55 protein-coding genes and 1 pseudogene (1 of these 56 running past the window's edge) are annotated in these 57,671 nt (G+C 38.7%); 7 read left to right on the top strand and 49 right to left on the bottom strand.

Going from position 1 to position 57,671, the window contains the following annotated elements; translation table 11 throughout:
• The 7 genes from ftsX to CWS20_RS21665 all read right to left on the bottom strand — a co-directional run.
• A protein-coding gene (ftsX, locus tag CWS20_RS21695; RefSeq protein WP_066189876.1) for a permease-like cell division protein FtsX crosses the window boundary here: on the bottom strand, positions 1-892 show its 5' portion. 2 nt of this gene lie to the left of the window's left edge; only the first 892 of its 894 coding nucleotides appear in the window; it begins with the start codon at positions 890-892; its stop codon straddles the left edge of the window (only 1 of its three bases is visible, at position 1).
• Positions 882-1,568 (bottom strand): cell division ATP-binding protein FtsE, encoded by a 687-nt coding sequence (ftsE, locus tag CWS20_RS21690; RefSeq protein ID WP_066189873.1) that lies wholly within the window; start codon positions 1,566-1,568, stop codon positions 882-884. The genes ftsX and ftsE overlap by 11 nt, the downstream gene beginning before the upstream one ends.
• A 528-nt stretch (positions 1,569-2,096) precedes the next feature.
• Positions 2,097-2,444 (bottom strand): cytochrome c551, encoded by a 348-nt coding sequence (gene cccB / locus CWS20_RS21685; RefSeq protein WP_066189870.1) that lies wholly within the window; start codon positions 2,442-2,444, stop codon positions 2,097-2,099.
• A 54-nt stretch (positions 2,445-2,498) separates the two neighbouring features.
• Positions 2,499-3,368 carry a YitT family protein gene (locus CWS20_RS21680; protein ID WP_083957140.1) on the bottom strand — a complete coding sequence of 290 codons (870 nt, stop codon included), beginning with the start codon at positions 3,366-3,368 and terminating at the stop codon, positions 2,499-2,501.
• Positions 3,369-3,794: 426 nt separating this feature from the next.
• Positions 3,795-4,908 (bottom strand): peptide chain release factor 2 gene (prfB, locus tag CWS20_RS21675; protein WP_101226384.1). Its coding sequence is split into 2 segments (ribosomal slippage): positions 3,795-4,835 and positions 4,837-4,908, totalling 1,113 coding nucleotides; the frame shifts between segments, so codons are not numbered across the junction.
• Between the two features lie 247 nt (positions 4,909-5,155).
• Positions 5,156-7,666 (bottom strand): preprotein translocase subunit SecA, encoded by a 2,511-nt coding sequence (gene secA / locus CWS20_RS21670; protein ID WP_066189865.1) that lies wholly within the window; start codon positions 7,664-7,666, stop codon positions 5,156-5,158.
• A 202-nt stretch (positions 7,667-7,868) separates the two neighbouring features.
• Positions 7,869-8,939 carry a YecA family protein gene (locus tag CWS20_RS21665; RefSeq protein ID WP_066189862.1) on the bottom strand — a complete coding sequence of 357 codons (1,071 nt, stop codon included), beginning with the start codon at positions 8,937-8,939 and terminating at the stop codon, positions 7,869-7,871.
• Positions 8,940-9,185: 246 nt separating this feature from the next.
• Here CWS20_RS21665 and CWS20_RS21660 point away from each other — a divergent pair, with 246 nt between their 5' ends.
• Positions 9,186-9,467, top strand: a complete 282-nt coding sequence (locus CWS20_RS21660; protein ID WP_066189859.1) for a YkvA family protein — start codon at positions 9,186-9,188, stop codon at positions 9,465-9,467.
• A 59-nt stretch (positions 9,468-9,526) separates the two neighbouring features.
• Here CWS20_RS21660 and CWS20_RS21655 read toward each other — a convergent pair whose 3' ends face one another.
• The 26 genes from CWS20_RS21655 to CWS20_RS21530 all read right to left on the bottom strand — a co-directional run bounded on the left by CWS20_RS21655 (position 9,527) and on the right by CWS20_RS21530 (position 31,348).
• Positions 9,527-9,823: a hypothetical protein gene (locus CWS20_RS21655; RefSeq protein WP_142385408.1), complete on the bottom strand. Its 297-nt coding sequence runs from the start codon at positions 9,821-9,823 to the stop codon at positions 9,527-9,529.
• 528 nt (positions 9,824-10,351) lie between these two features.
• Positions 10,352-10,900 (bottom strand): ribosome hibernation-promoting factor, HPF/YfiA family, encoded by a 549-nt coding sequence (gene hpf, locus CWS20_RS21650; protein ID WP_066189853.1) that lies wholly within the window; start codon positions 10,898-10,900, stop codon positions 10,352-10,354.
• Positions 10,901-11,180: 280 nt separating this feature from the next.
• A complete protein-coding gene (locus CWS20_RS21645) occupies positions 11,181-11,561 on the bottom strand; it encodes a DUF8042 domain-containing protein (RefSeq protein WP_066189850.1) in 381 nt (126 codons plus the stop codon).
• Between the two features lie 9 nt (positions 11,562-11,570).
• Entirely contained in the window at positions 11,571-11,918 is a 348-nt protein-coding gene (fliT, locus tag CWS20_RS21640) for a flagellar protein FliT (protein ID WP_066189847.1), read from the bottom strand.
• On the bottom strand, positions 11,915-12,313 hold the full coding sequence (fliS, locus tag CWS20_RS21635; RefSeq protein WP_066189845.1) for a flagellar export chaperone FliS: 399 nt from the start codon (positions 12,311-12,313) through the stop codon (positions 11,915-11,917). The genes fliT and fliS overlap by 4 nt, the downstream gene beginning before the upstream one ends.
• Before the next feature lie 16 nt (positions 12,314-12,329).
• On the bottom strand, positions 12,330-14,423 hold the full coding sequence (fliD, locus tag CWS20_RS21630) for a flagellar filament capping protein FliD (protein WP_066189843.1): 2,094 nt from the start codon (positions 14,421-14,423) through the stop codon (positions 12,330-12,332).
• Positions 14,424-14,528: 105 nt separating this feature from the next.
• Complete coding sequence (flaG, locus tag CWS20_RS21625) at positions 14,529-14,879, bottom strand: flagellar protein FlaG (protein WP_066189840.1); 351 nt, start codon at positions 14,877-14,879, stop codon at positions 14,529-14,531.
• Between the two features lie 186 nt (positions 14,880-15,065).
• Complete coding sequence (locus tag CWS20_RS21620; RefSeq protein WP_066189837.1) at positions 15,066-16,043, bottom strand: flagellin N-terminal helical domain-containing protein; 978 nt, start codon at positions 16,041-16,043, stop codon at positions 15,066-15,068.
• 184 nt (positions 16,044-16,227) lie between these two features.
• The gene (hag, locus tag CWS20_RS21615) at positions 16,228-17,172 is read right to left on the bottom strand and encodes a flagellin Hag (protein ID WP_066189834.1); all 945 of its coding nucleotides are present in this window, start codon (positions 17,170-17,172) and stop codon (positions 16,228-16,230) included.
• Positions 17,173-17,364: 192 nt separating this feature from the next.
• Positions 17,365-18,330: a flagellin N-terminal helical domain-containing protein gene (locus tag CWS20_RS21610; protein ID WP_066189831.1), complete on the bottom strand. Its 966-nt coding sequence runs from the start codon at positions 18,328-18,330 to the stop codon at positions 17,365-17,367.
• A 133-nt stretch (positions 18,331-18,463) separates the two neighbouring features.
• Positions 18,464-19,420: a flagellin N-terminal helical domain-containing protein gene (locus CWS20_RS21605; RefSeq protein ID WP_066189827.1), complete on the bottom strand. Its 957-nt coding sequence runs from the start codon at positions 19,418-19,420 to the stop codon at positions 18,464-18,466.
• 157 nt (positions 19,421-19,577) lie between these two features.
• The gene (csrA, locus tag CWS20_RS21600; RefSeq protein ID WP_066189820.1) at positions 19,578-19,805 is read right to left on the bottom strand and encodes a carbon storage regulator CsrA; all 228 of its coding nucleotides are present in this window, start codon (positions 19,803-19,805) and stop codon (positions 19,578-19,580) included.
• Entirely contained in the window at positions 19,799-20,242 is a 444-nt protein-coding gene (gene fliW, locus CWS20_RS21595; RefSeq protein ID WP_066189817.1) for a flagellar assembly protein FliW, read from the bottom strand. Before fliW ends, csrA begins: the two co-directional genes overlap by 7 nt.
• A 12-nt stretch (positions 20,243-20,254) precedes the next feature.
• Positions 20,255-20,818 carry a DUF6470 family protein gene (locus CWS20_RS21590; RefSeq protein WP_066189814.1) on the bottom strand — a complete coding sequence of 188 codons (564 nt, stop codon included), beginning with the start codon at positions 20,816-20,818 and terminating at the stop codon, positions 20,255-20,257.
• Positions 20,819-20,938: 120 nt separating this feature from the next.
• Positions 20,939-21,991, bottom strand: a complete 1,053-nt coding sequence (gene flgL, locus CWS20_RS21585) for a flagellar hook-associated protein FlgL (RefSeq protein ID WP_066189811.1) — start codon at positions 21,989-21,991, stop codon at positions 20,939-20,941.
• Positions 21,992-22,003: 12 nt separating this feature from the next.
• Positions 22,004-23,875: a flagellar hook-associated protein FlgK gene (flgK, locus tag CWS20_RS21580; protein WP_066189809.1), complete on the bottom strand. Its 1,872-nt coding sequence runs from the start codon at positions 23,873-23,875 to the stop codon at positions 22,004-22,006.
• Positions 23,876-23,902: 27 nt separating this feature from the next.
• Positions 23,903-24,385 carry a flagellar protein FlgN gene (locus tag CWS20_RS21575; RefSeq protein WP_066189806.1) on the bottom strand — a complete coding sequence of 161 codons (483 nt, stop codon included), beginning with the start codon at positions 24,383-24,385 and terminating at the stop codon, positions 23,903-23,905.
• An 11-nt stretch (positions 24,386-24,396) separates the two neighbouring features.
• The gene (flgM, locus tag CWS20_RS21570) at positions 24,397-24,678 is read right to left on the bottom strand and encodes a flagellar biosynthesis anti-sigma factor FlgM (protein WP_326134766.1); all 282 of its coding nucleotides are present in this window, start codon (positions 24,676-24,678) and stop codon (positions 24,397-24,399) included.
• An 88-nt stretch (positions 24,679-24,766) separates the two neighbouring features.
• Positions 24,767-25,174 carry a TIGR03826 family flagellar region protein gene (locus tag CWS20_RS21565; protein ID WP_066189798.1) on the bottom strand — a complete coding sequence of 136 codons (408 nt, stop codon included), beginning with the start codon at positions 25,172-25,174 and terminating at the stop codon, positions 24,767-24,769.
• A 22-nt stretch (positions 25,175-25,196) separates the two neighbouring features.
• On the bottom strand, positions 25,197-25,712 hold the full coding sequence (locus CWS20_RS21560; protein WP_241504243.1) for a ComF family protein: 516 nt from the start codon (positions 25,710-25,712) through the stop codon (positions 25,197-25,199).
• A 160-nt stretch (positions 25,713-25,872) separates the two neighbouring features.
• Complete coding sequence (locus CWS20_RS21555) at positions 25,873-27,360, bottom strand: ATP-dependent helicase ComFA (RefSeq protein WP_083957136.1); 1,488 nt, start codon at positions 27,358-27,360, stop codon at positions 25,873-25,875.
• Between the two features lie 58 nt (positions 27,361-27,418).
• Positions 27,419-28,258 (bottom strand): DegV family protein, encoded by an 840-nt coding sequence (locus tag CWS20_RS21550; protein WP_066189794.1) that lies wholly within the window; start codon positions 28,256-28,258, stop codon positions 27,419-27,421.
• 232 nt (positions 28,259-28,490) lie between these two features.
• The gene (locus CWS20_RS21545; protein WP_066189791.1) at positions 28,491-28,820 is read right to left on the bottom strand and encodes an ArsR/SmtB family transcription factor; all 330 of its coding nucleotides are present in this window, start codon (positions 28,818-28,820) and stop codon (positions 28,491-28,493) included.
• Between the two features lies 1 nt (position 28,821).
• The gene (locus CWS20_RS21540; RefSeq protein WP_066189788.1) at positions 28,822-29,247 is read right to left on the bottom strand and encodes an SRPBCC family protein; all 426 of its coding nucleotides are present in this window, start codon (positions 29,245-29,247) and stop codon (positions 28,822-28,824) included.
• Positions 29,248-29,443: 196 nt separating this feature from the next.
• Positions 29,444-30,127, bottom strand: coding sequence for a response regulator (locus CWS20_RS21535; protein WP_066189785.1), 684 nt, complete (start codon positions 30,125-30,127; stop codon positions 29,444-29,446).
• 78 nt (positions 30,128-30,205) lie between these two features.
• Positions 30,206-31,348, bottom strand: coding sequence for a sensor histidine kinase (locus tag CWS20_RS21530; protein ID WP_066189782.1), 1,143 nt, complete (start codon positions 31,346-31,348; stop codon positions 30,206-30,208).
• A gap of 345 nt (positions 31,349-31,693) precedes the next feature.
• On the opposite strand from CWS20_RS21530, the gene CWS20_RS21525 reads away from it, so the two are divergent.
• From CWS20_RS21525 to CWS20_RS21515, 3 genes are all read left to right on the top strand, one after another.
• Positions 31,694-32,329 (top strand): YigZ family protein, encoded by a 636-nt coding sequence (locus CWS20_RS21525; protein ID WP_066189778.1) that lies wholly within the window; start codon positions 31,694-31,696, stop codon positions 32,327-32,329.
• A 91-nt stretch (positions 32,330-32,420) separates the two neighbouring features.
• Positions 32,421-33,491 carry an LCP family protein gene (locus CWS20_RS21520; RefSeq protein WP_066189775.1) on the top strand — a complete coding sequence of 357 codons (1,071 nt, stop codon included), beginning with the start codon at positions 32,421-32,423 and terminating at the stop codon, positions 33,489-33,491.
• A gap of 281 nt (positions 33,492-33,772) precedes the next feature.
• On the top strand, positions 33,773-34,111 hold the full coding sequence (locus tag CWS20_RS21515) for a VOC family protein (protein ID WP_066189772.1): 339 nt from the start codon (positions 33,773-33,775) through the stop codon (positions 34,109-34,111).
• 64 nt (positions 34,112-34,175) lie between these two features.
• On the opposite strand, the gene CWS20_RS21510 is transcribed toward CWS20_RS21515, so the two are convergent.
• The 9 genes from CWS20_RS21510 to CWS20_RS21470 form a co-directional block, all read right to left on the bottom strand.
• Positions 34,176-35,633 carry an SLC13 family permease gene (locus CWS20_RS21510; protein WP_083957135.1) on the bottom strand — a complete coding sequence of 486 codons (1,458 nt, stop codon included), beginning with the start codon at positions 35,631-35,633 and terminating at the stop codon, positions 34,176-34,178.
• Positions 35,630-36,808 (bottom strand): glycerate kinase family protein, encoded by a 1,179-nt coding sequence (locus tag CWS20_RS21505; protein ID WP_066189767.1) that lies wholly within the window; start codon positions 36,806-36,808, stop codon positions 35,630-35,632. Before CWS20_RS21505 ends, CWS20_RS21510 begins: the two co-directional genes overlap by 4 nt.
• Positions 36,809-37,049: 241 nt before the next feature.
• Positions 37,050-37,595, bottom strand: coding sequence for a PepSY domain-containing protein (locus CWS20_RS21500; RefSeq protein WP_066189765.1), 546 nt, complete (start codon positions 37,593-37,595; stop codon positions 37,050-37,052).
• A gap of 102 nt (positions 37,596-37,697) precedes the next feature.
• Positions 37,698-38,426: a PepSY domain-containing protein gene (locus tag CWS20_RS21495; protein WP_066189761.1), complete on the bottom strand. Its 729-nt coding sequence runs from the start codon at positions 38,424-38,426 to the stop codon at positions 37,698-37,700.
• An 86-nt stretch (positions 38,427-38,512) separates the two neighbouring features.
• Positions 38,513-39,886 (bottom strand): sensor histidine kinase, encoded by a 1,374-nt coding sequence (locus CWS20_RS21490; RefSeq protein ID WP_066189758.1) that lies wholly within the window; start codon positions 39,884-39,886, stop codon positions 38,513-38,515.
• Positions 39,883-40,578 (bottom strand): response regulator transcription factor, encoded by a 696-nt coding sequence (locus tag CWS20_RS21485; protein ID WP_066189757.1) that lies wholly within the window; start codon positions 40,576-40,578, stop codon positions 39,883-39,885. The genes CWS20_RS21490 and CWS20_RS21485 overlap by 4 nt, the downstream gene beginning before the upstream one ends.
• A gap of 204 nt (positions 40,579-40,782) precedes the next feature.
• Positions 40,783-41,832, bottom strand: a complete 1,050-nt coding sequence (locus CWS20_RS21480) for an MraY family glycosyltransferase (RefSeq protein ID WP_066189756.1) — start codon at positions 41,830-41,832, stop codon at positions 40,783-40,785.
• A gap of 148 nt (positions 41,833-41,980) precedes the next feature.
• Positions 41,981-43,087: a glycosyltransferase gene (locus tag CWS20_RS21475; protein WP_066189754.1), complete on the bottom strand. Its 1,107-nt coding sequence runs from the start codon at positions 43,085-43,087 to the stop codon at positions 41,981-41,983.
• Positions 43,088-43,154: 67 nt separating this feature from the next.
• Positions 43,155-43,883, bottom strand: a complete 729-nt coding sequence (locus CWS20_RS21470; protein ID WP_066189751.1) for a WecB/TagA/CpsF family glycosyltransferase — start codon at positions 43,881-43,883, stop codon at positions 43,155-43,157.
• Between the two features lie 90 nt (positions 43,884-43,973).
• Between CWS20_RS21470 and murJ the strand changes: the two genes are divergently transcribed.
• Together murJ and CWS20_RS21460 are read left to right on the top strand one after the other, a co-directional pair.
• Positions 43,974-45,515, top strand: coding sequence for a murein biosynthesis integral membrane protein MurJ (gene murJ / locus CWS20_RS21465; RefSeq protein WP_066189748.1), 1,542 nt, complete (start codon positions 43,974-43,976; stop codon positions 45,513-45,515).
• 4 nt (positions 45,516-45,519) lie between these two features.
• A complete protein-coding gene (locus CWS20_RS21460) occupies positions 45,520-46,656 on the top strand; it encodes a glycosyltransferase (protein WP_158237028.1) in 1,137 nt (378 codons plus the stop codon).
• A gap of 499 nt (positions 46,657-47,155) precedes the next feature.
• Here CWS20_RS21460 and CWS20_RS21450 read toward each other — a convergent pair whose 3' ends face one another.
• Positions 47,156-49,198: an LTA synthase family protein gene (locus CWS20_RS21450; RefSeq protein ID WP_066189738.1), complete on the bottom strand. Its 2,043-nt coding sequence runs from the start codon at positions 49,196-49,198 to the stop codon at positions 47,156-47,158.
• Positions 49,198-50,505 (bottom strand): O-antigen ligase family protein, encoded by a 1,308-nt coding sequence (locus CWS20_RS21445; protein ID WP_066189737.1) that lies wholly within the window; start codon positions 50,503-50,505, stop codon positions 49,198-49,200. Before CWS20_RS21445 ends, CWS20_RS21450 begins: the two co-directional genes overlap by 1 nt.
• A 160-nt stretch (positions 50,506-50,665) precedes the next feature.
• On the opposite strand from CWS20_RS21445, the gene CWS20_RS21440 reads away from it, so the two are divergent.
• Entirely contained in the window at positions 50,666-52,774 is a 2,109-nt protein-coding gene (locus CWS20_RS21440) for a bifunctional glycosyltransferase/CDP-glycerol:glycerophosphate glycerophosphotransferase (protein WP_066189735.1), read from the top strand.
• A gap of 43 nt (positions 52,775-52,817) precedes the next feature.
• On the opposite strand, the gene tagH is transcribed toward CWS20_RS21440, so the two are convergent.
• From tagH to tagD, 5 genes and pseudogenes are all read right to left on the bottom strand, one after another.
• Positions 52,818-53,621: a teichoic acids export ABC transporter ATP-binding subunit TagH gene (tagH, locus tag CWS20_RS21435; RefSeq protein ID WP_066192003.1), complete on the bottom strand. Its 804-nt coding sequence runs from the start codon at positions 53,619-53,621 to the stop codon at positions 52,818-52,820.
• A 13-nt stretch (positions 53,622-53,634) separates the two neighbouring features.
• Entirely contained in the window at positions 53,635-54,441 is an 807-nt protein-coding gene (locus CWS20_RS21430; protein ID WP_066189731.1) for an ABC transporter permease, read from the bottom strand.
• A gap of 263 nt (positions 54,442-54,704) precedes the next feature.
• A pseudogene (locus CWS20_RS21425) lies at positions 54,705-55,838 on the bottom strand (CDP-glycerol glycerophosphotransferase family protein); the annotation flags it as partial.
• A 57-nt stretch (positions 55,839-55,895) separates the two neighbouring features.
• Positions 55,896-57,065 (bottom strand): CDP-glycerol glycerophosphotransferase family protein, encoded by a 1,170-nt coding sequence (locus CWS20_RS21420; RefSeq protein ID WP_066189724.1) that lies wholly within the window; start codon positions 57,063-57,065, stop codon positions 55,896-55,898.
• On the bottom strand, positions 57,058-57,456 hold the full coding sequence (gene tagD, locus CWS20_RS21415; RefSeq protein WP_066189721.1) for a glycerol-3-phosphate cytidylyltransferase: 399 nt from the start codon (positions 57,454-57,456) through the stop codon (positions 57,058-57,060). Before tagD ends, CWS20_RS21420 begins: the two co-directional genes overlap by 8 nt.
• Positions 57,457-57,671: the final 215 nt, after the last annotated feature.

Genomic DNA, 57,671 nt, shown 5'->3' with positions numbered 1-57,671 from the left:
ATATTTTCAAGAATTTCCTTACTGACATCATGCTGCCCCATACACCAATCAAAGCGCCCATAAATATTAATAACGCACCGACCTGGTATATAAATGGTGTAAATTCGATTAGCTGAATAAAATGGCCTTGAAGTTTTGGCTCTAAAAATTCATAGCTGTAATAGTAAGCGACACTCACCACTCCCACAGGAATGATTGATCCCAATATACCAAGCCATAAACCTTCCAGGAAGAATGGCCATCTAATAAAGGAATTAGTTGCACCTACTAATCTCATAATCTCAATCTCTTTTCTTCTTGAAACAATTGTTATTTTAATTGTGTTTGAGATTAAGAACATCGCTGTAAATAATAAACCAACGATAAGGACAATTCCAATGTTTCTGCTTAAACTAATCCCAGAAAACAGCTTTTCAACTGACCCTTGTCCATACTTCACTTTTGCAGCATAATCCATTTTTTCAATTTGCTTAGCTACACCCATCGTGTCGTTTGGATTGGTCGTTTTTACAACAAACACATCGTTCAAAGGATTGTCTTGTTCAAATAATTTAAAAGCTTCTCCTTCATCACCAAGACTATCAATTAAGTTCGTCAACTCATCTTCTTTATCCGAATAATCAATTGATTCCACCTGAGCAATATTATCAATTTTCCCACGCAACTCTTCTTGATTTTCCTCTGTTGCGGCTACATCTATGTGGACGCGAATTTCAACATCTTCTTCTATGTTCGTAGCCACTTGATTCAAGTTCATCATAATAGCAAAGAACACACCGACTAATATAAGCGTCATGGTTACCGCACTGGCCGATGCGAATGTCATCCATCCGTTTCTGCCCAGACTTTTAAAACTCTCTCTAAAATGCCTGCTTAATGTTCTAGATTTCATATCCGTAATCACCTCTTTGCTCATCACGGACGATTCTGCCGCCTTCAATAGCAATAACACGATGCTTAATCGTATTGACGATTTCCTTATTATGCGTTGCCATTAAGACCGTCGTTCCTCTAGTATTAATCTCATCAAAAATGTTCATGATCTCCCATGATGTATCAGGGTCCAAGTTTCCCGTAGGCTCGTCCGCAATCACAAGCTTTGGCTGATTTACAATCGATCTGGCAATCGATACACGCTGCTGCTCACCGCCGGAGAGCTCATCAGGGAACATGCGCACCTTATGCTTCAATCCAACAAGATCAAGCGTGTCCATAACCTTTTGCTTAATGTTTTTCTGCGGTTCTTCAATAACTTCAAGCGCAAAAGCCACATTCTCGTAAACATTCAGCTTTGGTAAAAGCTTGAAGTCCTGGAATACAACACCTATATTACGGCGTATATGCGGGACTTTGTTATTTTTCATAGAGCCCATATCTATTCCATTTAATGTGATTGTTCCACTTGTCGGTTTTTCTTCACGATACATCATTTTTATAAAAGTTGATTTCCCAGCTCCACTGGGGCCAACAATATATACAAATTCACCTTGCTTAATTTTTACATCTATACCGTTCGCGGCTGTCACACCATTGCGATATTTTTTGTAGACGTTTTTCATCTCAATCATGTATATCACCTAGCTATCTAGAGTGGATTTTTTTAGAAAATTGCACACGCCATCCCTTCAAAACCTTAAAAAGGTTATTTCCCTTTTAAAATGGAAAATGAAGTAAAATAATTGGATAAACGGGGACAATATACGGTGTAAAAAAATAAAATAGATGTCTCGACAAAAACTGACATCTATATGTATTAAAACCAATGACTTGAGGGATAAAATACTTCTTTTCGTTTACTTCACTAATTATAACATCATATTTTGTCAAAATAACGAATAAAATTATTACAGTTTCTTTTCAAGTAGATGTTTTTATGGGACTTTTTACTCACAAAGGAAAATGTCTTTCAGAATATGTTGCCTATATTGGGTAATTTACCCTCCATTAGTCGGAATTTTAATAATAGTGGTAACATCACCCATATACTATTAAATAAACACAGAAAAGAGTAATTGTTTTGTGAATTCAGAAATAGTCAGCGAAATAAAAACGTCCTGATTAAAAATCAGAACGTCCTCAGTAAAGCCTTCTTTAGCTTATTTTTTTGCAGCTAACCATTCTGCTACAGTTGTTGCTTCATCATCATTTAGTAATCCGCTTGGCATCGCGCCCTTACCATTAACAATGATATCATGGATTTCATCTTCAGAGTATTTAGCACCTACTTTTTGTAAGTTAGGGCCTGCTCCACCAGATAGATCAGCTGCATGGCAACTCATACAACTTTTTTCATAAAGTGCTTCTGCATCTCCTGCATCAGCAGTAGTTTCTCCACCGTTATCCGTTCCAGTGTCTTCACCTGCATCATCATTTCCTCCGCCACATGCTGCCAATGAAAATACGAGTGCAGTTCCAAATAGTAGCGCTAACAACTTCTTCTTCATTAGTTTTGCCCCCTTAAGGAAAATGTTACATAATACAGTTATATTATACCAATGTCAGGCCCGATTGAAACCCTCGCCGAGTACCTCGGAGGCGTCTGTAACAATGATGAAAGCTGATGAGTCAATTGTTTTCACCAGTTGTTTCAATTTTGTGAACTCCGTTTGATCGACAACGCACATTAATACAGGACGCTCATCATCGGTATAACCACCGTATGCTGATAGTTTTGTCACACCTCTATCAATTTTATTCAAAATTCCTTCACGAACTTCATTTTGATGATTCGTAATAATAAGAGCCATCTTTTTGCGACCAAGGCCAATCTGCACAATATCAATCGTTTTGCTTGTTACATACAAACCGATAAGCGCATATAAACCGCGTTCAATGTCAAATACAAATGCCGCTGCCAAAACAATTAATCCATCAATTAGGGCTACGCATGTCCCAAGTGAGAGCCCTATGTATTTATTTAAAATTTGTGCGGCCAAATCCGTTCCGCCAGTTGATGCTTTTCCACGAAAGACAATGCCAAGACCAAGGCCTACACCAATACAGCCAAACAATGAAGCGAGTAGAGGATCCGTTGTCCACGGGTCCATATCCTTTGTTAAAAAGACGACAAAAGGGAGAAAGATTGTACCTACTAATGTCTTAACACCGAATTGTCTCCCAAGTAAAATCACACCCGCTATAAATAGCGGAATATTCAGGGCCCACTGCACATACGCCGGTTCCCAGCCAGCCACATCTTTCATAATCGTACTAATACCACTTACACCGCCAGAAGCCACATTATTCGGCAGCAAAAATAAATTAAACGAGACAGCCACCAATGCAGATCCAACCAACACATAAACATACTCCATTACCCTCGAAATCCCCATCTCCTCAACAGCCCTTCTTCTCTTCTTCCTATCCATATCCCAACCTACCCCTTTGTTATGTCGAATCTTGTTGAATCTTCTGGGTGACAGGTACCTTAATTTACGTGGCATTTTGTCGAATTTTGTGGGTGACAGGCACCATAGGTCAATGTCACCATTTCATCTTTTCCGAGAGTGAGTATAGCATGAGGCCAAGCGTGTGTAAATGGCATTAGGCTGCTGTGTTAAAGGGTTAAACGAGAAAAGTTCATTGGGCTTTAGGATGCCCTTTTTGAGGAAAATGTATGTAGTTTTTTATGGGTAAGCAAGTAAGAGTATTTTGAATACATGTCGAAAATTGTCGGAAAATGAAGGTGACAGGCACCAAAAAAACCCCTAAGTCACCAATAGATGTCCTAAGGGTTTTATCTTAAATTACAGCATAAGCCTGGCTATAGTTATACGATTATAATCGTCTTATTTTCAGTTTTCGCCCAATGTTAGTTTTGAGCGAAGGTAGGCATTAATGAAGCTGTCGAGGTCTCCGTCCATGACACCTTGAACATTGCCAGATTCTGTATTTGTGCGATGATCCTTAACCATTGAATAAGGATGGAAAACATATGAACGGATTTGGCTGCCCCAGCCAATCTCCTTTTGTTCACCGCGAATTTCCGCCAGCTCTTGTTCCTGCTCTTCAATCTTCTTCTGATAAAGCTTCGCTTTTAACATTTTCATTGCTTGCTCACGGTTTTTTATTTGCGAACGTTCAGATTGGCATGTCACAACTACGTTTGTTGGCAAATGCGTAATACGGACAGCTGAATCTGTTGTATTAATATGCTGTCCGCCCGCACCACTAGCACGATACGTATCAATTTTCAAATCCTCTGTTCGAATATCGATTTCAATCTCATCATTGAACTCAGGCATGACTTCACAGGAAACAAATGAAGTATGACGGCGACCTGAAGAATCAAACGGTGAAATCCGCACCAATCGATGAACACCCTTTTCCGCTTTCAAATAGCCATATGCATTATGTCCTTTAATTGAAAGTGTCACGCTCTTAATCCCTGCTTCATCACCAGGAAGATAATCAAGTGTTTCCACTTTATAGCCTTTTTTCTCTGCCCAGCGCGTGTACATACGCAAAAGCATGGAACCCCAGTCTTGCGACTCTGTTCCACCAGCACCTGGATGGAGCTCTAAAATCGCATTATTTTTATCATATTCTTCGCTTAATAGAAGCTGGAGCTCAAACTGATTTAGACGCTTAGAAAGCTCAGTCAGTTCATTCTCAAGATCCTCCTGCAACTCGGCATCGCTTTCTTCCTTCACAAGCTCATAAGTCAACTCAAGGTTTTCAAATGATTCATTCAAATCATGGAACTCATTAACTTGATCCTTTAGTGCATTCGATTCATTAATAATCACCTGTGCACCTTGTTGATCATCCCAGAATCCTGGCTGAAGCATCTCATCTTCCAGTTCCGCAATGCGTGCCTCTTTGTTTTCTAAGTCAAAGAGACCCCCTAAAGTCCGCTAAAATCTTAGCTGTTTTCTCTAACTCGTTACGAATCTCTGCTAATTCCATTTCTGTCACCTCTAAATATATTTTAAAAACTAAAAACTGCCAATAAAACAGCAGCTTGACAATTTACTTATTGCAAGAATTCAACCTTTATATTATATATCTTCTCTGCTAAAATCGAAACTTTTTTTAAATGGTACCTGTCACCTACAAATTTCGACAAATTGCAAAGAAGAGCCGGCAAAGCAATAGATATTGGCTTTGCCGGCTTGGTTTTGTTTGGATAGGAAAGGTAGGTTGCAGCCGCTATTTATGAACCACAGCAGTTTTTGTATTTTTTACCGCTGCCGCAAATGCATGGATCATTGCGACCGACATCCATTTGTTTTGTAACAGGTTTCTTCTTCGCTTTGCCGCCTTCTTCTTTCGGATTGACCGCTTGGCCTTTTGCTACTTCCTGTCGCTCAAGGTTGTTGCGAATTTCAGCCTTCATGACATATTTCGCTACATCTTCTTCAATCGCAGCAATCATGTTTTCAAACATGATAAAGCCTTCTTGCTGGTATTCGCGAAGCGGATCAATTTGTCCGTATGCACGCAGGTGAATACCTTGGCGCAGCTGATCCATTGCATCAATATGGTCAATCCACTTAGAATCAACCGCTCTAAGCATAATAACCTTCTCAAACTCACGCATTTGATCTGGTTGCATATTTTCTTCTTTCTCATTATAGTGCTCAATGATTTTTGCAAAAATAACCTCAACCACTTCATCCGCTTCTAGGCGGCGAACGTCGTCTACCGTTAAATCTCCTTCTCGCAGGAGGTTGCCGTTCACATAATCAATTAAGCCTGTGTAGTTCCATTCTTCTTCGCCGTCTTCAAACTGCGAAGTAAAAGCTTGCACATTGCGTGTAAGTGCAGTGCGAATCATTTTCTCAACGATTTCTCTTAGGTTTTCAGACTCAAGCACTTCATTTCTTTGCGTGTAAAGAATTTCACGCTGCTGACGCAGTACATCATCATAAGAAAGAAGCTGCTTACGAGCATCAAAGTTATTGCCCTCCACGCGTTTTTGCGCAGATTCAACTGCCTTTGATACCATTTTACTTTGAATCGGCTGAGAGTCATCCATCCCTAGCTTAGCCATCATATTTTTCATATTATCAGATCCGAAACGGCGCATTAGCTCATCTTCCATTGATAAATAGAATTGTGTTACACCCGGATCTCCTTGACGGCCAGAACGACCACGAAGCTGGTTATCAATACGTCTGCTCTCATGACGCTCTGTGCCAAGAACAGCAAGTCCGCCTAATTCCTTTACACCTTCACCCAATTTAATATCCGTACCACGACCGGCCATGTTGGTTGCGATCGTTACTGTGCCTTTTTTACCTGCATCTAAAATGATTTCCGCTTCACGGCCATGGTTTTTGGCATTCAATACGTTATGCGGAATGCCTTTCTTCGTTAAATATTTTGAGATTATTTCCGAAGTTTCAATAGCAACCGTACCAACAAGCACTGGCTGTCCTTTATGATGACGCTCGGCAATATCCTCAACAACTGCACGGAACTTGCCATCTGTTGTGGAATAAATCAAGTCGGCCCGGTCATCACGCGTTACTGGACGGTTCGTCGGTATGGCAATAACATTCATATTATAAATATTGCGGAATTCCTCTTCCTCAGTCTTTGCAGTACCAGTCATCCCAGACAACTTTTCATACATGCGGAAATAGTTTTGAAACGTAATGGATGCAAGCGTCATGCTTTCGTTTTGAATTTCCAAGCCTTCCTTCGCTTCAATTGCTTGATGAAGCCCGTCGCTATATCGGCGGCCCTTCATAAGACGGCCCGTAAATTGGTCGACAATGACGATTTCTCCTTCTTGCACAACATAATCAACATCAAGATGCATGCTTGTATGCGCTTTTAACGCCTGAGTAATGTGATGGTTTAGAGAAACTTGAGAAACATCGAACAGATTATCAATGCCAAAAGCTTTCTCAGCCTTTGTCATCCCTTCTTCCGTCAACTGCACGCCCTTCGTCTTTTCATCATAAGTGTAGTCTTCTTCCAGCTTTAAGCGGCTGACAAAAGCATTTGCTTGCAAATATAGTTTTGTCGATTTTTGAGCTGACCCGGAAATAATTAAAGGAGTACGCGCTTCATCAACTAAGATTGAATCTACCTCATCGATGACAGCAAAGTTTAATGGCCGCTGCACCTTTTGCTCTTTATATAGCACCATATTATCACGCAAGTAATCAAAGCCAAGTTCATTATTCGTACTATAAGTAATATCAGCTGCATAGGCTGCTTGTTTTTCCTCTTTAGACATTCCGTTTAAGTTCAAACCTACAGTAAGTCCTAAGAAATCATACAACTGCCCCATCTCAGTAGCATCACGTGTCACCAAATATTCATTGACTGTGACCACATGAACGCCTTTGCCTGACAGTGCGTTTAAATAAACTGGCATTGTGGAAGTTAAAGTTTTACCTTCCCCTGTTTTCATCTCTGCAATATTTCCATCATGAAGAGCTGCGCCCCCCATTAATTGCACCGGATATGGATACAAGCCAAGCACACGCTTTGCTGCTTCACGTACGACAGCAAACGCTTCAACGAGCATATCCTCAAGCGTCTCTCCTTTTTGGTAACGAGCCTTAAACTCCTCTGTCTTACTGCGAATTTCTTCATCAGATAAGCTCTCCATACTTGAAGCAAATGCCTCAATTTGCTCAGCAGTTTTTGTAAGGCGTTTTAGTTCGCGTTTATTTAAATCAAAAACTTTATTTAAAATCCCAAGCATTTAAAACGCTCCTTTATATTGGACATATATATTTAGATAAAAATTACATATTAAAAATTTTATATACGCTATTAATATTACCACTTCCGCTAGGGGGAGACAACTTTTGTCAGTTCAATTGACAGGTTCAATCGACGACAGAAAAGTAAGCTTTTTCTCACTGATTGATAAAAGCCACTCTTATAATAGAGCGGCTCCATATTTATGCCATTTCTTTCGACTTTGACTGATCAAGCAAATCTTCTATAAAGCTCTCTACATGTGAATGGATTTCTTTATAGTAGCTTGATACTCGGCTTGCTGAAATCTCATATTTCTCGCCAAGCTCTTTTTGTGTCATTTGACCTTCTGTCTCAGCAACCATATATACAAGATAACGAAGTGCCGCAACATAATTGGCAGGCTTCTGTATCTTTTTATTCGTCTTTTTACAATATTCAACCCAAACGCCGATTCCAAAATTAATCACCCAGCGCAATTCGCCTGCCGCTTCCATATCCTGTTCAAATTGTGAAGCGACTTCTTTTGCACCTTCGCTAGGCCACTCATATGACTCCATATCGACACTTGCTGCGGCTTGGGGAATACGGTGCATCATTTCTAAAAACTTTTCTGTTAAGAAGGTTTGAGGCTGGTTAAATCCTGATTCAGCATACTCAGCCTTGATGAAGCCTTCATAATCAGCTGCTTGTCCTTCAGATACTTCAAAAAGACATGGAAAAGCTGAGAATTTTTGTTCGTATGGCAATAAGATACCGAATGCAAACCAGCCCTCTGAGAAATCGCTCATTTGTTCAGAAAGCACTACCGTATAATATTGATCTGTTAACGCATCAACAAATAGAATATCCTTTCCTTCCAAACCGATGACCTTACCAGCAACCGGAATAGCGGTATCCCACGATTGTAAAACCTCTTGTAGTCGCGGACGTACAAGGGACGGCATCTTATATTTAATAAATTTCTCCATAATCGTTTCGCCATCGTTTAAAGGCTTAAAGTGGATATACCAGAACGGCTGCATGAACTCGAAAAATTCCGCATCGTCTGCATCCGTATCTTCCAGTCTTGTCATTAAGTTTTGATACTCTTGCTTCATAGCATTTCCGTATCGTTGATAAGCGAAAATACGAAGTTCCTTTTGAAGCTCAAATATTTCATTATCAATCATTTCTGTTATTGAAACCGTTTCCTTTTTCGCACAGCATTTTTTATATTTTTTTCCGCTGCCGCACGGACACGGTTCATTTCTACTTACTTTCGCTGTTTGCAATGTACATTCTCCTCTCGTAATGTAGGACCAGCTTTATCTATTCATTATTTTTTTATATATGGTTCTGGTTCCAATTCCTTATCCTCAGATAAGGATTATCGCTCTATTATAGTAACATCAATCCATACCTGCGGTCATTTAATAGAAAATTAGGAAAGATTAGACGATTAACCATAATAATTGTAAACTTTACAAACAACGGTTATGATAAGAACACCGTACAAAAACTGGAAAGGAAGATGAACGATGAAGAAGTTTTTCAAACGAGTAGGATTTGTCCTGACCTTTTGGCGCTTCATCCCATTTTTCATAGATTATCTCATCGCCAAGGACATCGTCCTCTGGAAAAAATTATTGCCGATTGGATTAGCTGTCGCATATATTTTCATCCCAATCGATCTCATTCCCGACTTCTTATTTATCTTCGGCTATACAGATGATGTGTTGTTTACAACATTTATCCTGCAGAGCATGGTGAAATACGCGCCCGAGAGGTTAAAAGAGAAATATCGGAAGCTGACTAATTGAGTCAAAAAACACCTTCACGCTTGAAGGTGTTTTTAGTAAGATGAATTTTATTCTTGTTCCTATTCAATGTTATATTTTTCTGCAAGCAAATTCATCTCTTTACGATATTCATCGAGGATTCCCATATATTCCTCACCTTTGGCATTTGAATGTTCGATTAGATTTTCATCTTTTTGTTCCAATGCCTCTATCTGAAGTACTAATCCTTCATAATAGGTAGCTATTGCCTTTTCTAATAATGATTTTAATGGCTTTAGCCTGTAAATGTTTGCCTCTAATTCCTTTACCTCATTCACTGCTTTTTCATAGGTTGGCAACCACTTTGCCTGTAAGCACATCATATAAGGTTTCATCACCAGGAATAATTGGCACCTGACACCGTTGCTAGAGCTTGATAGCTTCCGTTGCAAAAGCTACAAGCATCTTTTCATTAGACTTCGTTTCTTTGTCTAATTTTGCAGATGATACCCCCTCAAGATTTAATTAAAGAAAGATCATTCTTAATGATCGCCTCACGTCGTTTTAAGTAAGCATTCTTCTGTGCTAGTTTTAATAATGTTATCATAATGAGACTGACGAATAACCTGAAAAAGCGATCCACTATGCTTTCCATGTATATTCTGTATTCCCTTATTAGCCTTGTTGTTTATATCGTCTTACTTTTCAATGTTTGTATTAAATATTTGGATTGCACTATTCTTCCTCTCTCACCCTTTTGTTGTAGTATCATCTTTTTTAAAGGTAAGGTTAATAAACTATTTGAATAATTTTTTCATTTTTTGCTTCCTCAATTGTTAAATTCTAACTTATTTACAATATCATGAGTGGATGATTTATTTCGATATCAAAAAAGGTACCCCGTTGGGTACCTTTTTGAAATTATTTTATTGTGCTTCTATCAAACCATAACGACCATCTTTCCGCTTATATACAACGTTTGTCAGGCTTGTCGCAGCATTTGTGAAGACGAAGAAATTATGACCAAGCATGTTCATTTGCAGAATCGCCTCTTCGCTATCCATTGGCTTCAGATCAAAATGCTTCTGGCGGACAACCTCAAGGTCATTGTCTTCCTCCACATGCTCTTCTGGCTCATCAATGGTTGCAAACAATTCATTAATACCGCCCTTTTCACGGAATTTGCGATTGACCTTTGTTTTATGCTTGCGTATTTGTCGCTCTAATTTATCGTTGATTAAATCTATGGCAGCATACATATCATTATGAACTTCCTCTGCCCGAAGCACCAAATTCGTCATCGGAATGGTTACTTCCACTTTAGATGTTTTATCATTATTCGTTTTCAAGTTTACATTTACAATTACGTTAGGAGTTTCAGTAAAATATCTTTCCAACTTTGAAATCTTCTTCTCTACGTAGTCTCTAATTGCTGGAGTTACCTCAATGTTTTCACCCCGAATGTTATAATCCATAAGTGAACTCCTCCTTTTTATTATACAGGTAATCTCGCCATCCGCTTGTCCCGCGCATATGCGTAAAATCACCCAGTCTTATGTAATTAAGACTATATCTTATAATTCTATACTACCCTTTAAAAGTCCTGCTAAAACCTTATTTGTATTTATCAAATTTGTGACAATTTACTTTTAAAAAGGGCTTTAAGATAAATTATTAAGGAGAGCCCCTTTTTATTCGGGTATCCATCTCATTTTTAATTTAAAATGAAAAAACGACCGGCAGAAGGTCGTTTTTTCATGATACGATATACGGCTTTAATTCCCGGTCAATCATGCGATGCCAGGCAGCAAATACTGGATAAAATTGCTCGCTGATAATGCTTTGCTTAATGGGCGCATCTTTAAACTTATTCTCGACTAAGCTCGCTTTTTCCTGGACCTTCTCAAAAATGTCGACAATATGATGGATGGAATCATTATGTGGAAACACGTTCAATAATTGCTCATTGACTGCTTCTATTTGCGGAAAAGCATCAATCACTTCAAAGAGCAGCTGATCGCCGTCCGTTTTATCTAAGTCAGTAAAGCTGTCGACTATATACATAAAGCTTTCTTCAACTGTATTAAGCGCTGAACAATATTCCCGCAACAATACATACTGTTCCTCTGTTAACAATCAGTTCACCTAATTTCTTTTATCATAAAATGTGCCGTCATGTTGTTGAATGGATTGGTATGGATTGGCATATTGTTTGTTCTTTTCACGCTGCAGTTTTAATTTCTTCATATCGTCTTTAATCACTTTTTGCTGCGCCTGCAGCTTACTTTGAATCTCTTGATCCTGCTCGATCAAAATATTTTGGAGCTGAGTGGTTTCAGCGGCTTGAAAATTAATCAAAGTCATTATCTTACCGCGTTGTTCGAGGAAACGGTCAGATTCAGCAAGGTATGCCTCTCTTTCCTCTACGGGCAAACCACTGGTTAAATGCTTCAAAAACAGCTCATTGCAATGTACTAATTCCGCCGCTCTCATGACTGTTCACTTCCAGCCATTTTAGGCTTCTTCTGGTTAGCCATCATTTCTTTCCATGTATTTCGTAAATCGAGTACCATTCCTTCGGCTTCTGTTAACGCCTCAAGGTCATTATTGGTGTTGGCATCAATTAATCTTCTTAATATATAATCATAAATTCGCATCAAATCATTCGACATCGCTACATCACTATTAAGGGTAACCATAAATTCCTGAATGATATTTTGCGATTTCTGAATGAATTCATTTCTTTTTGAAACGTCCGCCTGCTCCATCGCTTGTTTAGCCATGGCGATAAACTTTAAGCAGCCATTGTACAGCATTAAAGTCAATTCAGCAGGAGTCGCTGTGTTGACAGAAATTTGCTGATACTTTTGATAAGGATTAACTGCCATGCTTTCACTCCTTCAATTAAGAGGTATATCCGAACTGGGACATCATGTAATTCATTTGCTCATTCATCTTTTGCATTTGCTTTTCCATTGCTGCAAATTGCGACCAGTAGCCTTGTTCCTTCTGATTTAATCTGGCTTCCATCGTTGCAATTCGCTTGTTAATATCATCAAGGTTTTTACCAATTGTAAACTGGCTGTTTGTTTTCGCACCATTTCCAGCTCTTTGCGTTATACTATCCATTGTTTGCGACACTGAATCACGCAAACGGCGCGAAATCCCTTGCTCAGCCGGCGTATCACCGTCAGCAGCAAATAAATTGAAGACACCCTCTGGATCTTTTTCTAAAGCTTCCTTTAATTTATCTTCATTTATTTCGAGCTTTCCGCCTTCTAAATAATTTTTGGTCGTCGTAATCCCGATTGCTGCTAACTGATTATACTCACTGCTTGAAGTGGAAAGCGGCGTATAGAAATCCATTCGCATTTTACTTAAAAGACCGTTTAGCTGCTGATCCGAGCGCAGCAAGCCGCTTTTCGCCTTTTCTTCCCATCGCTCCACTTCTTTATCTGATAGCCCTTCCCTTTGTTCATCAGTTAAAGGCGGAAAATCCCGGTATTTTTCTTCCCGTGTCTTCCCTTGTATATTATCTATTAATTCATTATATTTTTCTACGAATTCTTTAATATTATCAATTGCCTTTTGCGTGTCATTCCCTATGGAAACTGTCACAGGGGCATCGCCATTATCGGCATCAAACTTATCCTTTACAGTAAAAGTAACTCCGTTTACTGTGAAAGTATTGGATGTACGCTCTGTTTCCAGCCCGTTCAAAACAAACTTGGCATTTTCCCCGCCTTTTTCATTGTTTTCATCTAAATTAAGGCCTTTTGTTAAAAAACTGCTGCCATGTAGCTCTATTTCTGTTTTGCCACTATTAAAATCACCAGTTTCTGTCCTGGACATCGTCATCTTATCAGAGTGCTCATCATAAAACATATTGATGCCAAGATTGGAAGAATTAATTTTATTCGTCACAGTCGTCAATGAATCTCTGCCATCGAATTTGAAAGATTCATTGACAATACCTTTTGATGTATGTGTTGTCAATTCTATTTCAAAATATTTATGGTGGTAAGATACTTCTGCTCTTGATCCTGCCTGCAAGTCCTTGCCAAATGTTACTTTTCCTGTTTCTGTATCTACATAGAACTCATTTTCTCCTAAGTTATCTGGACTTGAAGCTCTAGTAAAGGTTTCTGATTCAGTAACCGGCTTCCCTTCGTCATCCTTAATGTCCTTTCCATCTTCATCCTTTTTATTCCATGTAAACGTGATTTCGTTAGACACATCAGTCAGCCCGACATGCGAAAGCCTTACTTCTTTTGTAGGTGATGATATTGAAATATTGTCCTTGTGAACCGCGGTATAATTAATATCGATCGTACTGTCTGCTGCTATTGTTTGACTAAATGTCATCTTTCCAGTTTTTTGATCAATGAACACTTGATTTTGTGAGGAGTCAAGATCATCGATGTTATCAACGACTGTATACGCTTGTCCGGAAACACTCACACTATTAACATTTTCAACCGTACTTGTCCCCAATTTTTTCAGATTAAACTCTTTGCCAGCTCTGGTCACTGAGACCTTCTCATTAATGCCTGTTCCGGTATCCTTCCATTCAAAGGCTCCCTCTTGAAAACGATCGCTAATTTCATAAAGTTTCCCTGTTGATGAAATTTTATTATTACTATCCTTAGAAACACCGCTTGAGCTCGTATTAGTAGCTGATGTCGCTAGCTGTGTTACCTTAGAAAGTGTATAGGTTCCGTTACCTGCAGTTGCAATAGCAGTAGCTGCAACTTTACTTGAATTAGACGAGGTAGTCACTTTTGTTAAGAATGATGATTGAAGACGCATATTAAGCGTCATGTCACGAAACGCTGTCAGCTGAAGGTTCATATCACGATAGGCATCCCGCTGCCATTCCAAGGTTTGTTTTTGCTGCTTCAATTTATCTACCGGTATTCTCTGCGCACGCATCATATCCCCGATTAATGTTGCTGTATCTAGCCCTGATGCAAGTCCGCCAATCCGTAAGTTTGCCATATAATCCGCTCCTTCTTCCATTTCATTTCTATTCATTATATCGGCAACAGCCAACCCTTTTGAAGAAAAAAATAAAGAAGAGCCATAGACTCTTCCAAATAAACCCTATGCTTTTTTATCTATAATCAAGCCTTGAAACTCAGTCATCTTTGCAATCATATCTAGAAAATCCTTTGGTGGAATTTCACGCACAACTTCCTTCGTCATTGAATCGACAACCTCAACATAGTAACGATTTAAATCTTCATGAAGCTGGAACTGAACAGAAGTATAACTAGGCTCAAAATGAATATTCACTTCATCAATCTTTGATTGTAAAAAATCCTTCTTCGACGCATATTCAGTTTCAGAAACCGCTTTTACACTGACTTCCAAATCCTGTCCCTTCTCACTACGTTCTGCCTTAAACAATGAGGAAGAAATCGGCTTCATCAAAACCTCTGACTCTACTCTCATCAACATTCTCTCCTAATATTAATTGACTTTTTCAATTATATCGGAATATCCTGATATTCCTTCATGCATCATTAGTTCTAAAAATCAACACAATTTAAAAAGAAAACATAAGTATAAGGACTCATCAATGATATACAAAAAAGGACCCCAGGTAAGCTGAGGTCCCCAATTGTTCAAGCTGCCCTATTATCCTAGTAATTGAAGAACTGCTTGTGGTTTTTGGTTTGCTTGCGCAAGCATTGCTTGTGAAGCTTGAGAAAGAATGTTTGTACGAGTTAACTCCATAACCTCTTTCGCCATGTCCACGTCACGAATGCGAGACTCAGCAGCTTGAAGGTTCTCAGAAGAGTTGTTCAAGTTAGAGATTGTGTGCTCTAAACGGTTTTGGAATGCACCAAGGTTAGAACGTTGAGCTGACACCGTTTCGATTGCATCGTTAATAGCTTTTACTGCAGCAGATGCTGAGTCGTGGTCCGCTACTGAAAGACCTGCAACTTTAGCTTCTCCTTCAACTTCTGTTGAAACACCAGCTACTGATGCAAATACGGCCCCTGTAACAGCACCATAATCAGTATTACCAAGGTGGCTAGCTACTGAAGAACCTTGTGCATGAGCACCATCCACAGCACCTGTTAACCCTAAAGATTCAGCATTCATGTTGTAGATATTAATTGTCATGCTTTGACCGCTATTAGCGCCTACCTGGAATGTAGCACTAAATCCGTTTGGAGCATCCGCTGGGTCTGTATCTACATTCAACATTTTTTGTGAGTTAAATTCAGTTGTTTCAGAAATACGGTTAATTTCTGTTGTTAACTCATTAATTTCTTTTTGGATTTCGTTGCGGTCTACACCTACATTTGTATCATTCGCTGCTTGTGTAGCAAGCTCACGCATACGTTGAAGGATGTTTTGTGTTTCTTGCAATGCACCTTCTGCCGTTTGGATCATTGAGATACCATCTTGAGAGTTACGGCTAGCTTGGTCCAAACCACGAACTTGCGCGCGCATTTTCTCAGAGATTGCTAGACCTGCAGCATCGTCGCCTGCACGGTTGATGCGAAGACCTGAAGATAGTTTTTCCATTGCTTTTGCACCTGCACCGTTGTTAACGCCTAATTGACGGTAAGTGTTTAATGCTGAAATATTGTTGTTGATAATCATAATCATTTTCCTCCTTGAGTTTTTATTTTTCCCACGTCCATGTGGTGTATAAAAGAGAAATCAATATATGCTCTTACCTCTTTCTATTTATATATCGTCTGATTTCTGAAATTTTTAATATATTTTCATTTTATAAAAAGTAAAAAGCACAGCCCTAAAACTATGGACCATGCTTTTATGAAAATTATCCAAGCAATTGAAGAACTGCTTGTGGTTTTTGGTTTGCTTGCGCAAGCATTGCTTGTGAAGCTTGAGAAAGAATGTTTGTACGAGTTAACTCCATAACCTCTTTCGCCATGTCTACGTCACGAATACGAGACTCAGCAGCTTGAAGGTTCTCAGAAGAGTTGTTCAAGTTAGAGATTGTGTGCTCTAAACGGTTTTGGAATGCACCAAGGTTAGAACGCTGAGATGACACAGTTTCGATGGCATCGTTGATTGCTTTAATCGCGCTTGAAGCTGATGCATTATCTGCTACTGATAAACCGCCATCAGCAACATATGCTGCGCCAGCTACGTCAGTATAAGTTCCGCCCATTTGAGCAGCTACTGATGAGCCTGCAACATGAGCACCAGCAGCGCCATCAGAAGATGTAAGACCTAAAGCATGCGCTCCCATATTATTAATGGAGATTTCCATAGATTGACCAGCATTTGCACCTACTTGGAAAGTTGCTGTGAATGCCTCTGGATTTGCAGGGTCTGCACCTACATCTTTATTTAATAAGTTTTGAGTGTTGAACTCAGTTGTTTCTGCAATGCGATCGATTTCTTTTGTAAGTTCGTTGATTTCTTTTTGGATTTCTCCACGGTCTACACCTACATTTGTATCATTCGCTGCTTGTGTTGCAAGCTCACGCATACGTTGAAGGATGTTTTGTGTTTCTTGCAATGCACCTTCTGCCGTTTGAATCATTGAGATACCATCTTGAGAGTTACGGCTAGCTTGGTCTAAACCACGTACTTGCGCGCGCATTTTTTCAGAGATTGCTAGACCTGCAGCATCATCGCCTGCACGGTTGATACGAAGACCTGAAGATAGTTTTTCCATTGCTTTTGCACCAGCACCGTTGTTTACGCCTAATTGACGGTAAGTGTTTAATGCTGAAATATTATTATTGATAATCATAATAAATTCCTCCTTGAGTTTTTGTTTGCCCCACGTCCATGTGGTTTATAAAAGAGAAGAGTAATATGTTCTCTCTTCTTTCTTTATATATATCGTCTGATTGCTGTATTTTTTAATATTTTTTCTATATTTTCATTGATAAAAATGTAAAAAGCACAGCCCTAAATTTTAGGGCTATGCTTTTTATGAAAATTATCCAAGCAATTGAAGAACTGCTTGTGGTTTTTGATTTGCTTGCGCAAGCATTGCTTGTGAAGCTTGAGAAAGAATGTTTGTACGAGTTAATTCCATAACTTCTTTCGCCATATCTACGTCACGAATACGAGATTCTGCAGCTTGAAGGTTCTCAGAAGAGTTGTTCAAGTTAGAGATTGTGTGCTCTAGACGGTTTTGGAATGCACCAAGGTTAGAACGCTGTGCAGATACAGTTTCGATGGCATCATTGATTGCTTTCACAGCAGCTGAAGCTGTTTCGTTGTCAGATACTGATAGACCTGAAACTTTGGCATCGCCTGCAACTTCAGTTGAAACACCTGCTTCAGTAGTATACTTAGCATTAGCAACATTGCCGTAATCAGTATCACCTAAGTGGTTAATTACTGATTGACCTTGTGCGTGATCTGCATCAGCAGTGCCAGTCAAACCTAGTGCAGCAGCACTCATATTTTGAATGTTAATTGTCATGCTTTGACCGTTATTAGCACCTACTTGGAATGTAGCTGTAAAACCATCAGTTGTATCACCAGAATTCAACATCTTTTGTGAGTTGAACTCAGTTGTTTCAGAAATGCGGTTGATTTCAGTTGTTAACTCGTTGATTTCTTTTTGGATTTCGTTACGGTCAACGCCAACGTTTGTATCATTCGCTGCTTGTGTTGCAAGCTCACGCATACGTTGAAGGATGTTTTGAGTTTCTTGTAATGCACCTTCTGCCGTTTGAATCATTGAGATACCATCTTGAGAGTTACGGCTAGCTTGGTCTAAACCACGTACTTGCGCACGCATTTTTTCAGAGATTGCTAGACCTGCAGCATCATCGCCTGCACGGTTAATACGTAGACCTGAAGATAATTTTTCCATTGCTTTCGCACCAGCACCGTTGTTTACGCCTAGTTGACGGTAAGTGTTTAATGCTGAAATATTGTTGTTGATAATCATTATAATTTCCTCCTTGAGTTTTAAGGTTCCCACGTCCATGTGGTTTTTGTTAAATAGAAAGGCATAGGGTGCGCCTTTCTATTTATATATCGGTAAAATACTTATTTGTTTTATATTTATAATGTTAAATTTTTTATCCGAGCAATTGCAGCACTGCTTGAGGTTTTTGATTTGCTTGCGCAAGCATAGCCTGTGATGCTTGTGAAAGAATATTCGTTCTAGTTAACTCCATAACCTCTCTCGCCATATCGACATCGCGAATGCGAGATTCAGCTGCCTGCAAGTTCTCAGATGAATTGTTCAAGTTAGAAATCGTATGTTCCAGTCGGTTTTGATAAGCGCCTAATTTAGAACGTTCAGACGAAACTGCTTCAATTGCATTATTAAAAACTTCAATCGCTGCAGTTGCCTTATCATGCGAAGATACATCTAAAGCATGTGATTGGCCCGTACTGTTTGTGCCATCAGTTACTTTATTATCTGTTGTATATTCTGCGCCAGCAACCTGCACTGCCTTTTCATTTGTTCCAGCTTGATGTGCGCCCGTTGCTGATCCAGCAATTCCTAATGCCTCTGCACGCATGTCAAGGATTTCAATTGTCATGCTTTGCCCATTGTTTGCACCTACTTGAAAGGTTGCAGTGAAACTAGTAGAAGCAGCATCAGCACCCTGTCCAGCATCAAGCAGGTTTTGTGTATTAAACTCTGTAGTATTGCCTATTCTATTAATTTCAGAAGTTAACGCATTTATTTCCTTTTGAATTTCATTACGGTCTACAGCAACATTTGTATCACTCGCTGCTTGAGTTGCTAGCTCACGCATACGCTGGAGGATATTCTGTGTTTCCTGTAATGCACCCTCTGCAGTTTGAATCATTGATACTCCATCTTGTGAGTTTCTACTCGCCTGATCCAAGCCTCGTACTTGCGCACGCATTTTTTCTGAGATTGCTAGACCTGCAGCATCGTCGCCTGCCTTGTTAATACGCAGCCCTGAAGATAGTTTTTCCATTGCCTTTGCACCTGCATTGTTGTTGACACCTAGTTGACGATACGTATTTAGTGCTGAAATATTATTGTTTATTATCATTTGCGTTTCCTCCTTGAAATTTAATTTCCACGTCCATGTGTTAAACCAACATTATAGGTATTAACAACTTTTTTATCGTCAAATAGGTCTAAAGTTTTATATCTTTTTTACTATTATATTTTCAAAAATAAAAAAGACCATGGCTGGCCTTTTGTTATTATTTCCTGCTTTCCTTTTGTAACAAGCCTAACAAATCTCCAGGAATCTGTGCGGCTTCACTATTTTCTTCCTGAATCTGCAAATAGATTTCCTTCCGGTAAATCTCTACATCCCGAGGCGCCTTAATTCCGAGCTTAATCTGATCTCCATCGACTGCCAATACAGTAATCTCAATATCTTCATTGATCATGATTGATTCATTCTTTTTACGCGTTAATACTAGCATGATGCCCCCTCCTTGCTAATGAAAAGAGGATGTTTCGTCTTATAGCTGGAATCATTCAAAATCAGCTGCTTACCCAATTTTTCCTTTACATTAATCACAATAGGGCCTTGAAGATTGGCCGTTGTATTTGCAAAGGGCTCTTTTAATGTGAGGATCACAAAGGTCGCGACATCTTCCGGATGCTCTATTTTCAAAGATTGGACAGCTGCATCATTTAATTTGTATTGATAGTCTTGGAAAAATGGGTATGGATCAACTACAACAAATGCCAGGTCACGCGATTGAATTGATTGCAAAATAAAATATGGAAGGTCATCTAAAAATGGCAGCAGAACAAATTGTGAATCATCAGCAAAGCCCGGAAGTCCTGTGGCAAATAAAATGACATCTTCCTTATTCACTTCAATGGTTCCCTGGTATTTCGTTTCGATCTTCATTTCAACACTTCCTTATATATACTCATCAACATTAAAATTCTTCAATTCAAATGAAAGGGATTCCTTTTCCTGCAAATACACATTTGCCCGCCAATATTCATGATCAATGACAGGTTTATTTATCCTTGCATCAATAATTGGATCATTGCGCTGCACATCCACTTCAACACTACCAGGGTCATAATCGATATTTACTCTGAAATGAGTTTTCGGCAAGTAGCCTATTGAAGGGCTTTTTATAGGGGACTGGCTATATTGCTTCGCAATTTGCGGAATGACGCCAGCCCCATTTTCGATTTTCATCATTGCATCGCCTTCGCTCACTCTTCTTGCGATTCCTTCTGTAGCAGTCACCTGTGCTTGTTCAGCCCATTCCTTCACTCGTCTGCCAGTCCCTTTATAATCCACGTCAGCCAAAGCTTCCGATTGATCTATATATAACTTGGAGGCTTCATGGCTGATTTTTAAATCTGCCGCAGGCTGCTGGATGCGCAAATCAGCTTGAGGCTGTTTCATTTTCAAATTAGGCTGATCATATTGGATACCGATTTGGGCATTCCTTATCGTTGTTTCCAAATAGGGCATTCTCATGTTCTCACCGCTTTTTCTATTTAAAAAAGAATCATAGTCAGGAAATTCCTTAGTTTTACAAAGCCTTAAGTAAATAAAAGCTATCTAATAAAGATAGCTTTCCTTTTATCTTAAAAAGTCTACTAATGTCGGCTGGATAATCATTGCCCCTACTGCTAATGATGCACGATGGAGCGCTTCTTGTGAAGTTAGTTCAATGATGACTTTTTCTGCGTCAATGTCTTCGTTTTTAGACATTGTTGATTTAGCGATTACTTCCTGGCTCGTTAATCGGCTCTCGACCATTTCCACACGATTATATTTCGCGCCAATTTCAGCTGTTTCTGTAATCACTTTTCCATGATGACCGTCGATCATGTCTATTTGTTTGGATAGCTCCTCACCGGTTGTGTCCGGTGATTCTAGCGCTGTGATTAGTTTCCCTAAATCACTGAATAAATCGAGCGAAAAAACCGCTTGCGGCTTTGAATTCACGCCGAGCTTAATTCCTTGCGAAACCTCTATATCAACAGAATCTGAATTGGTTGAGACTGCACCTTTTTCCTTTGCAATAAAATCCCCCGAAATTGGGAACGTAACAGATGTTCCGTCCGATCCTTTGTATGCTTCAGCGGCTTCATCCCATGTTAACTGCTGGCCATTGTCAGAAAAAAGCACATAGTCTTTCGCATTATTCTCGTCTATCGTGGCAATATCAATTTCTTTATCAATTTTGCTTAAATCGACTGGCTTGCTTGATGTATCAGAGCCATTAAAAATATATTTATTGTTCACTTTTGTATTAGCAATCGATTCAAGATGATTGCGAAGCTGTTTGATTTCACTAGCCATATTTTTGCGCTGTTCAGCATCATAGGAATCTGTGGAAGCCTGTACAGTAAGATCACGGATCCTTTGCATGACTTTATTTACTTCATCCAAAGCTGCCTCCGTATTATCCATCCAGTTGTAAACTTCCCCTAAATTGCGCTGGTATTGCTCAACCTGAACGACTTGCGAGCGATAGTTAATTCCCTTCATCGCAGCTACCGGGTCATCTGACGGACGATTGACCTTCTTGCCTGTAAGAAGCTGCTCCTCCAGTTTACCCATCTTTTGATAGCTGTTCTGTATATGGCGGAGCGAGTTATGAGAAAGCATTGATTGTGTGACACGCATTTATATCCCCTCCTATCTTCCGACTCTGCCCATACCATTAATGATGGTATCAAGCATTTCGTCAATTGTGGTAATTTGACGGGCCGCAGCACTATATGCGTGCTGGAACATAATCATATTGGACATCTCCTCATCCAATGAAACTGAGCTGACGGACGCACGATTAAATTGCACCGTATCTACTAGATTCATAGAATTTTGCGCCATCCGATTCGCTTCTTGTGCACTGACACCCAACTCACCAATAACCCCTTGATAAAAGCTCATCATATTCGTTGAGGAACCGTTAAAATCGAGTGTCATATCCTTTACATTTGCAAGTGCCAGCGCGTTGGATCCGTCTCCAATAGCTGATTGGCTTGATGGATTTAAGCCGATGCCTTCTAATTCAAATGACCAAGTAGATCCTGGCTTCAAATCTGAAATAGAAGTTGGATCAATGGTTAACCCGAACAACTTCATATCGCTTTTCACTGATTGATTTTGATGCCCTGTCAATGGATTGCCTTCAAGATCATAAGCAGAATACTTCCACGCTGAACCATCATAAGTCAATTCAATCTTAGCAGCTTCCACCTTTACAGGAGGCGTATCATATGTATTTATGCCACTGAATGCACCGAGTATTGTTGGATTTCCAACTGACTGATTATTTGCCGCCTTTGTAATTGACCCTGAATAGAGTTTCCCACTTGATGATGCCGCGATATTATTCAACTCTTTCAAAATATCATCTGAAACTTTGATTTTCCCAGCTGCTCCTTCAGGAGAATTTAGTGCGCCGCCTTCAAAACCAAAGAAGTCAAAGCCACCTTTTTCCCCATTATTAATCTCCGTAATACTCCAGCCGCTTTGATGAACCGCATTGAAAGATTGTGCAAAACGAAACGCCATTAAATCTAGCGATGCTAGCATGTCTGGATAATCTCCAACTTGTTTCCCGCTCGCATCTAAATAGCCATATGACTGAATATTAGCCAGCAAATCACCCTTAGAGGAAAATTGAGAGACTGCTATTTCCTTATTGCCAACCTTAATTGCAGATATCGCTTGAGTACTAGGATCCTTCGATACACTTAGTTCATTGACCAAACCATTTTTTCCATCTAAAAGCGTCCCGACTGACTTTCCGTTTGCATCAAGCATTTCAATCGTGTATTTACCAGAAGCCATGCTATTCGCATTTCCGCCGCTAGGGTGGGTGGTTACCTTAATATTTACAAGACTTGATAATTGATCGACGAGCAAATCGCGCGCATCATACAGATCGTTTGGTAAATAGCCGTGCGGCTCAATACTGGATATCTGTTCATTGATTTGATTGATTTGCATCAATAATGAGTTGACTGTTTTCGCATTCAGGTCGATTTGCTCGCCTAAATCTGCTCTTTGCGAACTCAACTGTCCGGAAAGATAGTTAAACGTATCTGCTACAGCAATTCCGCGCTGTCTTACGACTGAACGTGCACCGGAATCCTCCGGATTAACAGATAAATCTTGCAGCGCATTCCAGAATTGGTCAAGCGTCTTAGCTAGTCCAGTATCGGATGGCTCATTCATCACTTCTTCCATACTCGATAAAGCGCTGCTGCGCGTATTCCAATAGCCGAATTTATTGTTTTCATTGCGGTACTGGACGTCTAAATAGTCTTCTCTAATCCGTTGGACAGAGCCGGCTTGTACACCCGTCCCCATTTGTCCGGGAAGAAGAGCTGTATTCATGCCTACTGACGGAAAAGCATTCGTCTGTGTAAAATTAACCCTTTGTCGTGTATACCCTGCTGTATTTGCATTCGCAATATTATGGCCGGTCGTGTAAAGGGCGCTCTGCTGTGTATGAATAGCCCTCCGAGCAGTTTCTAACCCCATAAATGTAGATCTCATTTTATTAATTCCTCCATCTATTCAAGGCTACACCTTAGAATTGAACATCCCGCTGGATTGGCTCTGTTTAGCCGCTTGAGGATGTACATAATTCATATTTTGCGCTGCAGCTTGCGGATTCACTAAGCTAAGTGACATATTAACAAACTGCAGAGAATGGTAAACGAGCTGCTGATTCAGCTTATTCCGTTCCTGTAGCTCATTTACTATCTCCAACAGCTTTTCTTTCTTTTCTGATAGCAGCAGTTTATGCTCCTCAGAGACAACTTGCAGGCAATCACTCAATGTCGGTTCAGATTTATCAGCTACAAGACCTTGTGTAATCTGAGCTCTCGCCTGTTCCATTTTCCCGATTGCCGCAACATACTTCTGCTCATCCTTCATCATTTGATCGAGACTTTCCATGTCCCCTTTTTTAATGATATCTGTTTTTTTGACTGCAAGCTCATGAAGGCTTTTATGGAGCGAAACGAGCTTATCCATAGATGTAATCAATGCTTGAGCGGACATGTGAGCCCTCCTCATTTAGGTTTATTATTATAAAAATTCACGATGCTCTTCGCGATGTCTTGAGGATTGATTTTATACGTCCCGTTTTCGACTTGAATTTTCAACTCATCTACCCGAGCCTGGCGGGCTGGTGTTGATTGGGACATCTGCTGCATTTCTTTGGCAGCTGATGAGATTTCAAGCTTGTCGGCTGTTTTCTTCAGCGACTGTTCTATTGCATGCGCCTTATTTGCTTGCCGCTGATACGGATTCACTTGATTGGATGAACCAAATTGATTAATCTTCATCGTCATTCCCCACTTTCGTCACGTTCGTTCATTCTAACTCTATTATCGGTTATGAATGGAGGATTTTTAAAGCTTTTCTTCTTTTTAGTAAAAATTACTTAGAATCTTTATTGAAAGCAAAATAGGTTTGCTGCTTTTCCTTTATCCTTTTTTCTTCGCGCTCATGAAGCTCAAGATCCTGCTTTAACCCGCTTTTGCAACGCTCACAAAGCCTACCCTCTCTTATAATGTGGCCGCATTGATCACAAGGGTAGCCAAGGTTAGGAAACTGAGCAAGCTTCAGCCGTCCGCTTTTTACAAATTTCAGCAACAAAGGTTCGTCAACATCCGTTGCCTCTACTATCTGATCCATTGTTGCTGCACGATTTTCCCTTTTCTTTAAAAATTGATAAACACGATTAAAAGCTGTTTCTTCTTCATTATAGCAATTCGTACAAAGTTCATTTAACCCACTTTTCACAAAAAGAGCATTGCATTTTGGACAGTTCATAATCTCTGCCATTTCATCACCTCTGTTCGATTTTTCAGCCGCGGGCAATAGTCAGAGAGGTTACTTCCTTTGCCCCGGACTCCTTTAATAGTTTTGCGGCATGCCGCAATGTTGATCCTGTAGTGTATATATCGTCAATTATGACAAGACATTTATCTTGTATAGCTGCCGAATCCGTCAGTTGAAATACTTGAGGTAGTGAAATCCGCTCGTTGCGTGACTTTTTTGATTGTTTTTCAGAATGAATTCTTGTCAATATACTTAGCGGCTGACGGCCAAGTGCATTGATGAGGGCTTCGGATTGATTAAATCCTCTTTCATATTTTCTCTCAGGACTAAGAGGGATTGGAACGAGGAAGTCATAGTTAAGCCTGTCCAATTTCTCTCGCAGCATCTCGGCAAGTGGATAGGATAATTGATAGTCGCCTCGATATTTAAAACGGGCAATGACCTCTTTACAAAATTGATTATAAACAACTAGCGACAAATTTTGTTTTAAACTGCCGAACCACTTCTCATCCTGTTCCCATCTGACACAGTCAAAGCACACCTCTTCCTCCACCTCTGGCCGATCACATAATTTGCAGGTTCTTCCGCTGATGCACTCCCATTTTGATAGGCAGCTGCCGCAAAAATATTGGGGCTTTTCCTGTTGAAAAAGTGCAGCCCATCCAAGAACCGGCATTAATTCTATCTGACACAATAAACATTTAATCGTTAATCAGCCCCTTTTTTCTAGCTTCTGCATTCATATTCATGATCTGCTTTTTTGCCCGTACCATCGCTTTTGTTTTTCCATAATGAAAAAAGGTAATATTCCCTGTTGGTGCATCCGCACTTCTTCCGACTCTGCCAGCTATTTGTACAAGGGCGCTTTCAGTAAAAATTCTGTCCTCTGCACCAAGTACGGCAACATCGATATTAGGAAAAGTTACTCCTCTTTCCAAAATTGTAGTCGTTAGCAAAACGAGCGTTTTTTTCTCCCGCATGTTTTGCACCTTTTCTTTTCTGTCAGGATCTTCGGCATGAACAGCTTGAATATTAGTGTGAAGCCTTTGTACTATTGGCAACACTTTTTCCATCTTTGCGATTTTCGGAAGAAAAAGCAGCGCTTGCCTGCCGGCATCGATTCTTTCTTTGAGCCATCTCGTAACAATGTTTGGCAGCCGCTGTTTTTCGACAAGCTTTTCCCAGTTTCCACACCAGGTAAATTCAGGTACAGGGAGGCTAAAGCGATGGAATCTAGCTGGAATAGTCATGTAATTACGCTTTCCGCTTCGACATTGTGCCTGCCATTTTTTATTTGGGGTTGCAGTGAGGTAAATCATAGAGGATGGTGACTTTCGCGCCTGCTGAACGGCATATTGAAGCGTTTCGTCTTTTGAATATGGAAACGCATCTACTTCATCTACAACTAATGTATCGAAAGCCTGATAAAAACGAAACAATTGGTGCGTGGTCGCTATGATTAGCTGTGCAGGACGATGCCGGTCTTCACTTCCTCCGTATAAGGCGGCAACGGTCGTGTCAGGAAAAACCTTTTTTAGCCTTGGCGCAAGTTCGAGGACAACGTCTGTTCTTGGCGTGGCGATGCAGACGCGCTGTCCAAATAAGAGCGCCTCGTTAATGCCATTAAACAGCACTTCTGTTTTTCCTGCGCCGCAGACAGCCCATACTAATAACTCTTTTTGCTCAATAATCGTTAGTTTGACAGCGTTTGAGGCAGCTTCCTGCCCTTTGGACAGCTGCCCTTCCCATTTGAGCGCGTTTCGCGCTTTAAATAATGGGAATTCAGGACCTGACCAAGTTAACAATGGCGTGCAGGCAGATACTCTGCCCATCATAATACAGTGACGGCAATAGGCGCAGTCTTCTTCATGACATCGTGAACAAGGAAAGTGGGCGAAAAACTGATTGTTCCCGCAGCGCACGCAAAAGGGCTTATTATTTTGATAGCTGATGGGTTTTCGATATTGAATATAGCCGTTCTCGTAATGGGAGTGGATTTCTTCGATGGAATGTTCTAAATCATCGTGGAGTAATTGCTTTCCTGTAAGGAGTTGCTGCAGCTGTTCGTTGAAACTAAAGTTAGGATTAGGCGATGGCTGTGGAATAGAATCGATTTGTGTGACGGGGAGGGAGTGTTGTATTTTCTCAAAGACTGGATGGAGATGGGAGTTTTTTATAATAAATCGCATAGTATCTCCTTTCTATAGAAGAATACCATTCCGGCGGTTGAACGGAATGGCATTTACTTTATTTTTTTACCCAGCCGAGGCCCATTGAGCCTTCGCCAAGATGAGTTCCAATAACCGGACCAAAATAGCTGATGCCAAACTCAACATTCGGGTACAGCTCCTCCAGCTCTGCCTTCCATTTCTTCGCATCTTCTTCGCGGTTGGCATGAATAATAGAGGCTAAATATTGCTCGCCGCCTTTTGCATCTTCACCAAGGAGGTCAACGATTCTCTTCATCGCTTTTTTGCGCGTACGAATTTTCTCAAAAGGCACGATTTTTTTATTTTCAAAATGAAGAACAGGCTTCACTTGCAGCAGGCTTCCGAGAATTGCCTGTGCACTTGTAAGTCTTCCGCCGCGTTGAAGATGGGAAAGGTCATCCGCCATGAAATAGGCGCGAATGGACTTTTTCATCTCCGCCATCTTTGCCATAATTGCTTCAGGACTTTTACCTTCCGCAGCCATCTCGGCTGCTTTCAAAACGTAAAAACCTTGAACCATACAGCTAATCTCAGAATCAAATGGATATACTTCAATCCCCTCTACCATATCGCCAGCAGACACAGCACCTTGAAATGTACCGCTAATGCCGCTTGAAAGATGGATCGAAATCACCGCATCATAATCTTGGGAAAGCTTTTCAAAAAGTGACACAAATTCTCCCACAGACGGTTGAGAGGTTGTTGGCAGCTCTTTATGCTTCACTTCCTCATAAAAGCTTTCAGCTGTAATTTCCACTTCCTCCTGATAGGACTCATTGCCGAAAATGACACTCAAAGGAATCATGTGTATATTAAACTTGTCTCTTACTTCTTTTGTAATATATGCTGTACTATCCGTTACTACGGCCGTTTTCATAAATAGAGTTGCTCCTTCACCTTTTTTCTCTACTATATGTTCTGTAACCATTTTATATGAAAGTGGGGAAAAATGCATTAAGTTTGGTGATAATCTAGTAGTTTCTTTCTAGCTAATAATCAAGCACAGATTTAACCTATCAAGTAGTAGAAAATGCTTTTGGAGAGAGGACATCATTTTCATTTTGTCGAATTATGTAGGTGACAGGTACCCACACCATGTCACCTACCCATTATTGGTTATTTTCTTCTTCGACAAAATTCTTTAATGCAGATAATTTATCGTCCCAATATTCTTCGAAAAAGCTTAGCCAGCCTTTTATTTCCGTTAGCGGCTCGGGGTGGAGTTTGTACCTTGTTTCTCTCCCTACCCTTTGGCTTGTTACGAGGCCTGCATTAGATAAGATTTGCAAATGTTTATTTACTGCAGTTCGTGTAATTGGGAAACATTCTGTTATCGCTGCGATTGGCATTTCCTCGTCAGCAAGGAGTATAAGCATTTTACGGCGCGAAGGGTCAGCGATAGCTTGGAAAACATCATGCTTGGCTGTTGTAGTAGCCAACTTATGCCTCTACATATTTCACTAGCTGATTTTTAACGATGCCTTCCCAGCCGCCGTCCATAATTTCGCGAATGTTAGAATGCGGTTGACCAAACTCTGTTTTCTTGGACTCATCCCAGCCAGAATGGATTAATGTAAATTCAATCTTTGATTCTTCAATTTGTTTTAACTCGAAAGTCAACTGCCAGTCTTTCCCCCAGTCGAAGCGCACACGTTTTAGCGGCTGAATTTCGATAACTTTACAAGGTGAATCTCCAAATTGACCGGCATGAAGAATAAATTCCTTGCCAACAATCGGTTCGAGTGTATTCGGCATCCACCAACCAGCGATGCCCTCTGAAGTGGATACAGCCTTCCATACTTTTTCAATCGGAGCATTCAATATAACCGTCTTTCTAATCTCAGCAATAGCGTTCTGTTCACTCATCATAAAGCCTCCTCAAATAATTGAATTGATTACTCAACCCGAATCATCATAACACTAAAAGGTGTTACTTTCAAGTTCATGTCGAAACGTGTAGGTACCTGTCACCAACAAGCGTCCCCTTCTGACAGAGAAAAACAGAAAACACGCGATTGGGTTCGCGTGTTTTTGTTTCGCATGATATATGCATTTTATTTGGTTAGCGCACTTCAACCCAGCCATTTTTGATGGCTACGACTACGGCTTGTGTACGGTCGTTTACATTCATTTTTTGCAGGATATTGCTTACATGGTTCTTAACTGTTTTTTCGCTAATGTAAAGTGCTTCGCCGATACCACGGTTGCTTTTGCCATCCGCAAGAAGTTGGAGCACTTCGCATTCGCGGCGCGTCAGAAGATGAAGCGGTCTGCGGATTTCTACTTGGCCGTAAGAACCCGTTGTACCAGTTCCTTCAGAAGCTAAGCGGCGATATTCGTTTACTAGGTTATGTGTCACTTTAGGGTGAAGATATGATCCGCCATCAGCAACTACTTTCACGGCTTCAACAAGAGCATCTGCATCCATCTCTTTTAATAGATAACCGCTCGCGCCTGTTTTTAGAGCATGTGTCACGTAGTTTTCATCATCGTGAATAGATAGAATGATAACCTTTGAATCTGGGTATTTCTCAACAAGCTGACGAGTGGCTTCTACACCATTTGTATTCGGCATATTGATGTCCATAATAATGACGTCTGGTTGATATTCTTCAACGATTCCGATTGCTTCGCTGCCATCATCACCTTCTGCAACAACATCGAATGTCTTTTCAAAATCTAAAATACGTTTAACCCCTTCTCTAAATAGCTGGTGGTCGTCAATAATCACTATCTTTGTATTCAAGTCCTTCGCCTCCCAAATCTCTATAAAAATTCTCTCTGTATCATGATGTTGGATCAGCTTTTTATCGGCATCTTAACATTATAAATTCAATGGAATTTGAATGATTACAATTGTGCCCTTTCCAATATGTGAATCGATGGAAAGCTGTCCTTCAAGAAGTTCCACTCTTTCTCTCATCCCAATAATACCAAAGGATTGGGCTTTCTTTTCATTAATATCGAAGCCTTTGCCGTCATCTTTAATGACAACAGCCACCCTCATCTTGTTTATTTCTAATTTAACTGCGATTTCATTCGACTCTGCGTGCTTGATTGCATTTTGTACTGCTTCTTGTATGAGACGGAACAGAGCCACTTCATATTGGCTAGGAAGCCTTATTTCCTTGCCTATATTCATAAAAGAAATCTTCGTCTGTTTGTGGTATTCTTCTGTTGTTTGCAAATATTTCTTTAAGGTTGGAACTAAGCCTAAATCATCAAGAGCCATCGGACGCAAATCATAAATGATGCGGCGCACTTCATAAAGCGCACTTCTCACCATCTTTTTCAAATTCCTGATTTCTATCATCGCTTCGTCTGTACCGCGCTCTTTATATACACGTTCAATTAAATCGGAGCGCATCATTACATTGGCCATCATTTGTGCAGGACCATCATGAATTTCTCTGGAAAGCCGTTTGCGTTCTTCCTCTTGCGCCTCAATAATTTTCAACCCAAACTCCTGCTTCATTTTCGCATCTTCAAGCATTTCGCCCATCTGCTTAATGTCGCTCATTAAATAATTCATGACGACAGTAATTTGCGAAATTAGGTGCTCAGCTCGTTCAATTGTATCGCTAACGCCGACAAGCCGTCTTTCAATATCATCACGGCGATCTCTCAGCTGCTTTTCCAATTGGCGGTTCATGGATAAATCCATTTGGAGCTGGTGTGCCTTTTCATACGCATCGCGAACCTGGGCTTCCGTATAATCCTTAAAATGCATGCTGACTTCAGAAAGACGCTTTCTGGCAAATCGTGTTTGACCTTCAAGACGATCGCCTTCATCAATCACTTTAATGACCATATGCTTGACGTCTTTTAGCTCTTCCGTCAATGTCTCATAGTCTTTGCGGCATTGTTCGCCAATACGAAAGATTTCATCCTTGCTCGTTCCTACTGTCTCAATCATTTTCTCTAAAATTAAATCAAGCGATTTTGTATCAAACTTTTTTATACTCATTCGCATTCCTCCAAGGGAAAATCCCCTTTAGCTGCTATTCCTTATTTTACCTTGAAAAGAGCGGTTATACTATGTTCCAAAGGAGAAAAATATACCAATTACATTAAAATTCGATAAATAGTCTTAGTCTTGAAATCTTCCCCTATGTCTTATATCCTAATTTTATGTCAAAAAAAACTTATTCTAATAGTGGATTTTACATTCTGCTTGAGTATTTATACATTATAACATGTGTGTTATTCGACAATATTAAAGTTTGTTTACAATCTATTAATAATTCTGTTGTTACAATTCATGTCGAATTATAATGAAAGAAGAATAAACGCGAGGGAAGGAGCGGTATGTTTGCTGCCCCAATACTATACAGTAAAAGCATACGGAGAACACGAGATTAACATCCAAAAATCAAGATTCATCGCTTATGTCTCCAGAGCAGAAACAGAAGAGGAAGCTCAGAGCTTCATTCAAAAAATCAAAAAACAAAACTGGGATGCGACTCATAATTGCTCCGCCTATCTTATTGGTGAAAATGATCTTATCCAGAAAGCTAATGACGACGGTGAACCTAGCGGAACAGCAGGTGTCCCTATTCTTGAAGTGCTAAAAAAGAAAAAATTGAAAGACACTGTTGTCGTTGTTACAAGATATTTCGGCGGAATTAAATTAGGTGCTGGTGGCCTCATTCGCGCTTACGGAAAAGCTACATCCGAAGGGCTCCAGGCGACAGGAATCGTAGAAAGACAGCTCATGCGGGTCATGCATACAAAAGTTGACTACACTTTCCTTGGGAAACTGGAAAATGAATTGCGTTCGTCCATCTATCCAATTAAAGAAATCCACTACTCAGATCTTGTCGAAATCGAAACCTTTGCGAAAGAAAATGAAACTGAAGTTTTTAAAGAGTGGATGACTGAGCTGACCAATGGACAAGCCACGATTAGCGAAGGCGACATACTTTACCAAGAAACGACAATAAAATAGTTTACAATTTACGAATTCATTAATTAATTGTAAAATAAATATTAATTATGTAAACGAGCTTTCTATTCACTAATATTAAAGGAGAAATCAGATGTCTTATGATGGACGTACCGTAAAAAAGCATAAGCAACGCAAGTCTAAAAGAAGAAGACGCATATTCACGTTTATATTCCTCCCAATTATGGTCCTCGCATTAAGCGCAGCAGCCTATGGAGCACATTTATACAATAAAGCTGAATCGGTTATGAATAGCACCTATAATCCACTGGACAGGGAATCAAAAAGACCAGTGGCTGTTCAGCCAGAGATGGATAATTTTTCACTTCTCATCATCGGTGTCGATGATAGCAGCAAAAGAGGCTTTAGCACATCATCAAGATCGGATGCACTGATGTTAGCAACCTTTAATAAAGATGAAAAATCTATTAAGTTACTGAGCATTCCAAGAGATTCCTATGTTCATATACCTAAGCTTGGCTATCAGGACAAAATTACTCACGCACACGCAAACGGAGGTCCAATTACTACGATTGAAACAGTTGAAGAATTGCTCGATCTTCCAATTGATTTCTACTTAAAAGTGAACTTTGATGCATTTATTGAAATTATTGATGCCCTTGACGGTATTGATATTGAAGTGCCATATGCTTTTTCAGAGCAAGATTCAAATGATGTTCCAAATGCCATTAATCTAGAAGCTGGCTACCAAACATTAAATGGCGAAGAAGCGCTGGCGTTAGCACGCACACGTAAAATGGACAGCGATGTTTTCCGCGGACAAAGACAGCAAGAAATCGTGAAATCGATCGTGAAAAAAGCCGCTTCATTTGATTCAATCGGAAAATATGGAGACGTTATCGAAGCTGTAGGAAACAATATGGAAACTGACCTTTCTTTCGACCAAATGAAGTCATTACTTTCCTACGCAACTTCAGGCATGTCGCTAAATATTGAAACATTGAATATTGACGGCCAGGACCTATATTTGCCAAACTCCAATGGAAATCAAGTTTATTATTATCAGCTTGATGAACTGAGCCTGCAGGAAATAAGCAATCAGCTAAAAAAACACTTAGATATCGGCACAACCAACCTTGGGCAAAATGAAACCTACCAAGATGAAGCCCAAGGCGAAGATGTTGAGCCAAATACCGATTATTGATATGAAAAATAAGAAATATTAGTTGGATTTGGAGAGGTGCCCGCTCGAATCATGCGAGGGTAGCGAGACTGTCGAGACCATGCGTGGCGCCGAAGCGGATCGACGCACGCCCCGCGGAAAGCGAGTGAAATGCCTCGGAGATTCCGAATCCTTTCATTTTTAAATGAAGTTGCTCTACAATCTGAGAAGCATGCTTGGCATGCTTCTTTTTATTGTGCAAGCAAAATATCTTAAAGTAAAATAAGTCCTATAATTGGAAAATATTAAGGAGAGTTATGCAAATGAAACTTAATCATTTAAATTTAACTGTGACAGATGTGGCTGGTTCAAGGGATTTCTTAGAAACTTATTTCAATCTAAAATGCGTGGGTAGCCGCGGAAATGGATTCGCCGCAATGTTTGATGATGATGGATTTGTACTGACATTGATGAAGGGCAAAAATGTTCAGTATCCGAAAACATTTCATATTGGTTTTCATCAAGAAAGTAAAGAAGAAGTGGATGAAATTAATGAACGGTTGAAAAATGACGGTTATGATGTTGAACCGCCTCGTCAAGAACATGGATATACATTTTATGTTCAAGCACCTGGTGGATTTACAGTCGAAGTTCTATCATAAGCGATCTAGTATAGTATACAAAAGGAGCTGTAACAGCCATCTTTCTCAGCTCCTTTTGCTTATCCTATATAGATAACCCAGTCCAGCTCCAATAAGTAAAGTAAAATAAAATCATCATGATAAAATAAAGTGGCATTAATATCATGTTTATCTTCATCAAAACATTCGCTCGATAGCGCAAGGAATCATCCTCGTAATAGATTAATAGTGCCTTCGAGCTTATCGGGAAAGTTAAACAATAATTCATCCCTACTAAGCTTAAAAACAGTACTGCGGAAGCTTCTAATTCTAGAGTCGCACTTAGCATCAGAATACCAGGGACCAGCACGACAGCTCTTGTCGTATGTGAAGTGATATATATATGGCTAGTAATGGATATTAAGATAATGAGACTCAGTATTGCCCATTGTGGAATATGAGGAAAAGCTCCTAACAGCTTAAATATGCCCTCCTCAATCCATTTGACAGCACCCGTTTCAACAAGATTTATTCCTAAAGCCGTTGCTGCCGCCACAAACAAAACTAAATTCCACGATACAGCTTGCAGACCTTTTTTCCAGGTAATCACACCAAACTTTGGCAGCATAAAAACCAATGCGCCGCAGATCGTTATAAAACCTATTTCATAGCCATGAATCGCTTCTGTCAGCCATAGCAAAATAAGAATGCCTAAATAAACGAGCGTTTGCTTTTCTTTTTTGGAAACTGGCTTTGCTTTACATAGGGTTGTATCCTTTTGCGCATCAAGCGGCTGAGAAGTTAACTCGTTTGAAAAATAAGATTTAAAGACAAAATAGGTGACCAAGCTAATCATTATTGAAAAAGGCAGTCCCCATACTAACCAATTAATATAAGAAATACTCTCTCCTGTATTCTTCTGCAAGATTTCCACTCCAATTAAATGTGATCCTGCTCCTAATAAAGTTGATGAGGTAGTCATTAATATAATGACTGGAACAAATAAGGCGATGACTTCTTTTTGTTTCTTTGTTTTTAGCAGATTAGAAATCTCCCTAACAATCGGCAGCATAAGGGCGGCTCTGCCAGAAGTGGATGGGATAAAAATCGAAAGTGGAAACAAGGATATCATCAGATAGAATAAAATTTGATTAGAGGTTTTTGCCCGAGTAACGATTGCACGCGTCATTCTAGTAGACAAGCCTGATGAACTAAACGCTTCTCCAATAACAAAGGCGCCAATCATAAGCCATATGATTTCGGAAGAAAAAGATTCATATAATAATTCTGTATCCGCGCCTTTTAATAAGATAATCACTGATAAGGCACCGAGAGCAACATAAGCTGCAGGCAGTTTCGTACCTACCCATAATGCTAAAGTAATGATAAAAACAATGATAGAAACCTTTGCATCATATTCTAATTCATCTGTGAGAATAATAAATGAACAAATAAAGGAAAGAAGAATCATGATTATTCGGTTACTATTTGACAGCTTTTCCAAAAATGCCTGGGTGGATGGAATAAAGCGATTTTGCTTCTCTAGCAAACGATTAAACTTCATATGATTCCTTTTCTATATTTTCGTTCCGCAATTCTATATCCAACCTGGATCTGGCGTACAGCTGCTTCTGCACTATCAGCAATCAAATGAGCTGCATCTTCCATCGCCTTTTCTAATGATGTAGGCTTCTGTATGATACTCATATAAGCATCAATTCCACTTGTATAATTCACCCATGCATCTTTCCCAATCGTGCCGGTAATGGCAATAACAGGGATGCCTAACTGTTTTGCAAGTCTAGCCACTTCCGCAGGAATCTTTCCATTAGGCGTTTGTCTATCTAAACAGCCTTCAGCTGTTAAAACAAGATCTGCACCTTGAAGATGTTGTTCAATTTGAATATATTTCATAATGATTTCATAGCGCGGAAATAATTGAGCACCTGTAAAGGCAATTAATCCTGCTCCCAATCCTCCAGATGCTCCGCTGCCTGGCAGCGTTTTCACATCAATGCCTGTAACCTTCTTTATTATGTTTGCATAGTGCTCTAAACCATTAGCTAATAGCTCTACTTCAATTGGCGTGGCTCCTTTTTGAGGTGCAAAAACATGTGCCACCCCATTTGTTCCACAAAGTATATTATGCCAGTTGCATGCTACATTAATTTGCACTTGAGAAAGCCTAGCATCCACATTAGATAGATCCATATGGGCAATGTGATGCAAGTCCCCTCCTCCGTTTATATCAATTACTTGTTGTTCTTGATTTAAAAATCGGACGCCGAGCGCTTGTGCCATACCCGCACCGCCATCTGAAGTACCGGAATCTCCACAGCCAATCAAAATATGATCCGCACCTGAATCTAATGCAGCCTGGATTAATTCACCGACTCCAAATGTGGTTGTCTTTAAAGGATTGCGTTGATTATGCGGAACCATTTTTAAGCCAGCAATAGCGGCCATTTCAATCACTGCCGTCTTTACGCCATTTTCTACATACATTCCAAAATAGGTTTCCACTTTTTCACCTACAGGTCCAGTGGCTTCAATAAATATCAAATTTCCTTTCTTGATTCTTATAATTGTTTTCACAAAACCTTCTCCCCCATCAACCATTGGGATGACGATTGTATTCACGGTGGGATCAAACCTTCTGATTCCTTTATCCATTGCACTTGCCACTTCCTCAGCTTCTAAACATTCCTTAAAACCAGATGGGATAATAATAATTTTCATTTCGCTTCCTCCTAATATAGTTCTTTTTAAGTCAAGAAAATGACTGCTCCAGCGATTATCGAAGGAGCAAGGCGCATCCGCTTTACTTCTTATCCCCTATATTAGTTTTTGAAAATTAGAAATCTATGTAGAAACAATGATAGAAAGATTAGAAATCGATAAGAATTTGTACAATTATTTAGGTTTTCCCATAGGAAAAGGCATGCATCTGGTCAAAAACCAAACACATGCCTTTAAAAAATTAGTCATTTTCCTTTTTTATTACTTCACCAGTCACAGCATTAATCTCAATGTCCACTTCACTCTTTTTAGAAATGACTTCCACTTCATAAACGATTAAACGGTCATCTTCATCTAGTTCAATCTCAGTAACTCTCCCATTTGCTTCCTTCTCAGCAATTGCAATCGCTTCTTTTTCAGATATAATGTCTTGTTTACGTAGTTGAATGTCATCGTCATCATCCAGGTCATCTTCGACCTTCGCATTAACAGGTACTACTTTGCCTGTAGCCGCTTCAATTTGCACATCATATTCACTATCGTCATTTTCTATTTCAACATCATAATATTGCTCTCCAGCTTCAGTCTCTACTTCAATTTCTTCTACTCGGCCAGCTTGTTTATTTAAAGCAATGTCACCCGCTTCTTCCATCGTAATTAAATCTTTGTTTTCTTCAGTTTTCGGATGATCGTCTGCGCTTGTGTCATTATTCGTTGCTCCAACAGCAACTGCCCCGCCAAGAATAACTCCCGCTGTTAATAAACCGATAAAAATTGTATTTTTCATTGATATATTTCCTCCTTAAAATTCGTAGATTATTTATATTTATAATATAATCCGCTCAGATTAAGGAATTAAGAGAAGAAGATTAGAATTTGCTGAGAGTGCTTAATCATCATATGAAATGGTAGCTTTTCCGGTAATCGCATGGACTTGCACAGTTGCTTCCCTATCGTCATCCGTTTCAATTTCGATAAGATAATAAGTTTGACCGCCAATATTTTCTGTTTCAATGTCATCATCTACTGTTCCATTGACGTATTCTAAAGCTATTTTAACTGCTTCTTCTTTAGAAATTGCTTTTTGGGCATTTTCCTCTTTTGGCCGTTCAACTTTATCTTTTGAAACGATTGAGCCTGTTTCTGCATCGACTTTAATCGTGAACTCTTCTTTATTTTCTTTTACCTTCGCAACATAAATTTCATTTTCTTTATCGAGCTTCCTTTCAAGTGACAAGATTTCATCACTTGACTCTAATAAAATCTTTTCAATTTCCTTTTCATTTATAATATTATTATCGTTTTCATTGTTTTCATCGTTTTCCCCGCTATCAGTGCCATTTTTCCCTACTTTTTTTAAGGACAAGATTTCTCCATTCTCTGCATTAAGAGCAACTTCGTACTCCCCGTTATCTTTTGTCATATTTATGCGATAAGCATCCTTTTGCAAATTAATATTTGTTACTTTGCTATTTGAATACCTTTGCTCAATGATGGAACGGGCTTCTTCCTTAGTAATCGCCTCTGCAGAAGTACTTAATCCTTTCCATGATACAACGATAATAACAGCTACAAGAACGATTAAACTAAAAGTTATCCATATCCACTTCTTTCTCATTCTCACGCCCCCAATCAAATTTCTTTCCTTTTAGTATCTAATATCAAGATTAAAAAAGGATGAGAAATCATCATTGATTCAAACTTTTAGCTCAACTTCTTATGGTTCTTATTGAATACCAAAGTAACAGTTGTTCCTATGCCTTCCACACTTTGCAATTGCAAATCTATGTCGAGCGCCTCCGCGATCTCCTTTGCTAAAGAAAGACCAAGGCCTACACCGCCAGTTTTTCGCGACCTTGCTTTATCAATGCGGTAAAAACGGTCAAATACCTTTGGCAATTCAGTTTGGTTAATGCCAATGCCCCTGTCTGAGATATTAATTAACGTTTCTTCTTTGTTGTTTAAACTTAAAGTAATCGTAATTTTTTCATCGCTATATTTCCTTGCATTATCAAGGAATATGAATAACAGTTGCTTTAATTTTTGTTCATCTGAATAAATGAAAGCATTTGTATCCATCTGGCTATCGAATATTATTTTTCTATTGTATGCGTTTTGAAAAGCCTTTGCTGAATCTGTTAAAAACTCGGTAAGATCGATGTCTTTTAACTCTAGATTCCATTGTTCATTATGCTTTGCGAGCAGCAGTAACTGCTCAGTCATATTCTTCATCCTGATGGCTTCTGAATGAATGGCCTCAATCGATTCTTCGAAAATTTTAGGATCCTGCAATCCGCGTCTCTTTAAAAGACTTGCATAGCTTTCAATGACGGTTAATGGTGTTTTCAGCTCATGTGAAGCACTGGATGCAAATTGCTTTTGTTTATCGAAGTTGACTTCAAGTAAATCAATCATGTGATTAAAGGTCGTCCCCATCTCATGCAGCTCGTCATTTGACTCTGATTTCAAAGTAAGCCTTTTAAATTTACCGCTTTCTCTAATGTCACTCATTGTTTTAATCATAGATGTAATTGGTGCAATAATGAGGTTACTTAATAATCTGCTCGATATGATGACTGGAATCATTGCTACTAATGTAACGATGATTAACACAATTCTTAGTGCATGTAAGATTTCGGTCGTTCCTTCAATACTCTTTGCTATTTGCAAGTTCGCCACCTCACCATTGCTTAATATAATCGGTGTTGAACTTAACATATAAGTACTTTCACTTTTAACAATTTCAACATTTGTAGATTGAATGAATTTTTTCTCCACATTTTGTGCCTCTTTATTAAAAGAAGCATCATGTGTACCTCCAAATGTCTCAAGGTTCTCTTGGATAATTCTTATCAAGCCATCAATCGGTGTATATGCCCGCAGCAGCTCATCAGTTGCTACCGTCCCAAGTGATCTTTCAATTGCGGCAGCATTTCTCTCCAACTCCTGTTTTCCACGGTCTAATTCACTATTCATTACCATATTGCTAAATAATAAATAGATGGATATATTCATTAAAATTAGCAAAATGATGAACAATATGGATGTATACAGATTGATCTTATTTTTCAGCTTCATTTCGGCTCCCTTATTACATATCCTACACCGCGGACTGTATGAATAAGCACAGGATGATCTGGTCCGTCGACTTTTTTCCTTATATAGCGAATATAGACATCAACTACATTTGTATCCCCTATAAAATCATATCCCCAAACTGATTCTACAATTTGCTCCCGGTTTAGCACTTGCCGTTTATTAACCATTAAATAAACAAGTAAATCAAACTCTCTCGGCGTTAAATCGATGGATGGCTCCCCGCGAAAGACTTCTCTTGTTTTCTCATTAATTTTTAAATCAGAAAGAATTAGTAAGTCTCCATCATCCTCTATCTCTTCAGCAGCTTTAAATCTTAAGGCCACCCGAACCCTAGCAAGCAATTCTTCAATCTGAAATGGTTTGGTTATATAATCATTTGCACCTAAATCAAGGCCAGAAACTTTATCCTCGACAGAACTTTTGGCAGTTAAAAGGATGACAGGCGTACTTTTATCGTTTGCCCTAATTCTCCTTAATAATTCAATGCCGCTGATGCCTGGCAGCATGATATCTAATAAAATGAGATCCCAGCTATTTTTCTTATATGCTTGAAATCCCTCTAGCCCATCGAGTACTTTTGTTACCTCATAGCCTTCATATTCCAGCTCTAATTCCAATAACCGTGCAATTTTTTCTTCGTCTTCTATGACTAGAATTGATTTCTTATCCATCAAAATACCACCTTTAATTCATGATTAACAATTTTTTAAAGTTCTATCACTCTATGTATATATTGTAATTAAACCTAAATCAACCTCAGTTTCTACTAAAATTCGTGTTTTTTTCTCAGCCAAATGACTCAATTAAATAAATTCTCTACTTTTCTTCCAAAAAAAGCAAATAAAAAAGAAGCTAACCATTGTCAGCTTCTTTTTCTAACCATTCCCTTTTCCTTTCAGCCTTTTAAGCAATGGCTGATAATCTTTGCCGAGCAAGCCGATGATTTCGGCGAAAAGTTCCAGCATTACAAGGACCACTGCAATCAGCAGGATAGCACCCCATATTTTCGCTTGCGAGAAAATGATGGCAATCATCCCAAAGCAGGCTGCCATTGCATAAATAAGAAGTACGGTTTGTTTATGTGTAAAGCCCGCATTCAACAAGCAATGATGCAGATGAAATTTATCTGGAGCCGAAATCGGCTGTTTATTTAATATCCGTCTAAAAATAGCAAATATAGTGTCAGATAGCGGCACGCCAAGAATTAAAACCGGAATGATAAACGAAATCATTGTCACGTTCTTGAATCCTAATAATGAGAGAACCGCAATCATATATCCGAGGAATAGTGCCCCTGTATCACCCATAAAGATCTTTGCCGGATGAAAGTTGAAAATTAAAAACCCTAATGTTGCAACTAATAGCAGCGATGCAATAGCAATAACATAAGTGTTTTGCATGAATACTGCCATCCCCGCAATTGTAAATAAGGCAATGGACGAAACGCCGGCAGCCAATCCATCAAGGCCATCAATTAAGTTAATCGCATTAGTGACCCCGACAATCCAAAGAATCGTTATCGGGATAGCAAAGTAGCCAAAGTCTATTTTACCCTCACCGAATGGACTGTTGATCCATTCAACTTCAACACCACCCCAAAACACTACAACCAATGCGGCAGCTATCTGTCCAATAAACTTTATCTTTGCTGGTAATTCAAATACATCATCCAAGATGCCGATGATGACGATAATCAATCCGCCAATCATAATTGGCAGATGACTTTCCTGGCTTGGTGCAAAGATGAAAATGCCAAGCATAAAGCTCAAGTATATAGCTAATCCGCCAAGGCGCGGCATAACTTTTTCATGGACTTTTCGATTGTTAGGCTTATCAGTTGCTCCTATTTTAAAGGCTAGCCTTTTCACCAGAGGTGTTAAAAGAACGGAGCATATAAAACATAATATTAAGGTCAAGTAAATCATAAAAGACCCTCCCTATGAATAGAATGCCCCTCTCGCGCACGTGGAATCAGGCATATTTTTCAAATTTACGTACATTTACATAATGTCCCTATTATATCACACAAGCAATAAATAAGTTCGGATCTTTTTTGACAAAATCCGCACTTTTTTACACCCAATTTTTGTATGCGTTTATCACGTTTTGTCGAAAATTTTCCACTGTAAACTTTGTAGACGCAAGCGTGTATAATCGTTCGCCCTTTTCCTTCAGGTTTCCTTTCACATGTTGATCCATCGCTTCGATTAAGGCAACAGTTAATGCAAAATGATCCTTAACAGGAATGACCCAGCCATGTTCTTTTGAGGGAATTAAATCTCTCACTCCCCCGACATCGGTTGTAATAATCGGATTCTTCGCTCTGGCCGCTTCAAGTAAAACAAGGGGAAAGCTTTCACTATAGGAAGTAAGAAGAGTTAAGTCTGCTATTTTCAGCAAAGCATCCACATCCTTCCTGTAACCTAGGAAAAAGACATGATTTGTTAATTGAAGCTCCTCTACTTGTTTTTTAAGTTCCCATTCCAGAAATCCATCACCAATAAGCAGGAGTTTAGCGTTCGGGTAATCTGAGATAATCTCCTTCAAGGCACGCAGCGCGGTGATATGGCCTTTTACAGGCGTAAGTCTTGCAACCATTGCAATCACAAAATCATGCTCATTCAGATTTAAATCTCTTCTCGATAGGACTGTCGAAGGCTCATCTTTTGAAAAATCAATTCCGTTAAAGATGGTTGTCACTTTACTTTCCTGTATCCCTTCAGAAATAAGCATATCTTTAAAACGGCTTGAAATGGCGAAATAATAATCTGGCCTTTTCAATGCCCATAGATGCAGGTGAGTAAACAGCTTCCCCTTGAGTCCTTTATTCAAAAAATCATCATACGGGTTGCTATGAACGGTAGTGACCCATGAACAATGCTGATGCTTTTGCTTTACTAAATAGCCAAAGCAATTGGCTCTCGCTCCATGCGTATGCAGCATGGTGACTTGCTCCTTATTAATATATTGAACGATTTGTTGAATAACGGAAAAGTCCCACCGTTTTTTCGTTTTAAATAACTGTACTTTAATTCCCCGTTTTGCTGCTTCTTCAAACATCAGTCCGGATTCAAAAACTCCTAAAATAAATGTGGAGGGGTCGAGCGTTTCAAGCAAATCTAAAATATGAAACATTCCACCGCCCGTTTCGTTTCCCGCATTTAAATGAAGCACCTTCATGGTTTATCCATCCTTTGTTTTGTCATAGTATAAGACGGAGCAGCATCACAAAAGGTTGCAATTACAGCTACATATTTCGCTTTTTCTTTTGCACTTCCATCACGAATTGCGGCAACGCAAGCATTCTTCTCCAGCGAGATGGCTGTTTAATCAACCGATAAAACCATTCTAATTTTAGCTTTTGCCAAAAATCCGGTGCACGCTTTACCTCACCGGCAATGACATCAATGCTTCCCCCCACACCGATGAACACGCCCTTTGAAAAAGAGGAAATATTTTCCGCGATCCATTTTTCCTGACGTGGAAAGCCAAGCGCAACTAAAATTAGATCTGGTTGTAGCGATGATATTTTTTCCTTTAAGCTAGTATCATCCCAATCAAAATACCCATCATGGCGTCCAACTAAATGAATTGATGGAAAATCTTTTGCCATACGATCAGCTGCTCTTTTATTTACTTCTTCCCTTCCGCCGAGCAGATATACATTCCAACCTTTCTCATTTGCCTTTTGCAAAAGAGCAATTGTTAAATCATATCCGGTCACTCTCTCTTTTAGTGGCTGGTTCATCATTTTTGCAGCGAGCAAAATACCATTGCCATCGGGGACAACATAATTTGCTGATTGAACATACTCCATATATTGTTCATCATCCTTTGCATACATGACGATTTCCGGATTCGCCGTCACCACGAAGGTTTTTTCTTCTTTTTCAAGATGATTAACAAGCAGCTGTTCCATATCAGCAAAGCTTGTATTTATAAAATTTACACCTAAAATATTTACGTAATTGTTCATGTTTTTATAACCTCATTTAATACATATTGGTAATTTATATCGAAAATCCATATGATAGAAAGTGTAATCTATATGAAAGTGGAGCGTCCAATGAAAAAAACTATTGTGCAAGCTGCAGGCATGATTACATTGATTGCCATTTTTAGTAAATTATTAGGGTTTGGCCGCGAGCTCCTGATGGCATCCTATTTTGGGACATCACCGACATCAGACGCTTATTTTGTTGCTTCTATTATTCCAGTCCTGCTTTTTACAGCCGTAGGAATGGCTATTACTACTGGTATGGTGCCGCTTTATGCGGAAGCAAAAAAGAAGAGTAAAACTGAAGCAAGTGAAATAATGAGTGTTCTTACAACTTTATTTCTAGTACTTTCTTTCATTGTCACATTGATTTGCTTAGTTTTGACACCTTATATTACGAAAATAATGGCGCCGGGATTTTCAGATCAGCAGCTGGAATTAACAAATATGTTAACTATCATTATGCTCCCGAGCTTCTGCTTTTATGTTTTATCTGCTGTAACAACAGGCATACTGGAATATGAAAAGGTGTTTGCTCCACCTGCACTCGGAGCAATTCCGCAAAATATTTTGATCATACTTGCCATCGTTCTTTTAACAAATGTATATGGTATTTACGGCATTGCTGCTGCAACCTTGCTTGGGGCAGTCAGCCAGTTTCTTGTCCAATATCCATTTATCCGTAAATACAACGTTTTAAAACTCAATTTTAATTTTAAAGCGCACAAAAAATTATTCAGAGATACCTTTTTAGCGCTATCTCCGATGATCATTGCGTCGATTGCTTACCAGCTTAATGCTGTCGTTGACCGGATGATTGCTTCAAGTCTTCAGACAGGCAGTGTGTCTGCGTTAAACTATGCAAATAAGCTGATGTTTTTGCCGCTAGGTATTGTTCTTTTATCATTTATTACAGTATTGTTCCCATCTATTGTCGATGCAGCAGCAGAAAAGAGCAAGCAATTTGTGCATCTTATTTTTCAAGGAATAAATGTGATTAGTTTAATCGGCATTCCCATTATGGCAGTTATGCTCATTGAAAGTGAAACACTTGTCAATATTGCCTATAAACGAGGGGCATTCGATGATGAAGCTTCACTTCTTACGACCACTGCATTCTTTTTTTATAGTTTCGGAATGATTTTCATTGCTCTTAAAGAATTTCTCAATCGCAGCTTTATAGCCATTCACCAACCTAAAATAACAATGATTGCGAGCGTTGCTTCCATTGTAGCAAATATCATTCTAAGTCTCATACTTTCAAGGTATTTCGGTGTTGGCGGCATTGCCCTCGCAACCTCCATTGCGATGATGCTGCAAACCTTATTCTTGTGTATGTATTTGCCGAGAAAAACGGAGGTCGATCCTGCGGAAATGAAGAGCTTCTTGTTCAGTACGCTAAAATTGATGTTGCTTTTCGCATTGGTGTTTGCGCTTCTGTATTTTATTCATCCTTTATATGAGACACTTCATCCGATCCTGTCCTTTTTCGTATCGGCCCTATGTGCTTTTATTTTTACTGCGATAGGCTCATTACTGTTCAGGCTAAAAGAAATGCAGTGGATGGCTGCCTATTTCAAATCAAAGTCAAGGAGGAATAAACATGGATAAAGTCATGATTACCACCTCAGCAGGTGATTGGGAGGGTGTTCAGCACCGTCCCCACCATTTCATGAAACGTGCTGCAAAGTCCGGTAGAACTGTCATCTATATAGAACCACCTGTTAGCTTACTAGGGCCGTTAAAAAATAAACGCTTGTTGGAAAATTGGCGCCGCTGGAGAAGCGGTGTGCAGAAAACAGATGAAAAATTATATGTCCTCAGTCCACCACCTGTTTTGCCGTTTGGCAGTAAAAACAGGATGATTAACCGAATCAATCAAAGATGGATTGCCAGTGCTGTAAAAAATGCAATGAAAATCATCGGCAAAGAAAGAGCTGAGCTTTATTCATTTCTTCCAAATTCAGTTGACATGTTCAAACATATCCCGTTTGAGCGTATTTATTATGATTGTGTAGACGACCATGCATCATTCACTGGGTTAATTAAACCGGAGCTCATTGAGGAAATGGAAAAAGAGCTGATGGAAAAAGCACATGTATGCTTTGCCACAGCCCGCCAGCTACTGGAAGACCGTAAAGACTGGTCTGCCAATTTTCATCTCGTTCAAAACGGAGCAGAATATGACCATTTTGCCAAAGTCCAAACCGAAACCCTGTTAACACCGCACGATATCGCAGGTATCCCCCATCCGATTATTGGCTTTGTCGGTGGAATCAGCGACTGGATTGATTTGGACCTCATTGCCGGAGCTGCCCGCAATCTCGAAAAATGTTCATTCGTAATGATTGGCCCTGTAGACACCAATATTAATCAATTCAAAGGTCTGCACAATGTTCATTTCTTAGGGAGCAAGCCTTATAAAAACCTCCCTAACTATATCCAGTCCTTCGATGCATGCCTGATTCCTTTTCGGATGAACAAATTAACAAAAAGCGTCAACCCAATAAAAATGTACGAATACCTTTCTGCCGGGAAGCCTGTTATCTCTACACCTTTGCCTGAGGTCGTCCATCACAGTGATGTGATTGATATTGTAGAACACGCTGATGAACTAGTGGCGTCAATCAAACGTTTGATTGAACAAAAAGATGCCGCCAGCTCTGTTGAAAAGGTTGCTGCTCGTCAGGTAGTGGGCCGAGAAAATTCATGGGATGCCCGGTGGAAAATAGTTGAAGAGAAACTAGACTAGCGGCACTGATTCGGAGGATTCCATGAATGGTGCAGATTCATCAGGAAACCAAAGGAATCAGTGCTCTTTTGATTCGATTTTCGCAATTATATTTCCAAAGCGGCTGTTTTTCATATTTCTCTTACTTTAAAAGAATTTTTGTTCACTTCTGTTTTAAAGAAACTGATTTTCGTGCTGGGCCAGAAAATGAGACTTGTACAGTGATAAACCCGTTTTATCTTCGTGAAGGGACCAAAAATGTGACTTCACAGAGATAAAACGCTTTTTTCTTCGTGAAGGATCAGAAAATGTGACTGTTCACAGAGATAAAACCAATATATCTCCGTGAAGGTCTCAAAAAAGTCTGTTCACAGAGATACAACACTTTCATCCTCATGAAGAATCAAAAAAGGGCCATCACTTTATTTCTCTATAAAAAAGGATAATCGCACCTTTTCGTGTGAAAAATCCCAATTCGCTTTCTCAATAGATAGCTGACTCCCCAACTATTCAAGCTGCATCATAATTTCCCTTCCACAACGGCTACTTTACTCTCTGCAAGCTTCCGGTTCTCGCTATCAAAAATCTTTATTTGGACCGTTTTTACTTCAGCTGGATCAGACACAAACGCAAGCATTTCCCTTTCATTTATAAAACTATATTCCACAGCTTCGCCATTGAGATAAATTTGAGAACCGACTGTAAAGTAGCCTCCTTTTAACAGCAATGCTTCACGACCTTTGTATTCCGAGCGTTCCACTGTATCAATTCTAGGGTCAGCTAAGCCTAATCTATAATTATTATTTTGAGGCAATCGAACTCCTGCCAGTTTCATTCCTTGGCGATTTCCCGACAAAAGATCATATTGCAGCAGCTCCAATGTTTTCCGCTCATCTTCTGTTAGATCGCTATTTTCTTTATAATCATCACGCAACAGCAGCGCCTTTCCACTGTTTCTTAACTCATTCATAAAGTCTGTTAAATAATAGCCGCTCAAGCCTGCTTTCTCAAGTAAGTATGCACCTAAAAAGGAGCTGCTCATCTGCAAGTTCTCACGAGCGCTTTCTTTTGCATCCCAAACAAGCAAAGGCGTGGAGTACATTTTCATATATTCATCAAAAGTCTTATCTCCTGAAAAATAGCCGGCTTCTTTGTAGACAGCGTAATCATCACCTAATAAAGGCAAATGATCGCCGAAAAAGACAACGATTGCATCTTCTCCCATTTCCTGCAGCTTCATAACAAGACGCTGAAGCTCTTTATCAATTTCAACTAAGTTATCCGCATAAAACTCAAGGATATGTTTGCTATCAGCTTTTAAATTCCCTTCAGCATCCATCGTTGCATAAAACTTTTTTGCATCATTTCGATATGGTCCGTGATTTTGCATCGTTATGGCATAGATGAATTGAGGCTGCTCACTTCCATTTATTTTTTTCAAAATTTCATCGGTGATTTCATTGTCACGGTAATACATCATATCCTGTACTGGATTTGGAAAAAATTCCAAACTAACAAAATGATCAAAGCCTAACCAGCGATACGCTTTATTTCGTTCATAGAACCAGTTATGGTACGTATGATAGGCCGTTGTTTCATAGCCATGGCTTTTTAATAAGTAAGGCAGTGCTGGCAAAGGCTTTTTCACATAGCTTTTATAGGCAATGGCACCTGGCGGCAAAAACAAATGACTCATTCCGACAAGAACTTCAAATTCTGTATTGGCTGTTGAACCGCCGTAGACCGGCACATGAAGTGTTCCAGAAGAAAAGTTCTCGCTCAATTTTCGATAGTTCGGCAGCGGATCTTGATTGAACTTTACTTTGTCTAATACAGCTGGATCCCAAAAAGCCTCGCTCATAACCATAATGATATGCGGCTTTCTATCCGATTCTGGCCTAAATGTCTGCCACTCATCCAACAAAGCATCAAAGCTGTCTTCCGAATAATGCTCAGGCGGCTCCACCTTCAACACACTAATATTACTGAAAAAACCAGCGAGCACCCCATTTCGATTATAATTCTCTTTCTCACTGACAGGATGGCTCGTGCCGATAGAAAGCAGGGCGCAAAAAACTGCCAGTGATAGTGCAGGCAAAATAAAATGCCACTTTGACCGCTCCTCTTTACCTGTTTTTTTAATCACAGCGATAAATAAGCCTACAAAGAGTGCAACGATCATTGCACAGATCAGCCAAATCCACCAAGATAAATCAGAAAAGAACTGCAGCATATTTCTTGCTTCTCCAACCATAAGCAAATCAATTGGCAGCAGCGGATCTCCGCGCAAACGCTCCTTTGTATAGCTGGAGAAGGCTAATAGAGAAAAAAGGAAAATGAAGAGGCTGGCGATGATAAAAAACCCTCTTCGTTTAAAAACAAACAGGGTTCCGAATCCGAATATAAAAAGACAAAGTAAATAAAGGGCTTGTGCAGGACTTTCAAATACCCAGTCCATCATGGCTAAGAGACTTCCTCTATGGATTGACTCAATAAGTATCACAGCAAAAATTGCATAGCCTATCACCCATACAAGCGGTTGTTTGAAGTCTCTCGTGACCATTAAACCCCTTCTTTCTTCACCTTAGCTGTTAAAAAAGCAAGCAGAACTGCAAGAAACAAGCTTACACCCGGTGCTGTTAATACGTGGCCGGCAATATAGGAAATACCGAAACCGAGAATCACTCCGGTTGCTGCAAGTGCATTTTCTAATTCCAGAAAAAAGCTAAATCGCTTAAAGAGCATATGAATCAAATGGAATAACATACATAGTAACGGCAAAAAGTACAGCAGCGTCCCAATCACGCCTAATGAATAAAAAATATCATGAAAATCCATTTCAATCATTTTCGCTTCTTCCTTATAATTCCCAGCATACCCCATTCCAAACAGCTTTTGTGGTAGCGATGCTTCGGAAAAATATAGGCGATAATCTTCCCAATACTTTTCCCGTCCGCTATAAACAATATTCTGCACTTGATCGTCCGTTACTTCCTGCGTACTAGCAGCCTCTTCTTCATAATTGATCCCCAGCCACGATAAGTGCATGTTCATATTATGAGCAAGCGGCGTGAATGGCGTAATGACAACTAGCAATAGCATGAGAACCCCTATAAATATGAGCCTGATTCTTGGAATCCGATAACGACCTATCCTCCCTTGAACAAGGGCCATGACCGCACCAATAATTAAAGTAATCATAATTGCCCCATAACCAACCTTCGTGCCGAGCGCAAGCAGGCCATAAATGACAGAAAGCAGCAGAAGCCAATACCACCTGGACTTATTCAACGCCATATACAGAGCAATCGGCAAGCCAATCGCCATAATCGCGCCAATTTCATTGCCTGCATAAAACCAGCCGACATGCCCCATCTTTCCGCCTTCATAACTGGCAAACCCTGTACCCGTTAATCCTGCTAAAGTCATCAAGCCACCAAGCAAAAACACAGCATAGGCAATATAATTTATTGCCCTCTCCCTCCAAAACGACTCTTTCATAGCAGTAAACACGACATAATATAGGCATAATGCGATATTAAAATATATCACCTTTAATAAGAACTTAACTTCCTCTGCAAGCAAGAAAATAGGTTTATACACAGAACTAAGCGCCAAATTCAAAACAAACAGCAAAGCCACCAGCCCAAAATAAATCAGGTTTTTCTTCTGATATCCATGATTGCGAACGATGATTAAATACAAGCCTGCTGCTGCTAAGAACAGCATGCGGATTACCAAGCCAATTGTAAAATCATTACTTAATAGCCTTATGGACAAAGAAGTGAATAAGTCTAATATCGGTTGAAGCAAAATAAACAATAAGAACGCCTTATTCAATTGATTGATAACAGTACTTTTTTTATTCATGTTTTTACCTCATTATTATGTCTTTAATAATATTTAATCTTTATTAGATAAAATATTAACTTTTCCTATCAAATATGTATATTTGTGACGAAATATCGTTACCCTTTCTTTCTATAAAAAACATGTTAAAATTGATAAGAATAATTAAAAGGAGTTAGTTATGAAGAAAATAACAGTTATAATGCCTGTTTACAATACACCTGAATTTCTCCTAGAATCTGTTCAATCTGTTATTGATCAAACCTATTCCCATTTTGAACTTCTCATCATTAATGATGGTTCAAATAATATTTGTACTGATTTGATTGAACAACTAGCACAAAAGGATGATCGAATTCATCTAGTCCATATTCAAGAAAACAAAGGTGTTGGTCATGCACGTAATCAAGGAATAGAGAATGCCTCAGGCGAATATATATATTTAATTGACAGTGATGATTACTTGCCACCTCAAACGCTTGAATTACTTGTCCAGGAAGCAGAAGGTCATTTAATTATTTCTGGTCCAACTGCCCAATATACTGCAAAAGAAGATAGTATGAAAACTGTTGCAGATCCTATACAAACTCACTTGTCAATCAAAAAGGCCTTTAGCAATAAGTCAGCACTAAACCGCTTAATACAATTAGATTTTATTAAGAAGAACAAAATTCAGTTTTCAGAAACTGTTAAATGTTATTCAGATCTTGCTTTTATTGTAGGGATTATCAGTCATCTAGATTCTCCCAATATCGCATTTGTAGAAGGAGCTATCTACTATAAAAGGGTTCGAAATGATCCAATATCCAATCCCTCTTTATCACAATTGAATCCGTTAAAGAACTCAGTTGATTTCTTAACAACGTATATTGAACTTAAAGAGCTTAATAAAAGCAATGAAGTTATTCAGCAGTTCTTGGATTATTACCTACTTCTACATTATAATAAAAATCATCATATATTATATGAAAACAATGAAATTTGGCTTTTATTAGTCAAAGCTGCTCATGTCTTAGGAACTTCAACAAAGCAACAAATGAATTCCTTCGTCAGAGCGCAATGGAGATCAATAAAAAATTCCAATCGTAAGAAGTATATCTATCAAGTTAAATCTGAATTGATGTTGAAGGATTTAAAAAGAGCACTTTCTGGACGAACTAAATTTAAAACATTTCTTTACAAAAAATTATTTACCAGGTTGCCATTGAAAGAAAAAACGATTGTATTTGAAAGCTTTCTTGGCAAGAATTACTCTGACAGTCCGAAAAACCTCTATGAATACATGATTAAAAATAATCCAGATTATCGTTTTATTTGGATTTTTAATGAAAAAAGAACGATACCTGGTAAAGCTAAACAAATTAAACGTTTTAGTCTTTCCTATTATTATTATTTAGCTACAGCAAAATACTGGGTAAGTAATTCCAGAATGCCCCTTCACTTGAACAAAAGAGAAGGTAACATTTATTTACAAACATGGCACGGGACTCCATTAAAGAAACTTGTGTTCGATATGAATGAAGTGTTTTCCGCAAATCCTAATTATAAAGAACACTTTTACAAACAATCAAGAAGGTGGGATTATTTAATTTCTGCAAATCAATATTCAAGTGAAATCTTCAAAAGAGCTTTTAAATTTGATAAAACAATGCTTGAATTCGGCTATCCTAGAAATGATTCTCTTCATTCTGAAGTTAAGGATAAACAGGCAATGAAAATAAAGCAAAAATTAAATATTCCTTTAGATAAAAAAGTAATTCTCTATGCACCCACTTGGAGAGACGATGATTTTTATGCGCCCGGAAAATATAAATTCAAACTCAAACTCGATCTCGAAGAAATGAAAAGAAAATTAGGTGAAGAGTATGTGATTCTTCTAAGAATGCACTATTTCATTGCTGACCATATAGAAACATCAGGCGTTGACGATTTTGCTTTTAACCTGTCTAAGTATGATGATATCGCTGACCTTTATCTTATATCTGACATTTTAATCACTGACTATTCTTCTGTTTTCTTTGATTTTGCAAATTTACAAAGACCGATACTGTTTTATACCTATGATATGGAGAAATACCGTGATACATTAAGGGGCTTCTATATCGATATGGAGGAAGAGGTGCCTGGTCCCCTATTAAAGACTACAGAGGAAATTATTTCATCCATTATCAATATTAAGCAAACTGAAGAGGAGTATAAGGAAAAATATGCTCAATTTTATGAGAAGTTTTGTAGCTGGGAAAAGGGTCATGCCACTGAGAAAATTGTAAAGACTGTATTTAAAGATTAAAAAGAAGGAGAATCCACTCAATTGGATTCTCCTTCTCACTGTATCATAATGATAACATTGGTTCGCTTTGTCTTTGAAGTGCTTTATCTCTAAAATCCTTCTTCTCTTGTGCAGACATTAATTTATATTCATTTAGGAACTTTTCATATTCTGGAATAACCTCATTGATGCTACCAATCATCCTGATTTGACCGAACTCTAGCCAGACAGCTTTCTCACAAAACTGTTTCATTTGTCCGATAGAATGGCTGATAAAGAACATTGTTTTCCCTCTAGACTTGAATTCGTTCATCTTATCTAGACATTTATCTGCAAATGCTTTATCTCCAACTGAAAGTGCTTCATCAATAATTAATACATCCGGATCTGTATGAACAGAGATGGAAAAACCTAACCTCGACTTCATCCCACTAGAATATGATTTTACCGGTTGGTCGATAAATTTATCCAACTCAGCAAATTCAATAATATCCGATTCAAGTTCTTTAATTTCCTTTTTGCTAAAGCCTAGCATTAAACACTTCAACTCAATATTTTCCCTACCAGTAAGTTGATTATTTAGTCCGGCTGAAACAGCAATCAAGGAAGCTTGTCCTTTGATATCAATAGTTCCCTCTGTTTGTGGAATAACACCTGCAATCACATTGGACAGTGTTGATTTTCCAGAACCATTGACTCCGACAAATCCTATGATATCGCCTTCTTCTGCCTCAAAACTAATATCTCGAAGCGCGTAAAAATCTTCTCCATAGCTTTTAGGCAGGATAATATCCAACAGCTTTTCAGATGTTTTTTTATATAGTTTATATTTTTTTGTAACATTTTTTACAATGACAGATTTTGACACATTATCACTTCCGTTATAAGAAATCAATAAAATGCTTTCTAAATTTCACATGCAGTGCTGAACCTATCCAGAATAGAACCAATACGACTCCCCAGAAATAGAATGTATAGGGAATATCAGCTGTGATATACCAGCCCTGACCAAGTAATGCGTGTCGATACCCTTCTACAAGGTAAAAGATCGGATTTATTTTCATTACTGATTGTACCCACTCAGGTAAGCTAAAAGTGACCCAGAGGACAGGTAAAAGATATATCATAACTCTTAATATCGCTTGTACTATTTGCTGCATATCTCTTACGATCGTCGATAAAGTCGAAGTAATTAAAGATATAGCCAATAATAAAGCCACTGTACCAAATAAAAAGTATGGTATTTGTATTAAATAAATGCTAATTGGAAAGCCGGTAAAGTGCAAAATAATTATTGATATTATTGTTAGCACCAAGTGCGGATATAATTTCGAAAATATCACATAGGTTGGTATTACACTCATTGGAAAGCTCATTTTGGATATCATTTTAATTCTTGAATAAATCGACTTTGACCCTTGAGAAATTGAGGGATTCACAAAAAACCATACAATAATACCCGCGAGCATCCATTGGAAAAAGGGGACTCCATCTACATCTCTTCCTCCTCTTATTCCAAATCCAAACACAAACCAAAAAATAGTAATTTGTATCCCTGGATTTAGAATTTCCCACAGCATACCTAAATAGTTATTGTTATTTGCACTTTTCAATTCATATAATGAAAGCCGTCTGATCAAATAAAAGCTTTCTATTTGTTCTTTTATGACTTTATACATAGAGCTCATAGTTTCTTAATTCCTTCCCCGAAATTAAAGCTGGATTCAAAAATTCCTGAAAGCAGTTATTACTTTAAACCACAATGATTATTATACGTAATACTGATAAGTGATACAACTATAGACTTTTCCCTTCTATTTTCCTTAATTGTGATTTTTTTTGCATCCAAAGAAAACTCGCCTACTGGCGAGCCCCAGGAAATTAGCAAATCAGAAGTGTACCCGTAATGATAAATTCTAGGTAATAAACCTTTCAATAAGCGTTTACACCTCTAATTGAACACTTTTTCTACCACTCTTTTTGTCGCTTCCCCATCTTCTAAATAGCAATAATTTTGATAGAAAGCTTCATAAGATGACGGAAGTATACTTTGCTGTTCATATTTCTTTATTTCTTCAATGACTTCTTCAGTTGTTTGAACAAGTGGACCAGGAGCCTCTTCTTGAAGATCAAAATAAAAGCCTCTTAGTTCATCTCGATATGACTCTATGTCATAGACAAAGAATATGATTGGTCTTCTCAAGTTAGCATAGTCAAAAAAAACAGAAGAATAGTCAGTGATTAATAAATCCGACATAAGAAAGAGTTCTCTTATATCGCCATGCAGTGAAAAATCATAGGCAAAACCTGCAAAATCACTTAAGTCAAAATTCTCTGCGATAAGATAGTGCATTCTTAAGACAATGACGTATTCATTGTCCAAAACTTCCCGCATTTTTTTTAAGTTTAATTGCAAATCAAAACTATATTTACCCACCTCATGATATTGATTATCCCTCCATGTTGGAGCATAAAGAATAACCTTCTTATCAGATGGTAGCTTATATTTTTTCTTAAGGTCAACTGTTAATTCCCTGGCTCTCGGATTATGAAGGATGTCATTCCGAGGGTATCCAGATTCAATCATTTCCTTTTCAAACTTAAACGCAGATTTAAATATTTCTGTTGAATAGCGATTAGGTGATATTAAATAATCCCAATTTCTCGATTCAATAAAAAATTCCTTTTTATACTTTTCCGTATCTGTTCCTGCCATTAAAATTTCATTAAGATCAAAAGCAAGCTTTTTTAATGGAGTGCCATGCCAAGTTTGCAAATACACAGTATGCTTTGGTTTGGGAATCCATACTGGCATCCGGCTATTTGATACCCAATATCCGGCACGGGCAAGCTTGAATAGCCATCCAACTGAAAATCGTTTAATATAAGGAATATTATTTTCTTTAAAAGCATCTACATAGCGCGGATCAATGCTCCAAAGCATTTCATATTCTGGATGATTTGCTTCCATATATTCATAAATCGCGCGCGGATTACAGCTATATTGTTTTCCTAAAAAGCTCTCAAATATTATTAAACGATTATTAACTGGCAACTTGCCCACCAATATAAATAACCATTTATACATAAGGTGTATTATAGGAAGTTTTTTCAATGTTCTTAATAAGCTCATCACATACTCCTAATCCTGTTTAAAGAATAATTCCTTCACGAGGCTCTCACTAGCATGCCCATGTGAGTATTCATTCCACTTACCCTTGAATTCTCTAATTTTCTCATAATCAAACTTATGATTGAGGATCACATCTATGATTTCCTTTGTTTTGTAAACGACTGGGCCAGGCACAAATTCCGAATAATCCTCCCAAAATCCTCGTTCGCTTTTATACGATTCCATATCATATGGATAGAATATCATCGGTTTCTCCAGTATAGAAAATTCAAATGGAATGGATGAATAATCAGTAATTAAAAAATCGGTTATGAACAGTAAGTCGTTTATTTTAAATTGCCCACTGCAATCAATAACTCTACCCGATAATTCTTCGTTCAATTGGTATTGGCCATTAACAGCAGGATGAAGCTTAAGAAGGATTATATACTCGTGCCCTAATTGATTGACCATATCTTTAACATTTAAGTGCAGTTCAAAACAATGCAGGTCAGATTCCCTGTAAGTCGGTGCATATAAGATAACTTTTTTATGCCTTATATTCGGAAGCATATCAAACATTTTTTGTCTTTTTTTCTGTGATTGGACTTCATTATAAAATAGATCGGTACGCGGAATTCCAGTCCTTAGTATTTTTTTATCTGTTGCCGCAAATGCTTTATAATAAATTTCTGCTAACTTCTCAGAACCAACAACAATGTGGTCAAAGCGATTATAAACCTTTAGAAAACGGGCATTCGCCCTTTTTGACCTTGTTTCATTTGTTGGGTCCATTAAACCGAACTTTTTAATTGCTCCTGCTGCATGCCAAAGCTGTGTGCACGTAACACTCTTTTTAAACTTCACTCCTGCAAGGAAACCATAATAATTATCAATAAATATATACTTGGATGTAGCGAGGTGGTAAATTGAGAAAAACGTATCAAGTACATGATACGTTTCAAATTGATATATTTTTACGTTTTTATCATAAGATCCATTCAATGTAACATTTTTATTTTTCAAAAAGACAATATCTCCAGGATAATCTTTCTTTCTTAACTCATTGTATACATACGAACTATTATCACCAAAAGATACAATAAAGGTAGTCTTATCCTTCAGTCGGAATAGCTTAAAAAAATTAAATAGGATCTTAAAAACAAATAAGTAAATCGTAATAATACACTCTCTAGCCATTATTAACTTTTAGAAGATCCTTTTTTATCTTAGTTGTTGATATGCCTACAGTTCTTGGCAGATAAACAACATCACAGTATTCTTTTAGGAAGTCGAACTTACCTTCCCAATCATCTCCCATAACAAAAACATCGATATCATGTTTTTTTACATCTTCAATTTTCTGTTCCCAATTTTCTTCTGCAATCACTTCGTCTACATATCTAATTGACTCAAGAATCATTTTTCTATTCTCGAAGCTGTGGTAAGCTTTTTTATTTTTCAGCTCATTGAATTCATCTGATGATATGGCAACGATTAAATAATCTCCAAGTTCTTTTGCTCTCTTTAAAATATTAATATGACCCCAGTGGAGTAAATCAAATGTTCCATAAGTTATAACTTTACGCATTCTATATCTCCTCCTGATTATCTCTAATTCTAACCGTGCAAAAATATCAAAATAAAACATTCATTCTACAAGTTTATATTTTAATATTTTTCTATTATAGCTTATTAAATTTACATACTATTTACATATTCTTTTCAATATAACAATTATTAGATAATAAAATATTACTATCAATCAACAATAATGATTATACTATTGTTTCTATTGGATTTCCA

This window comes from Cytobacillus horneckiae, from assembly GCF_002835735.1.
Taxonomy (GTDB): domain Bacteria; phylum Bacillota; class Bacilli; order Bacillales; family Cytobacillaceae; genus Cytobacillus; species Cytobacillus horneckiae.
Note: the sequence above shows the minus strand (reverse complement) of the source record. Positions and strands in the feature narration are given on the sequence as shown.

Excerpts from the sequence above, each read along its gene's own strand:
- hpf (WP_066189853.1), bottom strand. The coding sequence starts at position 10,900 with ATGGATTATAACATTCGGGGTGAAAACATTGAGGTAACTCCAGCAATT.
- CWS20_RS21530 (WP_066189782.1), bottom strand. The coding sequence starts at position 31,348 with ATGAGTATAAAAAAGTTTGATACAAAATCGCTTGATTTAATTTTAGAG.
- cccB (WP_066189870.1), bottom strand. The coding sequence starts at position 2,444 with ATGAAGAAGAAGTTGTTAGCGCTACTATTTGGAACTGCACTCGTATTT.
- flgK (WP_066189809.1), bottom strand. The coding sequence starts at position 23,875 with ATGAGATCTACATTTATGGGGTTAGAAACTGCTCGGAGGGCTATTCAT.
- CWS20_RS21440 (WP_066189735.1), top strand. The coding sequence starts at position 50,666 with ATGAAGAAAATAACAGTTATAATGCCTGTTTACAATACACCTGAATTT.
- flgL (WP_066189811.1), bottom strand. The coding sequence starts at position 21,991 with ATGCGTGTCACACAATCAATGCTTTCTCATAACTCGCTCCGCCATATA.
- CWS20_RS21510 (WP_083957135.1), bottom strand. The coding sequence starts at position 35,633 with ATGAAGTTTAATCGTTTGCTAGAGAAGCAAAATCGCTTTATTCCATCC.
- CWS20_RS21470 (WP_066189751.1), bottom strand. The coding sequence starts at position 43,883 with ATGAACAATTACGTAAATATTTTAGGTGTAAATTTTATAAATACAAGC.
- fliD (WP_066189843.1), bottom strand. The coding sequence starts at position 14,423 with ATGGCAAACTTACGGATTGGCGGACTTGCATCAGGGCTAGATACAGCA.
- CWS20_RS21610 (WP_066189831.1), bottom strand. The coding sequence starts at position 18,330 with ATGATTATCAACAACAATATTTCAGCATTAAACACTTACCGTCAACTA.
- CWS20_RS21480 (WP_066189756.1), bottom strand. The coding sequence starts at position 41,832 with ATGATTTACTTGACCTTAATATTATGTTTTATATGCTCCGTTCTTTTA.
- CWS20_RS21575 (WP_066189806.1), bottom strand. The coding sequence starts at position 24,385 with ATGTCCGCTCAAGCATTGATTACATCTATGGATAAGCTCGTTTCGCTC.
- flaG (WP_066189840.1), bottom strand. The coding sequence starts at position 14,879 with ATGAGAGTAGAGTCAGAGGTTTTGATGAAGCCGATTTCTTCCTCATTG.
- ftsE (WP_066189873.1), bottom strand. The coding sequence starts at position 1,568 with ATGATTGAGATGAAAAACGTCTACAAAAAATATCGCAATGGTGTGACA.
- CWS20_RS21450 (WP_066189738.1), bottom strand. The coding sequence starts at position 49,198 with ATGGTCACGAGAGACTTCAAACAACCGCTTGTATGGGTGATAGGCTAT.
- CWS20_RS21420 (WP_066189724.1), bottom strand. The coding sequence starts at position 57,065 with ATGGCTAGAGAGTGTATTATTACGATTTACTTATTTGTTTTTAAGATC.
- CWS20_RS21500 (WP_066189765.1), bottom strand. The coding sequence starts at position 37,595 with ATGAAAAATACAATTTTTATCGGTTTATTAACAGCGGGAGTTATTCTT.
- CWS20_RS21445 (WP_066189737.1), bottom strand. The coding sequence starts at position 50,505 with ATGAATAAAAAAAGTACTGTTATCAATCAATTGAATAAGGCGTTCTTA.
- CWS20_RS21660 (WP_066189859.1), top strand. The coding sequence starts at position 9,186 with ATGAAGAAGTTTTTCAAACGAGTAGGATTTGTCCTGACCTTTTGGCGC.
- fliT (WP_066189847.1), bottom strand. The coding sequence starts at position 11,918 with ATGAGAGCGGCGGAATTAGTACATTGCAATGAGCTGTTTTTGAAGCAT.
- CWS20_RS21495 (WP_066189761.1), bottom strand. The coding sequence starts at position 38,426 with ATGAGAAAGAAGTGGATATGGATAACTTTTAGTTTAATCGTTCTTGTA.
- CWS20_RS21540 (WP_066189788.1), bottom strand. The coding sequence starts at position 29,247 with ATGAGTGAACAGAACGCTATTGCTGAGATTAGAAAGACGGTTATATTG.
- CWS20_RS21565 (WP_066189798.1), bottom strand. The coding sequence starts at position 25,174 with ATGGCAGAGATTATGAACTGTCCAAAATGCAATGCTCTTTTTGTGAAA.
- csrA (WP_066189820.1), bottom strand. The coding sequence starts at position 19,805 with ATGCTAGTATTAACGCGTAAAAAGAATGAATCAATCATGATCAATGAA.
- CWS20_RS21520 (WP_066189775.1), top strand. The coding sequence starts at position 32,421 with ATGTCTTATGATGGACGTACCGTAAAAAAGCATAAGCAACGCAAGTCT.
- tagD (WP_066189721.1), bottom strand. The coding sequence starts at position 57,456 with ATGCGTAAAGTTATAACTTATGGAACATTTGATTTACTCCACTGGGGT.
- fliW (WP_066189817.1), bottom strand. The coding sequence starts at position 20,242 with ATGAAGATCGAAACGAAATACCAGGGAACCATTGAAGTGAATAAGGAA.
- CWS20_RS21430 (WP_066189731.1), bottom strand. The coding sequence starts at position 54,441 with ATGAGCTCTATGTATAAAGTCATAAAAGAACAAATAGAAAGCTTTTAT.
- hag (WP_066189834.1), bottom strand. The coding sequence starts at position 17,172 with ATGATTATCAATAATAATATTTCAGCATTAAACACTTACCGTCAATTA.
- murJ (WP_066189748.1), top strand. The coding sequence starts at position 43,974 with ATGAAAAAAACTATTGTGCAAGCTGCAGGCATGATTACATTGATTGCC.
- CWS20_RS21475 (WP_066189754.1), bottom strand. The coding sequence starts at position 43,087 with ATGAAGGTGCTTCATTTAAATGCGGGAAACGAAACGGGCGGTGGAATG.
- CWS20_RS21485 (WP_066189757.1), bottom strand. The coding sequence starts at position 40,578 with ATGGATAAGAAATCAATTCTAGTCATAGAAGACGAAGAAAAAATTGCA.
- flgM (WP_326134766.1), bottom strand. The coding sequence starts at position 24,678 with ATGACGATGAAGATTAATCAATTTGGTTCATCCAATCAAGTGAATCCG.
- CWS20_RS21680 (WP_083957140.1), bottom strand. The coding sequence starts at position 3,368 with ATGGATAGGAAGAAGAGAAGAAGGGCTGTTGAGGAGATGGGGATTTCG.
- CWS20_RS21555 (WP_083957136.1), bottom strand. The coding sequence starts at position 27,360 with ATGCGATTTATTATAAAAAACTCCCATCTCCATCCAGTCTTTGAGAAA.
- secA (WP_066189865.1), bottom strand. The coding sequence starts at position 7,666 with ATGCTTGGGATTTTAAATAAAGTTTTTGATTTAAATAAACGCGAACTA.
- CWS20_RS21620 (WP_066189837.1), bottom strand. The coding sequence starts at position 16,043 with ATGATTATCAACAACAATATTTCAGCATTAAACACTTACCGTCAATTA.
- CWS20_RS21460 (WP_158237028.1), top strand. The coding sequence starts at position 45,520 with ATGATTACCACCTCAGCAGGTGATTGGGAGGGTGTTCAGCACCGTCCC.
- CWS20_RS21515 (WP_066189772.1), top strand. The coding sequence starts at position 33,773 with ATGAAACTTAATCATTTAAATTTAACTGTGACAGATGTGGCTGGTTCA.
- CWS20_RS21550 (WP_066189794.1), bottom strand. The coding sequence starts at position 28,258 with ATGAAAACGGCCGTAGTAACGGATAGTACAGCATATATTACAAAAGAA.
- CWS20_RS21605 (WP_066189827.1), bottom strand. The coding sequence starts at position 19,420 with ATGATAATAAACAATAATATTTCAGCACTAAATACGTATCGTCAACTA.
- CWS20_RS21490 (WP_066189758.1), bottom strand. The coding sequence starts at position 39,886 with ATGAAGCTGAAAAATAAGATCAATCTGTATACATCCATATTGTTCATC.
- CWS20_RS21505 (WP_066189767.1), bottom strand. The coding sequence starts at position 36,808 with ATGAAAATTATTATTATCCCATCTGGTTTTAAGGAATGTTTAGAAGCT.
- fliS (WP_066189845.1), bottom strand. The coding sequence starts at position 12,313 with ATGGCAGTTAATCCTTATCAAAAGTATCAGCAAATTTCTGTCAACACA.